Annotated in this window: 58 protein-coding genes, 1 tRNA gene and 2 pseudogenes; 18 read left to right on the top strand and 43 right to left on the bottom strand. The window is 55.6% G+C overall.

Translation table 11 applies throughout. The features are described 5' to 3' along the window. Positions 1 to 459: 459 nt before the first annotated feature. On the bottom strand, positions 460 to 753 hold the full coding sequence (locus AACY50_RS25835) for a DUF3077 domain-containing protein (protein WP_339539458.1): 294 nt from the start codon (positions 751 to 753) through the stop codon (positions 460 to 462). 529 nt (positions 754 to 1,282) lie between these two features. On the opposite strand from AACY50_RS25835, the pseudogene AACY50_RS25830 reads away from it, so the two are divergent. The 3 genes and pseudogenes from AACY50_RS25830 to AACY50_RS25820 all read left to right on the top strand — a co-directional run. Next, positions 1,283 to 1,486: pseudogene (locus AACY50_RS25830) on the top strand (type II toxin-antitoxin system HicB family antitoxin); the annotation flags it as partial. A gap of 807 nt (positions 1,487 to 2,293) precedes the next feature. Next, positions 2,294 to 2,545, top strand: a complete 252-nt coding sequence (locus tag AACY50_RS25825) for a hypothetical protein (RefSeq protein WP_339539456.1) — start codon at positions 2,294 to 2,296, stop codon at positions 2,543 to 2,545. A 9-nt stretch (positions 2,546 to 2,554) separates the two neighbouring features. Further along, positions 2,555 to 2,851, top strand: coding sequence for a hypothetical protein (locus tag AACY50_RS25820; RefSeq protein ID WP_339539454.1), 297 nt, complete (start codon positions 2,555 to 2,557; stop codon positions 2,849 to 2,851). A 90-nt stretch (positions 2,852 to 2,941) separates the two neighbouring features. On the opposite strand, the gene AACY50_RS25815 is transcribed toward AACY50_RS25820, so the two are convergent. Both AACY50_RS25815 and AACY50_RS25810 read right to left on the bottom strand, forming a co-directional pair. Further along, positions 2,942 to 3,361, bottom strand: a complete 420-nt coding sequence (locus tag AACY50_RS25815) for a hypothetical protein (protein WP_339539452.1) — start codon at positions 3,359 to 3,361, stop codon at positions 2,942 to 2,944. After that, positions 3,348 to 4,520: a polymorphic toxin type 44 domain-containing protein gene (locus AACY50_RS25810; RefSeq protein ID WP_339539450.1), complete on the bottom strand. Its 1,173-nt coding sequence runs from the start codon at positions 4,518 to 4,520 to the stop codon at positions 3,348 to 3,350. Before AACY50_RS25810 ends, AACY50_RS25815 begins: the two co-directional genes overlap by 14 nt. A gap of 295 nt (positions 4,521 to 4,815) precedes the next feature. On the opposite strand from AACY50_RS25810, the gene AACY50_RS25805 reads away from it, so the two are divergent. Then, positions 4,816 to 6,180, top strand: a complete 1,365-nt coding sequence (locus AACY50_RS25805; RefSeq protein WP_339539448.1) for a KAP family P-loop NTPase fold protein — start codon at positions 4,816 to 4,818, stop codon at positions 6,178 to 6,180. Positions 6,181 to 6,297: 117 nt separating this feature from the next. Here AACY50_RS25805 and AACY50_RS25800 read toward each other — a convergent pair whose 3' ends face one another. The 18 genes from AACY50_RS25800 to AACY50_RS25715 form a co-directional block, all read right to left on the bottom strand. Beyond that, positions 6,298 to 7,173 carry a DNA cytosine methyltransferase gene (locus tag AACY50_RS25800; protein WP_339539446.1) on the bottom strand — a complete coding sequence of 292 codons (876 nt, stop codon included), beginning with the start codon at positions 7,171 to 7,173 and terminating at the stop codon, positions 6,298 to 6,300. Continuing rightward, positions 7,134 to 7,334: a Com family DNA-binding transcriptional regulator gene (locus tag AACY50_RS25795; protein ID WP_339539444.1), complete on the bottom strand. Its 201-nt coding sequence runs from the start codon at positions 7,332 to 7,334 to the stop codon at positions 7,134 to 7,136. The genes AACY50_RS25800 and AACY50_RS25795 overlap by 40 nt, the downstream gene beginning before the upstream one ends. Positions 7,335 to 7,352: 18 nt before the next feature. Beyond that, positions 7,353 to 8,621 carry a phage late control D family protein gene (locus AACY50_RS25790; protein ID WP_339539442.1) on the bottom strand — a complete coding sequence of 423 codons (1,269 nt, stop codon included), beginning with the start codon at positions 8,619 to 8,621 and terminating at the stop codon, positions 7,353 to 7,355. Then, complete coding sequence (locus tag AACY50_RS25785) at positions 8,618 to 9,058, bottom strand: phage tail protein (protein ID WP_339539440.1); 441 nt, start codon at positions 9,056 to 9,058, stop codon at positions 8,618 to 8,620. The genes AACY50_RS25790 and AACY50_RS25785 overlap by 4 nt, the downstream gene beginning before the upstream one ends. A 5-nt stretch (positions 9,059 to 9,063) precedes the next feature. Then, the gene (locus tag AACY50_RS25780) at positions 9,064 to 11,622 is read right to left on the bottom strand and encodes a phage tail tape measure protein (RefSeq protein ID WP_339539438.1); all 2,559 of its coding nucleotides are present in this window, start codon (positions 11,620 to 11,622) and stop codon (positions 9,064 to 9,066) included. After that, on the bottom strand, positions 11,612 to 11,731 hold the full coding sequence (locus AACY50_RS25775; RefSeq protein WP_100847860.1) for a GpE family phage tail protein: 120 nt from the start codon (positions 11,729 to 11,731) through the stop codon (positions 11,612 to 11,614). The genes AACY50_RS25780 and AACY50_RS25775 overlap by 11 nt, the downstream gene beginning before the upstream one ends. Before the next feature lie 8 nt (positions 11,732 to 11,739). Continuing rightward, positions 11,740 to 12,069, bottom strand: a complete 330-nt coding sequence (locus AACY50_RS25770) for a phage tail assembly protein (RefSeq protein WP_139055422.1) — start codon at positions 12,067 to 12,069, stop codon at positions 11,740 to 11,742. A 27-nt stretch (positions 12,070 to 12,096) separates the two neighbouring features. After that, positions 12,097 to 12,612, bottom strand: coding sequence for a phage major tail tube protein (locus tag AACY50_RS25765; protein ID WP_339539434.1), 516 nt, complete (start codon positions 12,610 to 12,612; stop codon positions 12,097 to 12,099). 15 nt (positions 12,613 to 12,627) lie between these two features. Further along, positions 12,628 to 13,797, bottom strand: a complete 1,170-nt coding sequence (locus tag AACY50_RS25760) for a phage tail sheath protein (RefSeq protein WP_339539432.1) — start codon at positions 13,795 to 13,797, stop codon at positions 12,628 to 12,630. Positions 13,798 to 13,888: 91 nt separating this feature from the next. Beyond that, positions 13,889 to 14,452 (bottom strand): tail fiber assembly protein, encoded by a 564-nt coding sequence (locus AACY50_RS25755; RefSeq protein WP_339539430.1) that lies wholly within the window; start codon positions 14,450 to 14,452, stop codon positions 13,889 to 13,891. A 7-nt stretch (positions 14,453 to 14,459) separates the two neighbouring features. Continuing rightward, on the bottom strand, positions 14,460 to 15,959 hold the full coding sequence (locus tag AACY50_RS25750) for a phage tail-collar fiber domain-containing protein (RefSeq protein WP_339539428.1): 1,500 nt from the start codon (positions 15,957 to 15,959) through the stop codon (positions 14,460 to 14,462). Continuing rightward, positions 15,952 to 16,575: a phage tail protein I gene (locus tag AACY50_RS25745; protein ID WP_339539426.1), complete on the bottom strand. Its 624-nt coding sequence runs from the start codon at positions 16,573 to 16,575 to the stop codon at positions 15,952 to 15,954. Before AACY50_RS25745 ends, AACY50_RS25750 begins: the two co-directional genes overlap by 8 nt. Then, complete coding sequence (locus tag AACY50_RS25740) at positions 16,575 to 17,486, bottom strand: baseplate J/gp47 family protein (RefSeq protein WP_339539424.1); 912 nt, start codon at positions 17,484 to 17,486, stop codon at positions 16,575 to 16,577. Before AACY50_RS25740 ends, AACY50_RS25745 begins: the two co-directional genes overlap by 1 nt. Then, positions 17,483 to 17,827 (bottom strand): GPW/gp25 family protein, encoded by a 345-nt coding sequence (locus AACY50_RS25735; protein WP_339539422.1) that lies wholly within the window; start codon positions 17,825 to 17,827, stop codon positions 17,483 to 17,485. The genes AACY50_RS25740 and AACY50_RS25735 overlap by 4 nt, the downstream gene beginning before the upstream one ends. Next, the gene (locus AACY50_RS25730; RefSeq protein ID WP_339539420.1) at positions 17,824 to 18,396 is read right to left on the bottom strand and encodes a phage baseplate assembly protein V; all 573 of its coding nucleotides are present in this window, start codon (positions 18,394 to 18,396) and stop codon (positions 17,824 to 17,826) included. The genes AACY50_RS25735 and AACY50_RS25730 overlap by 4 nt, the downstream gene beginning before the upstream one ends. Positions 18,397 to 18,486: 90 nt before the next feature. Further along, on the bottom strand, positions 18,487 to 19,575 hold the full coding sequence (locus AACY50_RS25725) for a restriction endonuclease (RefSeq protein ID WP_339539418.1): 1,089 nt from the start codon (positions 19,573 to 19,575) through the stop codon (positions 18,487 to 18,489). A 69-nt stretch (positions 19,576 to 19,644) separates the two neighbouring features. Beyond that, entirely contained in the window at positions 19,645 to 20,103 is a 459-nt protein-coding gene (locus AACY50_RS25720; RefSeq protein ID WP_339539416.1) for a phage virion morphogenesis protein, read from the bottom strand. Beyond that, entirely contained in the window at positions 20,100 to 20,576 is a 477-nt protein-coding gene (locus AACY50_RS25715) for a phage tail protein (protein WP_339539414.1), read from the bottom strand. The genes AACY50_RS25720 and AACY50_RS25715 overlap by 4 nt, the downstream gene beginning before the upstream one ends. A 255-nt stretch (positions 20,577 to 20,831) precedes the next feature. Between AACY50_RS25715 and AACY50_RS25710 the strand changes: the two genes are divergently transcribed. Both AACY50_RS25710 and AACY50_RS25705 read left to right on the top strand, forming a co-directional pair. Next, complete coding sequence (locus AACY50_RS25710) at positions 20,832 to 21,971, top strand: AAA family ATPase (protein WP_339539412.1); 1,140 nt, start codon at positions 20,832 to 20,834, stop codon at positions 21,969 to 21,971. 5 nt (positions 21,972 to 21,976) lie between these two features. Then, on the top strand, positions 21,977 to 22,609 hold the full coding sequence (locus AACY50_RS25705; protein WP_339539410.1) for a hypothetical protein: 633 nt from the start codon (positions 21,977 to 21,979) through the stop codon (positions 22,607 to 22,609). Positions 22,610 to 22,615: 6 nt separating this feature from the next. Here the strand turns inward: AACY50_RS25705 and AACY50_RS25700 are convergent, their stop codons facing one another. The 5 genes from AACY50_RS25700 to AACY50_RS25680 form a co-directional block, all read right to left on the bottom strand. Continuing rightward, positions 22,616 to 22,828 (bottom strand): tail protein X, encoded by a 213-nt coding sequence (locus AACY50_RS25700; RefSeq protein ID WP_339539408.1) that lies wholly within the window; start codon positions 22,826 to 22,828, stop codon positions 22,616 to 22,618. Beyond that, on the bottom strand, positions 22,828 to 23,298 hold the full coding sequence (locus tag AACY50_RS25695) for a head completion/stabilization protein (protein WP_339539406.1): 471 nt from the start codon (positions 23,296 to 23,298) through the stop codon (positions 22,828 to 22,830). The genes AACY50_RS25700 and AACY50_RS25695 overlap by 1 nt, the downstream gene beginning before the upstream one ends. Before the next feature lie 118 nt (positions 23,299 to 23,416). Continuing rightward, positions 23,417 to 24,115: a phage terminase small subunit gene (locus AACY50_RS25690; protein WP_339539404.1), complete on the bottom strand. Its 699-nt coding sequence runs from the start codon at positions 24,113 to 24,115 to the stop codon at positions 23,417 to 23,419. Positions 24,116 to 24,125: 10 nt separating this feature from the next. Continuing rightward, positions 24,126 to 25,133 carry a phage major capsid protein, P2 family gene (locus tag AACY50_RS25685; RefSeq protein ID WP_339539402.1) on the bottom strand — a complete coding sequence of 336 codons (1,008 nt, stop codon included), beginning with the start codon at positions 25,131 to 25,133 and terminating at the stop codon, positions 24,126 to 24,128. A 43-nt stretch (positions 25,134 to 25,176) separates the two neighbouring features. Continuing rightward, complete coding sequence (locus AACY50_RS25680) at positions 25,177 to 26,007, bottom strand: GPO family capsid scaffolding protein (protein WP_339539400.1); 831 nt, start codon at positions 26,005 to 26,007, stop codon at positions 25,177 to 25,179. Between the two features lie 153 nt (positions 26,008 to 26,160). Between AACY50_RS25680 and AACY50_RS25675 the strand changes: the two genes are divergently transcribed. Further along, positions 26,161 to 27,918, top strand: a complete 1,758-nt coding sequence (locus AACY50_RS25675; RefSeq protein WP_339539399.1) for a terminase ATPase subunit family protein — start codon at positions 26,161 to 26,163, stop codon at positions 27,916 to 27,918. Beyond that, the gene (locus AACY50_RS25670) at positions 27,918 to 28,943 is read left to right on the top strand and encodes a phage portal protein (protein ID WP_339539397.1); all 1,026 of its coding nucleotides are present in this window, start codon (positions 27,918 to 27,920) and stop codon (positions 28,941 to 28,943) included. The genes AACY50_RS25675 and AACY50_RS25670 overlap by 1 nt, the downstream gene beginning before the upstream one ends. A 61-nt stretch (positions 28,944 to 29,004) precedes the next feature. On the opposite strand, the gene AACY50_RS25665 is transcribed toward AACY50_RS25670, so the two are convergent. Beyond that, on the bottom strand, positions 29,005 to 30,273 hold the full coding sequence (locus tag AACY50_RS25665) for a hypothetical protein (protein WP_339539395.1): 1,269 nt from the start codon (positions 30,271 to 30,273) through the stop codon (positions 29,005 to 29,007). Between the two features lie 1,036 nt (positions 30,274 to 31,309). Continuing rightward, positions 31,310 to 32,314 (bottom strand): hypothetical protein, encoded by a 1,005-nt coding sequence (locus AACY50_RS25660; protein WP_339539393.1) that lies wholly within the window; start codon positions 32,312 to 32,314, stop codon positions 31,310 to 31,312. Positions 32,315 to 32,776: 462 nt separating this feature from the next. On the opposite strand from AACY50_RS25660, the gene AACY50_RS25655 reads away from it, so the two are divergent. The 5 genes and pseudogenes from AACY50_RS25655 to AACY50_RS25635 all read left to right on the top strand — a co-directional run bounded on the left by AACY50_RS25655 (position 32,777) and on the right by AACY50_RS25635 (position 35,565). Then, positions 32,777 to 32,863 (top strand) — tRNA-Leu (locus AACY50_RS25655). A 418-nt stretch (positions 32,864 to 33,281) separates the two neighbouring features. Then, a complete protein-coding gene (locus AACY50_RS25650; protein WP_339433160.1) occupies positions 33,282 to 33,671 on the top strand; it encodes a fimbrial protein in 390 nt (129 codons plus the stop codon). 92 nt (positions 33,672 to 33,763) lie between these two features. Continuing rightward, complete coding sequence (locus AACY50_RS25645; RefSeq protein WP_339465916.1) at positions 33,764 to 34,504, top strand: fimbrial biogenesis chaperone; 741 nt, start codon at positions 33,764 to 33,766, stop codon at positions 34,502 to 34,504. A gap of 75 nt (positions 34,505 to 34,579) precedes the next feature. After that, positions 34,580 to 35,076: pseudogene (locus AACY50_RS28870) on the top strand (FimD/PapC N-terminal domain-containing protein); the annotation flags it as partial. 39 nt (positions 35,077 to 35,115) lie between these two features. Then, the gene (locus tag AACY50_RS25635; protein ID WP_445261502.1) at positions 35,116 to 35,565 is read left to right on the top strand and encodes a fimbria/pilus outer membrane usher protein; all 450 of its coding nucleotides are present in this window, start codon (positions 35,116 to 35,118) and stop codon (positions 35,563 to 35,565) included. Between the two features lie 107 nt (positions 35,566 to 35,672). Here the strand turns inward: AACY50_RS25635 and AACY50_RS25630 are convergent, their stop codons facing one another. The 9 genes from AACY50_RS25630 to AACY50_RS25590 form a co-directional block, all read right to left on the bottom strand. Then, positions 35,673 to 35,957, bottom strand: a complete 285-nt coding sequence (locus AACY50_RS25630; RefSeq protein WP_221729736.1) for a hypothetical protein — start codon at positions 35,955 to 35,957, stop codon at positions 35,673 to 35,675. Positions 35,958 to 36,218: 261 nt separating this feature from the next. Further along, positions 36,219 to 36,449, bottom strand: coding sequence for a hypothetical protein (locus AACY50_RS25625; RefSeq protein ID WP_221729737.1), 231 nt, complete (start codon positions 36,447 to 36,449; stop codon positions 36,219 to 36,221). A 121-nt stretch (positions 36,450 to 36,570) separates the two neighbouring features. Next, positions 36,571 to 36,801, bottom strand: coding sequence for a hypothetical protein (locus AACY50_RS25620; RefSeq protein WP_339507901.1), 231 nt, complete (start codon positions 36,799 to 36,801; stop codon positions 36,571 to 36,573). Between the two features lie 71 nt (positions 36,802 to 36,872). Beyond that, positions 36,873 to 38,510 (bottom strand): ABC-F family ATP-binding cassette domain-containing protein, encoded by a 1,638-nt coding sequence (locus AACY50_RS25615; protein ID WP_339539389.1) that lies wholly within the window; start codon positions 38,508 to 38,510, stop codon positions 36,873 to 36,875. A 145-nt stretch (positions 38,511 to 38,655) separates the two neighbouring features. Further along, positions 38,656 to 39,693, bottom strand: coding sequence for a DNA topoisomerase IB (locus AACY50_RS25610; RefSeq protein WP_339433165.1), 1,038 nt, complete (start codon positions 39,691 to 39,693; stop codon positions 38,656 to 38,658). A 71-nt stretch (positions 39,694 to 39,764) separates the two neighbouring features. Next, on the bottom strand, positions 39,765 to 40,844 hold the full coding sequence (gene modC / locus AACY50_RS25605) for a molybdenum ABC transporter ATP-binding protein (RefSeq protein WP_339507899.1): 1,080 nt from the start codon (positions 40,842 to 40,844) through the stop codon (positions 39,765 to 39,767). Between the two features lie 9 nt (positions 40,845 to 40,853). Continuing rightward, positions 40,854 to 41,528: a molybdate ABC transporter permease subunit gene (gene modB / locus AACY50_RS25600; protein WP_339539386.1), complete on the bottom strand. Its 675-nt coding sequence runs from the start codon at positions 41,526 to 41,528 to the stop codon at positions 40,854 to 40,856. Beyond that, on the bottom strand, positions 41,529 to 42,296 hold the full coding sequence (gene modA / locus AACY50_RS25595) for a molybdate ABC transporter substrate-binding protein (protein ID WP_339539384.1): 768 nt from the start codon (positions 42,294 to 42,296) through the stop codon (positions 41,529 to 41,531). Between the two features lie 155 nt (positions 42,297 to 42,451). Next, positions 42,452 to 43,516 carry an NAD(P)H-dependent flavin oxidoreductase gene (locus tag AACY50_RS25590; protein WP_339465907.1) on the bottom strand — a complete coding sequence of 355 codons (1,065 nt, stop codon included), beginning with the start codon at positions 43,514 to 43,516 and terminating at the stop codon, positions 42,452 to 42,454. Positions 43,517 to 43,734: 218 nt separating this feature from the next. Here AACY50_RS25590 and acuI point away from each other — a divergent pair, with 218 nt between their 5' ends. Continuing rightward, entirely contained in the window at positions 43,735 to 44,718 is a 984-nt protein-coding gene (gene acuI, locus AACY50_RS25585) for an acrylyl-CoA reductase (NADPH) (RefSeq protein ID WP_339433170.1), read from the top strand. A 62-nt stretch (positions 44,719 to 44,780) separates the two neighbouring features. Continuing rightward, positions 44,781 to 45,239 carry a GyrI-like domain-containing protein gene (locus AACY50_RS25580; protein WP_339539381.1) on the top strand — a complete coding sequence of 153 codons (459 nt, stop codon included), beginning with the start codon at positions 44,781 to 44,783 and terminating at the stop codon, positions 45,237 to 45,239. On the opposite strand, the gene ada is transcribed toward AACY50_RS25580, so the two are convergent. The 4 genes from ada to AACY50_RS25560 all read right to left on the bottom strand — a co-directional run bounded on the left by ada (position 45,236) and on the right by AACY50_RS25560 (position 47,609). Then, positions 45,236 to 46,303 carry a bifunctional DNA-binding transcriptional regulator/O6-methylguanine-DNA methyltransferase Ada gene (gene ada, locus AACY50_RS25575; protein ID WP_339465902.1) on the bottom strand — a complete coding sequence of 356 codons (1,068 nt, stop codon included), beginning with the start codon at positions 46,301 to 46,303 and terminating at the stop codon, positions 45,236 to 45,238. The genes AACY50_RS25580 and ada overlap by 4 nt on opposite strands. 86 nt (positions 46,304 to 46,389) lie before the next feature. Next, positions 46,390 to 47,055, bottom strand: coding sequence for a DNA oxidative demethylase AlkB (gene alkB / locus AACY50_RS25570; protein ID WP_339465960.1), 666 nt, complete (start codon positions 47,053 to 47,055; stop codon positions 46,390 to 46,392). A gap of 49 nt (positions 47,056 to 47,104) precedes the next feature. Continuing rightward, positions 47,105 to 47,278, bottom strand: coding sequence for a hypothetical protein (locus AACY50_RS25565; protein WP_339433172.1), 174 nt, complete (start codon positions 47,276 to 47,278; stop codon positions 47,105 to 47,107). 28 nt (positions 47,279 to 47,306) lie between these two features. Continuing rightward, positions 47,307 to 47,609, bottom strand: a complete 303-nt coding sequence (locus tag AACY50_RS25560) for a DUF1883 domain-containing protein (protein ID WP_007946189.1) — start codon at positions 47,607 to 47,609, stop codon at positions 47,307 to 47,309. A 210-nt stretch (positions 47,610 to 47,819) separates the two neighbouring features. Here AACY50_RS25560 and AACY50_RS25555 point away from each other — a divergent pair, with 210 nt between their 5' ends. Continuing rightward, the gene (locus tag AACY50_RS25555) at positions 47,820 to 48,176 is read left to right on the top strand and encodes a hypothetical protein (protein ID WP_221729749.1); all 357 of its coding nucleotides are present in this window, start codon (positions 47,820 to 47,822) and stop codon (positions 48,174 to 48,176) included. A 71-nt stretch (positions 48,177 to 48,247) separates the two neighbouring features. Continuing rightward, the gene (locus AACY50_RS25550) at positions 48,248 to 48,478 is read left to right on the top strand and encodes a hypothetical protein (RefSeq protein ID WP_150602362.1); all 231 of its coding nucleotides are present in this window, start codon (positions 48,248 to 48,250) and stop codon (positions 48,476 to 48,478) included. Positions 48,479 to 48,481: 3 nt separating this feature from the next. Here the strand turns inward: AACY50_RS25550 and AACY50_RS25545 are convergent, their stop codons facing one another. Together AACY50_RS25545 and AACY50_RS25540 are read right to left on the bottom strand one after the other, a co-directional pair. Continuing rightward, complete coding sequence (locus AACY50_RS25545) at positions 48,482 to 48,769, bottom strand: hypothetical protein (protein WP_339433173.1); 288 nt, start codon at positions 48,767 to 48,769, stop codon at positions 48,482 to 48,484. A gap of 138 nt (positions 48,770 to 48,907) precedes the next feature. Continuing rightward, positions 48,908 to 49,093 carry a hypothetical protein gene (locus AACY50_RS25540; RefSeq protein WP_339433174.1) on the bottom strand — a complete coding sequence of 62 codons (186 nt, stop codon included), beginning with the start codon at positions 49,091 to 49,093 and terminating at the stop codon, positions 48,908 to 48,910. Between the two features lie 256 nt (positions 49,094 to 49,349). Between AACY50_RS25540 and galU the strand changes: the two genes are divergently transcribed. Next, positions 49,350 to 50,189, top strand: a complete 840-nt coding sequence (galU, locus tag AACY50_RS25535) for a UTP--glucose-1-phosphate uridylyltransferase GalU (RefSeq protein WP_105345983.1) — start codon at positions 49,350 to 49,352, stop codon at positions 50,187 to 50,189. The last annotated feature ends 157 nt before the right edge of the window (positions 50,190 to 50,346 follow it).

The following is a 50,346-nucleotide window of genomic DNA, read 5'->3' as shown; positions in this document are numbered from 1 at the left end:
AAGCAGCATCTTAAGTAATGCGGCTCTGCGTTCAGGTGAATAGTACGGCACGACCAGTCTCTTTCCGCCCCCGATATGCTTTTTTTGGAAAAACCGGAGAGGCGACAACTATCCTGACACCGGGGGCAAGATGAAAACGAGAACATACGCACGGAACAACCCAAGTGCGAAATCTCCGAGTTAACTCAAGAAGAGCGGAATCTTCTTACATGGTACAGGGCGATGTCCGAAGCGGATCGTGGATACATAAGCCATATATCGCAGGCGCTTACCCACAAGCCGTGACCCGTGAGGCTGATACAAGCCACCTCAACTTCGATGATTGATTGGATTGAAATGAAAACACCAAAGGAAACCCGGCCCAGCGTCGGGTTTTTTCATGTCTTTGGGGGAAGGGCGCCCATAAACAGCGCGCCCAACCACCATTCAAACGATCCAGGATCGTAGTTCAGTTAGTCGCTATTTTGCGGCTTTCACAATCGTTGGTCTGGGGCGAGGTGAAACGGCTTTCACCACATCATCGATCACCGCCTTGCCCATCGCCGTCAGAAAATGCGCAGCCCAGGCATACCGATCAGTGTGTTTCGCGAACGCCGCGTCTTCGGTGAGCGATTTAGCCAGGCAAAGCAGATCCGAGGCTTGAGTCAGCGCATCTTTAACCGGAACGCCGGCGCTGACGTGGAACAGCGGATTGTCGCCGCAGTAGAGGAAGGGTGTGTAGCCGATGGTTTTTTCTTCGACTTCTTCGATCATTGGCCACCTCCACAGGTGGAAAGGCATTGAAAGAAGAGTGAAGCATTGCATTGAGGGTAAAGCGGGATTTGTAGCGGACTTACAGGATGCATTGTCTAGCTCCTTGACATAGGGAGCTGCCGATTTCGTTACCAAGCGAAATGGGTGGCAGCTGTGCGCAGGTTGGTAAACCGGGAGTCAAGGAGACCGGCACGCCCGAAGGCGTCCCACGCACAGCCGCCATAACAAACTACGGGCTAGATAAGCCTGCAATTGTGAAGGCGCGCTGTTGCGCAACTCGTCGGGTTACCAAGCCCGATCGCTGATATGCAGCGACGTCTGGAGAATATTCCGGCGAATTGAAGGCTAGCAAGGCGCTTGCCTGCGAAAAGCACCTGAGTCGTGCTTACTTACGCAACTCGCGGATTTTGCCTACAACTTCGACCAGAGTCACTCGATATTCTGATCGCCATGTCAAAAAAGCCGCGGACTCACTTGCCTGTGACGCGCAGGCTTTGAATGAGAGATGAGGAGTCACCCCGTGAGAAAAATGAGATACAACGGCTATGTGGGCCGAATTGAATACAGTGATGAAGATGGCCTTTTTGTCGGCCAAATAACAGGAATCAAAGATCTCGTTGGATTTCACGGAACGTCAGTCGCGGAGCTGCGAGGAGCGTTTCAAGAGGCTGTAGTAGATTATCTCGAAACCTGTGCCCGGCTTGATCGCGTACCTCAAAAGCCGTATTCGGGTAATCGCTGACACCGTACCTGCAAACGGCAGGCGAAAAAAAACCGCCTTTGCTGGGCGGTTCTTTTGTAAGCCTTCGCTTGCGGCTCGGGCTAAGTACGTCTCACAGACAATACTGGCGTACGGTCATGTTATTAATCTTCGCTCATCCTCGCAAGGTGATTTTTGAGCCAGACGACCAAATCGCCGAAAAGTGCTTTTTGGTCGATAGCCCGAAGCGATGATGCTGGCAGAAATACCGATTTACAAAACCCCCTTATCCTTTTGCCAGAGAACCCCTGTGGATCAGGTTAAGATGCCGTCGCTCGTATGCCAGTGCGGCGGTGAGGTTTGGCTGGTGGCATAACAGATTTATGCCCTCTGACACGGTTTTGCACCCGTGCCGGATGATGCCTCGGAGGGGTCTCAACCGGCCGCCTCACAGGCAATACTGGCGTATCTGCTGAAGGCACGCGTGATCCGGTAAGTGTGCTGGAGGTTTGGCCCCCAACCTTGGAGGCCAAAACGTATGAAGCTTTTGCTGCGTACGCTGAGCCTCGTATGGAGATTGTTTAAAGCGTTTCGCTTTTACGAGTTCCTGCGAGACCACTTTGACGACCTGAAGTAGTAGTCGTTTTTGTGGGGGAAAGCCCGTTTCAGTTTCGGCTGAGGTGGGTTTTTTTTGGTCTAATAAGCTGTCATAAATGCGTTTTTCTATCAGCCGCTTCATCAGTGCGCGTAGGGCATTTCGTCGGCATCTGTAGGTATCATCCGGATAGTATGAATATACTGGTTATGCGTACAGTATTATTCGCACGAGAAACCGAACCGATGAAAACCTCAATCACTGTCGCATCTACCGCGCAGTCAAAAGACTTAACACGCTGGCAGACGATGCTCGCTGACAGATCCGCGCTTTTCGCTCGACCAGGCGCTCACCACAAAGCGCTCCTGATCGAAGCCCGTGCGCTGCACACAAATAAGGTGATAGATAGCGATGACCTCTGCGATCTGCTTGAGCTGGCGGATGGGGCGTTAGCCTTTGCGGTGGAATCGATGCTCGACATCGATGGTGAAGAGTAGGGGCACGGTATGCGCGTACTGGTAACCCCAATGAGGTCGCGCGGAATTGCGCTCGATCCAAAGGCTCGACGTCAGTACCCCGCGATAAGGGGCAATGTCATGGTCAACTCCTCGGTTTGTAAGGAGCTGGGACGGGCTGCCAACGTCGCTCGTGTAGATGTGGGAATGCCGCTTGATCCAGATCCCTTGCCCCCGTTGCTAGACGCCACACTCGCAGGCATGGCCGTCACCGGATTTGTCCTCAGCGGTATCGAGTACATCGAAGGCTGCGCGTACGCGCAGTCTTGGTGGTGTAGAGAAGAGTGAGCAGCCTTTCAATCAAGAACGGGGCGCGGCAACCCCGTCCATGACGACGGATGCGATTCACTTGATGTTGCTCGAAAGCTGGTAGCTTGCTTATGGCCGGAAAGGATCAGGCTCGCCATTGCATTGCTTCAATCGGGCAATAACGTCCGGGCCGGTTTTGGCGACATCGATCCTTCCTGTTTCATCCAGATAGATGTCAATGGTTCGACCCCATTTGGGTGTGATGTCGATGCACCTCTGAAAACCTTTATCAGTCCACCAATCGAACATCATGAAAAAGTCGTCGTCGGGAAATAGGTAGCCGAACTCAACCGCCGAGCCACCGTGCTTGATATCGCCTCTATGAATCCTGTCCTGAGTGTTCCAGACGTAGTGAAACTCTCCCTCGCTGTTCGGGGAAAAATTCACCGCTACGACCGGGGAGCCGAAATACCAAAAAGCGATCGGAAGGGCGACGAGGAGCAGAAGAACCCAGCGTCCATACCGGCGCCCGGTTTTATTTGCATTCATGTATTTTGATTCCTTTTCCCCATTCCTTAGGTGGTACTGCCAGCACTTGATCCATGATCATTTTGGCGGTGATACCCCCATTGGGATGTTGGCGATAGAGCTTCACGCCGATGCTGATGGATATTCGGTCGGGCGCATCATCCCACGCCCTGAGACCGTCGACATTTGCTGAGCGGTTTGGGCCGGGCAGTTCCCATTGTTCCTTGGGCTTCGTTACGACTTCCTCGGCTTTGCGTATAGCATCCGAAATTATTTGCTCACCGCCGGCACCATCCAGTAGCGCACTCTCGGATAGGCCTCCAGCCCTGCCGACATAACCATAATGAACGTTCGACCAAATGTCATAGAAGTACTCGTACTTTCCTTGTTTGTGCCAAACGCCCCCGATGGTCTTGCGGATGATCGGCTTGTGATCCCAGGGGCGATTTTGACCGACACGCTCAGTCCAAATAGCCAGTGCTCGGGCTTTCATTCCAAGCGCCAGACTATAGAAGTCTGGCTTGGGACCGAGTTGAGCCCAGAAGGGCAGCGCCATGTATTCTTTGGTTTTTGCATGGGCGTCGTAGCTGTTCAGTTCCTTCATCTGGCGAACGGCCGGGCTATTGATGTTGGTGTTCATTTCGGCCGCTATGTAACTCGCCAGTTTCTCCATCATGTCCGGGTCTTTACAGGCAGCGGGTTCGGCTTTTGGCTCGGGTTTCTTTTCGGGCTTTTTATCAGGCTGCTTGGCCGCTGCCTTCGGCGCTACCAGCGCATTAGCCGCAGTGGCCTTTTCAGTGAGCTTTGGATCGGCCAACAAGGTCGCCATCTTCTCATCGTCCACGGAACCATCGGGGCGGAAAGCCCCGAGCGCCATGAAATTGATGATTGTTGCACCACCAGCGTCTCCCATGACAAAGCCACCACCGACATTGCCTGATCCGGTGATGATCGTCCCGCCATGGCTGGTAGGACTTCCCAAGTGAGCCATCGGGCGGCCATTCACCTGGATAGAGGGAAAACCCGTCGTGATGACGGCGCCACATCCACAGGTATCACCGACACGGGCAGAGCCCATCGTGTTGATGTTTACGTCACCGCTGGCGGAGGCAATCGGGGTGGTGCCGTGACCTGGCAGTGGGCAGACGTGTTTGTCACCCAGGCGAGCAGAAGAAATCACTGGACGTCCTTGTAATTAATCCGTGTTCAAGAACCAGGTTTACGCTGGCTTGGGGAAGTTACCGGAAATAACCGGATGAGTCTGTAAGGAAAAGCTTAACTCTAGACTGCAGTGAGAAAGCTGATGCTTCTCCAGAGGTGGCTAGCCATTGCTACGCTATCATCTGCATGCCAAGCTGAACGAATAAGGTCAATCCTCTTGGGGCGCGTAGCTTGATTGACGTATCAATGCTCCTAACTAGAATAGTTGAACAAGATTAAACGAAGATAAGTAATCTGATGGAGGTGTGAGATATATGGACGAAGATTTCGGAGTTTGGGCTGACGATTTGATGGGGCGTAAAACAAGTGCCGAATTTTTAACGAGATATTTGTTAGCTAACGATCATGTGAAGGTTCTTAACGTAAATTCCGCATGGGGGGCCGGTAAGTCTTTTTTCTTGGAGCGTTGGGCCAAGGAATTGAATTCAAAGCATGTTTGTGTATATTTTAATGCTTGGGAGTCGGATTATTCTTCGGAGCCTCTAGTGGCGTTGATGGCTGCGTTGGAACAACAGTTAGTTGATTCTTCCTCAGCAGAGGCGACTGAGATCGGGCGAACGGCTATAAATACAGTTTCGAAACTAATTAAAAAAGGGACGCCTCTGGTAGTAAGAGGGCTATTCATGAAGTTTACGGGCGTGAATTTTAACGATTTAATTGGTGAGGGTGGTGATGACGCGGCAGGAAAGCTAGTAGAGGATTTAGTGGCAGAGCACGCTAGTGCAGAAAAAAATGTTGAAGAGTTTAAAGAAGCGTTAAGAGAAAGATTCTTGCAGGCTCGAGAAAATGAAGGTAAGAATACGCCTGTATTTATTTTTATCGATGAGCTTGATCGTTGTAGACCGACATATGCGATTGAATTGCTAGAGAGAATAAAACATTTTTTTGATATGGATGACTGCAAGTTTATCATCGCGTCTGATTCGAAGCAGTTGGCTCATTCTATAAAAGTGGTTTATGGGCAAAGCTTTGGATCAAGTCAGTACTTAAGAAGATTTTTTGATGCGGAGTTTTCTTTAGATAACCGAAATATATTCAAATTTGTACAGTCTGTATTGCCGGCTATTGATTCTTATCTTGTCGGGATTAATGTGCAGGGGCGAACCGTTATAACGCATGGAAAATATAATTCAGAGCGCACGGTGAGTGCAAATGGGTCTACTTTTTGCAGTGATTCTATGGAGTTTGATGAGAATACGTTGCTAACCGTCGCGTTGTGTAAAATTTTCAACGTTCAGCTGCGGGAGATTCTCAATTATGTTCGTCAGATCAAAGCAGCAAGCGATTTTATGGATGGTAGCGTTCACTTTTTTTGTTTGGCAATATTGATTTTCGCGAGGGCGCAAGGAAGTGATTTCTATCTGGAATTATTAAGCGGTGACGAGAGTGCTCTTAGAAAACATTGTCCTCTAGGTGCCGCGCTAACGGTCCACATGAATACTGAACTTGTTACGATAAATGACCTTTTGTTTTTTCATGTTAGTATAATGCGTGGCGTTGAACTCAGGTTTGAAGACACGACGCCGATGTGGAAAAAAAGAGTGTACAGTGACTACACCGAGAAACCAAAGCTGCGTAAGTACAAACCTGTGGTTGATTTGGCTCATCAGTTAAGTTAGCGGTTGCTCTTGGTTGAGGGGCAGATAAGGCACGCTTATAAGTGTGCCTTATCGATTTTCAAAGTTGAGTTTTTATAACTGTGTTTCGAGGGGCATCGCTAGAGATCGTAATACCATTTATTCTGAATAACTGAAAACACTTTTCTTTTCTTCTATCAACCTCCGCCCAACCCACTCCGCCACTTGCGCAACAACGGCATTTCCGGCACCGAAAGCCTCTGCAAGGTTGGCCGCATCCAGTCCGAGGCAAAACCCATCATCCTCAGCCGCTCGCTGCCGCTCAGCCATCTGATCCCATCCGTTCGCGTGAGCGACGAGAGTGGTACAGCCCATAGCGATCTGTGAGGCGGCTCTGTTCGCGAGTAGAGTATTGGCAGCCCAGGCATCCGCGGGCCGTGGCCAGCGCTGCGATTGAGACGCTGGAGGTATTGCGTCCACTGGCGCGGCGTCAGCCAGGAACTCGAAGGGGGGCATTCGTCCAAAACCGGCGACCAGGAATATTCGACGACGTTGCTGGGGGACTCCGAAATATTGAGCATTAAGCACTCGCCAAAATCCCACATACCCGCAGTCCGCAAGGGCCCGGATGACTGTTTCAAAGTCGTGGCTATCGTTGACAGCGAGCAGGTTAACGACGTTCTCAAGCACCACCCAGCGAGGTTGAATCTCTTTGAGGATTCGTATGACTTCCCAAAACAACCCGCTGCGTTCGCCGCGTAGTCCGCGGGTGTCTCGGTTGCTTTCTCGGGCGCCGGCGATGCTGATGTCCTGGCAGGGGAATCCGGCGGTGAGGACGTCGACGGAGCAGAGGTTATGGGCGCCGCAGTGGCGCACGTCTTCAAATTGCTGTGCGTGGGGAAATCGGTCGGCAAGCACAGCCCGGTTGATGGGGTTGAGTTCGACTTGCCAGGCACTGCGGTATCCCGCGTTTTCAAATCCGACATCAAAGCCTCCTATGCCTGCGAACAGGCTGCCAAGGGTGGGTTGGGGCATTCAGGAACTCGTTGTTCTGGATGCTCGCGGCACGCTGGGGGGAGGCTCGGGGCCTTCAGGTGGTTGAGTGTCCGGCAGCGCGGACACTTGATTTGTAATTCAGTGAAGCCGCTGGCGGCGGCGAGTTTGCGGCAGCATTGGCCGCAGCGTATGTCCTGCATGAAATCGTCCTTGATGGGTCATGTTGTGCCTCGTTGGAGCTTTTTCCATTCGCGATCCGCTGCACGCTTTGCTGTGTTTTCAGTGGCGTACAGCCAACATAAGCGTTTTGGTTTGCGCTGGTCGCCGGCCGTTACCGGCTTTTGCACACCGGTTTTCTTGTCTCGGTAGTACGCGATGACGCCTGTGAATTGTTCGTTGTTCTCCTGCGCCAATGCCTCGACTGTGTCCTCCGGTAATTTGCTTTCAAGTTCCAGGCTGACGATGTAGCCGCTTTCCGCGCTGAGGGAGTGCTGCACATTGCCGCCGTACCAGATGATTTCGTCGATTTCGGGTTTCACGCCTTCGAGCGTGTAAGTCAGCTCCGGGATCAGTTCCGGTCTACCCACAGCCAAGACGTAACTGAGCGTCGCGCTGCCGCGTTGCAGTCGGTTGAATTCGGCGCGCGCGGCGCGCAGGGCCGACGGCCGGTCGCTGTACGTGTGGCGCAGATCCTTGAGGTTTTCGCCGCCACCCGCGATGGCTTGTTGTTTCTCGGCGCTGTTCACGTCGTAGAAATAGGCGCGCACGCCGTCGTAGCTGTCTCGGTCGGCTTGCAGGTAGCGGTGTTGGTCGCCGTCGGCGCGAGTCAGGGTGATGTGGGGCAATTCGGCCCCGCTGGCGGTCTTTCCGCCGCCGGCTGGCAGGCACAACAGGCAGCCAGCCTTGACGGTGACGACGGCATCGAATTCCTCGCCGATGCGGCTGATCAGATTGGCGTCGGATTCGTTGGCCTGGTCGAGCTGCAGGATAGGTAGACCATCAAGGGTGCCGGCAATGGTGACGGTCAGGCCGTTGCCCAGGGCGATGTCTCCGAGCACGTCGCCGAGGGTGGTGTTGCTCCAACTGCGTTCGCGTTTTGTTTTCAAGCTCTTGCGCAGATCAGCGGATCGAGCACGAATGGTCAACACGTCCGGGGCGCCGCAGTGTTCGGTTTCGTCGACGATGTAGGAGCCTTTGTCGACTAACCCTGTATCGCTCCAGCCCAACCACAGGCGAATCACAGCGCCGGTGGGCGGGATGGCCAGCAGGCCGTCGTGGTCGCTGAGAGTGATGCTGAGCTGATCGGCTTCAATTCCGCGATTGTCGGTGAGGTCCAGGCTCATCAGGCGCGGGCTGATCATTTGGGCGATGTCGTTGCCGTCTACGGTGATGCGGTACGCCGGAATTGGGTAAGCAGCTTCGCGCTGGTAGCGTGAAAGGGCCTTGTCCAGGTAGCCGGTGACGCGGGAGAGGGCCGCGTCGATCACAGCAGTGCCCTCATGATGCCGATGCCCACGCTGGTCCCGGCGCCGATCAAGTCGATGCGGTCGTCATCGATGCGCTTGAGGCTCAACATGAATTCGATACGCCGGGGCGTACCGTCGCGGAAAAACAGGGTCTTGGTTTCACTCAGGCTTTCGATGATCCACAAGCCGTAAATCCGGCCGCTGCCTTCGACCATGGGCCACGCTTTACCGGTGTTGGCCATCAACCTCAATGCATCGAGGCTGAGCGCGCTGCCGGCCAGTTCCGGCAGGATCAGGCCGGGCAGGGTGATCGAGTCTTCACCACGGCCCAAAAACTGCCGTGCAGGTGCCGCGCCGACACGGTTGCTGCTCGCGTGTCGCCATTCGGTTTGACGTTGTAAGGCCTGATAGGCCGCGGTGGAGAGGCTGAAGACGAACATGCCCAATGCCAGCATCATGGGCATTACTCCAGGTCGGCCAAACGGCTGCGTTGACGGGCTTGTTTCTCGTACTGGACGCGCATCATCTCGGCGCGTACCGCACGACCAATCGCCAACGGGTCCATGCCCGGGGCGGGGTGGATATTGATCTGGTAAGTGTCGTGGCTGTCTTGAATCGATGGCGTTGGTGGTTTGAGCGGAGAACGGTTGTCGACGGTCAGCGAATGGTTTCTCGCACTCGGCGTAAAGCTGATTGATTTGGCCGTATGGTTAAGTCGCAGAGCCAAAGCGCTCAGCACGCCGATCGGTTGACGCTGATTGTGCTCCAGGCCGTGTGCGAGGCCGGCCATGGTGAAACCGCCCAGTTCGGCAAAGACGCGGGAAGGGCTGTTGATACCGAGCTTTTCCTTGAACCAGCCAATGGTTGAGTCGCCGATATCGCCCATGACATTTTTCAGCTCACCGATGCCAGCCTTCAGCCCTCTCACCAGCCCGTCGATGATCATCCCGCCGAACTCGGTAAACCGGCCGGGCAGCTCAATGCCAAGGTATTTCATGACGGCAGCGAAGGCCTTGTACAGCAAACCCACAGGGCTGAAGCTGATCAGGGTCTTGAGGATGCCGGTCGTGCCACCGTTGAAACCGGCTTTGATCTCTTTCCAGGCATCGGTGAAGTAGAGCTTCACAGCGTCCCAATTTTCGTAAAGCAGATAGGCGGCGCCTGCAATGGCGCTGATGGCCAAGCCGATGGGATTCAACATCAGCGCGCGCCCGATGAGCAGCAGCGCCTTGCCCACAAAAGGCAATACCTTGCGACCAAGAGTCCACAACAGGCTGATCAGGCTGGGCAGGCGAATCCCCAAGCTCAGGAGCATGAGCCGCAACGCCACGAAGGGGAGCATGACACCGGCAACCGTCACCATCAGACCACCGAACACCACCGCTAACCCCGCGATGATTGCTATGGTTTTGACAATGGCGGCGGTCAGTTCCGGGTGCTCGGCGGCCCAGCTTTTTACTCCGCGAATAACTTCCGTGAGCGATTGGATGAGCGACCGCAGAGGCCCGTCCTGCTGGTCCTGTAATTCAATGCCCAGATCCTGCCAGGCACTCGCTAACGTGGTCAGGTCACCTTTCAAATTGTCAGCCATGACTTTGGCGGTGCGAGCCGCCTCGCCTTGGCTTTCGCGCAGGCTGACAATCAGTTTTTGCAGCTCGCCATTGCCGGCTTGTTCCACCAATTGGGCCATGCCTTTGACGGCTTCTTCACCGGCAATGGCCTTGAACAGCCCACCTTTTTTCGCGGTGCCCAGGTGTTGGGTTTTGTCGTGGATCTCTTTGAGTATGTCCGGCATTTTCCGCAGGTTTCCGTGAGCATCGGCGGTTCGGATCTGCAGTTGTGCAAGTGCTTTTTCAGCGGCTTTCGGTGGTGAAGCCAGGCGGTTCATGATTGAACTCAGTGCTGTGCCACCCATGCTGCCTTGCAGCCCGGCATCACCCAATTTACCGGCCATTGCGGCGGCGGTTTCCAGTTCGACGCCGTAGGTCTTGGCCATCGGCGCGGCGTATTTCATGGTCTCGCCGAGCATCTGCAAATTGGTGTTGGAACGAGTAAACGTGCCGACGAGTACGTCGCCCAGTTTGCTCATGTGCTCGGCCTCCATGCCAAGTCCGGAGAGGATGTTTGAAGCGATATCGGCGGTCTGGGCCAACTCGGTGCCGCCAGCGGAGGCGAGGTCGAGCATGCCGGGCATGGCGGCTCTGATGGCTTTCGGCTGGAAGCCGGCCATGCCCAGAAAACCCTGAGCATCGGCGGCCTGGCCGGCAGTGAATTGTGTGGAGCTGCCCAACCCACGCGCCTGCTTACGTAGATCCGATAGTTCAACAGCGTTTTGATCGAGGCGGGTGATCGCTTGTACTTTGCTCATGCTGGCGTCGAAGTCGATGCCGGGCATGATCATCTTGGCGCCCGCATACAGCGCTGTTCCTCCGCTAGCAGCGGCGGTGGTGCCTTTACCAGCCATTGAGGTGGCGACATCTCGCTGATTTTGTAGTGCGGTGCGTGCCGCTGTCTGCCTTCGCTGTTGAGCCGCCAATGCCGCCAAACGTCGGGTCTGCTCCGCGATGCTTTGATTGGCCGCATCGGTTTGCTCACGCAGACGGCGTTCGTGCTGACTGAGGTTTTGGGTACTAAGGCCCGCGTCGTGTAGGCGAGTACGAAGGCGCTGTAATTGCACGCTGCTTTGCTCGTGTTGCTGCTTGAGCTTTTGCGCTTCACGTATTGCCCAGCGTAGGTCTTGCGTCATCGCCTTGGTCGGCGCGGCAGTGGCGGCGATTTGCTGACTCAGCGTTTTGACTTTGTCGCGTGCAGCATTCAGCGCCTGCGCCGTAGTCTCGGCGGCCGCACGTTGTGAGCGCCAGGCGCTCACATCTTTTTGCTGTGAGTTGAGTTCCTTGAGCTTATCGCGGGCGTCCTTCAAAGCACGGGCTGCGCCAATGCTGCTGTTGTTGATTGCTCTCAATGGGCGGGTGGCCTGATCGATGGCGCTCAGCAATACCCGCAACTTCAGATCATTCGCCATCGACAACACTCCGCAACCTGGCGCGCTCGCGCCATTCCATCAGCTCTTGCAGGCCCAGCGAATCCATGTCCGCTGGTGCCCAATGAAAGACCACCGCCAAGTCAGCCATTGCATCCTCTACGCAACGAGGCAGACATCCGTCTTCGCCGACTTCTGCAATAAAAAAGCGGAAATCTTGCTACCACAGGCCAGCAGATCCGCCGGGTCCATGCCGGCGGCTTCCGGCGCGGTAATGCTTGGCGACGTGATGCGTGGCAGGATCTTGATCAGGGTGGCCACATCCATGTTCAGCAACTCGATCAACTGCACGCCACGCAGTTCGCCCGATTGGGGCTTACGCAGAGTGAGCGTATCGATAGTGGTTTTACCGCGAGTGATGGGCGTGTCGAGGCTTACGCTGTTTTCATCGGCAGACTGGATGGTTTCGTGTGTTTCGATGCTCTGCATGGGGAGTATCCAATGGGGTTGGGAAGGTCAGAGGCCGATCGCGGCGCGCTGCTTTTCGAGCAGGTCGACGCCGTTCACGTTCTCGATGAAATTGAGCAGATCGATCTCGATGATGTCTTCGTTATCGACGATGAGCTTGTAGTAGGAACAGGTGGTGGTGATACTGTGTTCAGTGTCTTCGCCGGGCTGGGCGTCGCCCATTTCGATGGTTTCGTGACGGCCGCGCATGACCACTTCCACGGCGCTGACGTCGCCCGTGTCGTCGCGCTGAAACGCGCCGGCGAAACGCAGAGCGATGCCTGAAGCGTTCACGGCGCCGAACTGGCGCAGCGCGATCAGATCCAGCCCGCCGGTCTTCCATTCGAACTGGATGCCGTCATCGGAGAACCCCAGGTCAGCCTTGACCGGGCCGTTCATGCCACCGCCGCGATAGCTCTCCATCTTTCGCCCGAGTGGGGGTAGGGTGACGCTCTTGACCACGCCGACGTAGCTGTTGGCATCGTTGAACAGGTTGAGGTTTTTCAGTTTGCGCGGCAGGGCCATGGCGCCGTTCTCCGGTTAGCGGTTGATCTGGCTGGCGAAGTTGATGAGGTAGCGGTCGGTGATGCGTTGGCGCAGGGTCAGGTCTTCCAGCGGCGGGATCGGCGTGTAGTCGTAATCCAGCCAGAGCTTGCCGGCTTTAAGTGTGTCTTTGGTGTTGATGTCTTCGGGGTACCAGCAGCCGCCACCGACCAGATAACCGCCAGCGACTTTGGTGCGAAACTCGGCGTTCACCGACTCGATCATGTCGCGCACCAATGAGGCGTGCAGCGGCTTGTCCATCGCCCACATCTGCGCGCCGGCCATGGTGTCGGCCAGTACTTGCGCGGTGCGGGTATAACTCTCGAATGCGAACAGCGGGTCGTCGCTGCAGGTGCGGCTGCCCCAGAAGCGAAAACCGCCTTCGTTGATCAGCGTGGTGACGTCTTGACCGTTGAGGTAGTTGGCGTCGGTGGCCGGGTTTTGCAGGTCCCAAAACACGTCGGCGTTGATGCCGCTGACACCGTTGACTGTCACGTTGGACAGAGTTTTGTGCCAGCCAACTTGTTGATCGATTTTGGCGCGCACGCCCAGTGCGTTGGCCACGGCGCTGGCAGTGGCGGTCTTGTTGGTGACTGTGCTCCAGGTCTGAAAGTCAGGCCAGATGACCATCACTTCCCGAGCACCGAAGTTGCGACGGTAGGCGATGGCCTCTTCTTTGGTCTGGCAGCCCCAGGCGCTGACATAGGCGAATGCGCGCAGTTGTTGAGCGAGCGATGTGAGGGCGGTGGCCACGGGCAACGAGTCGAGCCCGGGCACGCCCAGAATGCGCGGTACCAATCCCAGTCGAGACTTGGCGGCTAGCAAGGCTTTCATACCGGTGTATTTGCCGGATTCAGTAGTGGTGCCGATCAACGCGCTTGCGGTCTCCGCTTCGTCCTGACCTTCCTTCACGCGCACCACAATGACGTAGGGTTTGGACTGGTTGGCGATGGCTTGCAGGCTGACCGCCAGAGTGCCTTTTTCACCGGCCTTGCCAACGGCGCTCTGTACGCTGCTGATCAGCACGGGTGTATCCAGTGGGAAGGTCGATGCATCGGCATCATCGGCGGTGCAAACCATGCCGATGACGGCGGTGGGGATCGTGCGGATCGGGCGCGAGCCATCGTTAAGTTCGATGACTCGGATGCCGTGAAGATAATCGGACATGGAAGCGGCCTGTGCAGTGATCGTGAAGTCGATGCACAGGTTGCCGATGGAGGATGATGACGTCGCGGGGTGGGTGTTGTAGGGGGCTGGGTTACAACCCGGTAGGGTCTGGAGGTGCTGGCCAATCGATGATGTCGGGGAACTGCTCCTGCTGTTCAATGCGGTTGAGATCTACGCTGTAGCGCATCCAGCCCAGTAACAACGTCAGCTCTTGAGGTGTTGCAGTACCCAACTTCTCCGCGTACTGAAGCGGTGCGATGCGCAACTGCGCGTTACGCAGCAGGTCGTCGCGATGCTGTAGAGCCTGAGCGCTTTGAGTTGCACGCAGGGCCGATTCGTCGAGCGTCCATTGTTCGTTGATCCATCGGAAGTGTTCGCCTGGCCATGATTGGGTGGTTAACGCTTGCGGCAGCTCGCCTAATTGTTGCCACGATTGGCTCGCACCATCTGCCTTCTGGAAAACTGTTCCTCGCAAATCGCGTACCTGGTGGACTTCCCCATCAAGCAGCGCCCACGTTGTACCTGGCTCTGTCGGCGTGAGCACTTCAGGTACCTGCACGGCGTTGCCGGGAAGCTGGGGGCCGAAACCGGGAATGTCCGGGAACGTCACCGGGCCGGCCAGCGCCCCGGCGTCATCAATCAAATACGTAATCATCCAGACCTCAGATCAGTTTAATTCGGGCGGGGTAGGCAATATTGCGTGGGCGAGTTTCTTCGTTACCCACCCGCCCGATTAAGGGCGGCGATGTGTTGTAGGCCACTACATGGTTGATATGAGCAACTGAGGTTGATGCAGTAGGAAGAAGTGCTACGCGGTCACCCTTGCCGGAGCCGAAAGAAACAGAGTGGGTGTGACGCTCAAACGTGTCGGGTGTCCATGAACCGGCGATCCGCCCGAGAACTTGCCACTCACCGGCGCCGTCCGTCTGCGACTCATTCGAGGCAACAATCTCTGACTCTCCGACGGAAATAATGGTGGTGCCTTTTGGAAAGTCGCCGCCCTCCAACATCATGCCGGTCTTAACGCGCGTGCGCCCGCGGATATCGCTGATAACCGGACTTCCTCGCGTTGTGGTACCTGTCAGAGTCGATTTATCGACGCGCCGGTCTTCATCAAGAACCCTGAAAAACTCGCCTCTTGCCTCGGGTAGCCGAAACGTCGTTTTGTGGTCGCCGATCGTCCATGCACCTTCCAGGTAACTATGTTTTTCCGGATAGAGCATCCCCGATTGTTGAGCGTGATCCCACAACCATGGCCACTCATTTCTGTCGAGTAATTGCCCGCTCATGGCGCCGTAACCACCGGGACTGAACACGGTGGTGGTTTCAAAAACCGGTCGCCCCAATGTTGTGCTGTCGAAACGACCTAGTGGCCACCAACTCCCGGCACCGTCACTGCGCAAATGCCACCAATCACCAGCGCCCATCAGCACGAGAAACGGATAACCCGCTGGGTTCAAGTGCGTATGAAACATGAGTGTGTCTTTGCCATGTGCCTTGATGACCAGGCGATTGATGCTGTTGTCTTTGCGGTGAACAATCACGTCCCGTGTGCCGAGTCGGGCATCAGCTGCTGGCAGCTGGATGTTCAAGGCGCGGGCACTGGCGTCTATCAGGACGATGCCCATCTCTTGGGGTTTCAACGTTCGGGATGACGATACGTTGGTGAAAGCTGAGCGCGCTATGAGGGAGCGATCCACATAGTCTCGGGTCGCCAGAACCACCGCCGGATCGATCTTGAGCTGAACATTGGCGTTGCCATTGGTGATGATGTGCATCCGCACCACCTGGTTACGCCCCGACCCTTGCGCAAGCAGTGGCTTGTAGCTGGGTGGCAGGTTCGCAACCGCACAAAACACACCGTCGCTGTCTTCGAGTGCCAGCTCCCTCATCCACCAGCCACCCACTTCCGGGGGTAATACCACTTCGGCGATCAGCACGTTTGGATCGGTAGGGGACGTGTGCAGCTGGTTGAGTGGTGCGCGATGGACCTGATTGATCAGTTGAGTCTGTGAAGCGTCAGGCGTGGGGGCGACGCCGTCGGCATCACCGATCAGCATGTGGCTCGGCTGCCAGGGAATGCCGAGGGCATCGCAATTGGTTTTCTTGGCGGCGCCCAGCGCGGTTAGCAGGCCGCCGAAAATAGAATTCTGATCAACCATTGAGGTAAATATCCAGTTCGTCGAGGGTGTAAAGGCTTAGGCCGCTGTAGCTCCGGACTGCTACGTCGATATCCGGGTTGTTCCATGGGTACACGTCGATTTCGTCGCCGTCGTAAACGGCGCATCCAACGAACGTGTCGAGTCGGGATTCAAGAATGATGTCGAGGCCCGTCAGATGGCGGGTGAGGGGTTTGGCGTCGTCGATCAGCCATACCAGTTCCTGATACATGGCTTCGGTGATGCCGGAGTCGAGGACGCCGATGCGTAAGGTGAAGGTGCCAGGTGTCCCGAGTGGGATGGACTGCCACCATTCGGCGATTTCGATCAGGTAGCCCAGCGGTTCGACTACACGGCGCAAGGCGCCGATGGTGCCCTTGTGCGAGTGGACGTAGTACGCCGCGCGGCAGGCTGCACGTTTGGCGCTCTCCGGCCATTTGCTGTCCCAGCGATCTACCGAGAACGCCCAGGCGAGGTACGGCAGCAAGGGCAGGGGGCATTTGTCCGGGTTGTAGAGCGTTCTCAAGGGAATGGGCACGCGTTGGATTTGTGCCAGCGCTTGAGCTGCCTGGCGTTCCAGCGGTGTCGAGTTATTTGGTAGCAGCGGTTGATAGCTCATCATTCGGAGCCCAGCGCCAATTCGACATGCGTGCAGCAAGGCGCTTGGTACTTGGTGGCGACGATGTCCACCCAATCCTTCAGGACGACTTTACGCACCCCCTCGACGTGCAGCGCGGCGTGGACGATGGATTCGGACACCTCTAGTGCCAAGCGACGGCGCTGATGGACGAACTGCAGCAGCCGCGCTTGGGCGGCAGCCAGGATCAGTTCGGTTTCCGGGCCGTTGGTCAGCGGGTAGAGCTTGGCTTTGATCTGGTAGTTGAGGATCTGCGCACCCTGCACGGTCAGGCGATCTGCGAGCGGCCGGCGGTCGTCGTCGCTGAGATAGGTTTTGACCTTGTCGAGCAGTGCCTGTGACGCGGTACCGTCGCCCAGCACGGATTGCACGGTGACCACGGCTTCGGCCGGGGCCGGGCTTTCGGCGGTGGCGTCGGCGACCTGGCCGTCTGCGGAACGGGCGTGGAAGATGTAGCTGTTACGCGGGCCGGCGGTGCTGAGGCCTTCCCATGCCATCTGTGCGCGCTCGCGCAGGCTGTCGTCGCTTTCCATCAGTTTGGCCAGCGGCGGCACGGTTGTCGGGTTCGCGGCCTGAATGACCAGTCGCTTGACGTTGAAGTTAGCGGCGAGCTGATCAAGGTCGGTACCCTTGGCTAGCGCCAGCATGTTGGCGACGGAGGCTTCGTTGACCCGCTGCCGCCAGATGATTTCGCGGTAGGCGTTTTCCTCGAGCAGTTTGGTCAGCGGCTCCGACTCTATGTTGAGGCGTGCAGCGATCTCGGCTTGTTCCTCCACAGGCCAAAGACTAATGGCGTAGGCCTTACGCTCGGCGAGGATCTGCTCATAGTCGATCTGTTCGACGATCTGCGGTGCCGGCAGTTGGCCGAGGTCGATGGCCACAAAAGTGTTCATACGCTGCTTCCCAGTTGCAGCGGCACGCTCAGGCTCAGCGGCTGATTGCTGTCCACCAGGGTGCCCTCCAGATCCAGCGACGACTGCCCTTGAAGGTTCGCACCGACAAACTGCACGCGGCTCAGGCTGATCCGTGTTTCCCAGCGCATCAGGGCCATGACGGCGGCGGCGTACACCTGCAGGCGGGTGAAGTCGTTGAACGGTTGATCGACCAGCTCGGGCAGCAGGCTGCCGTATTCGCGGCGCATGATGCGGGTACCGATTCGGGTGGTGAGTATGTCGGTGATGGACTGGGCAATGTGTTCGGCCAAGCCGAGGGCTGCGCCGGTTTCTCGGTTCATTCCGGTTGCCCCGTTTTCGCACCGCCGGGCATGACGCCGCCGTGCGGGTGGTTGACCAGGCTGATGTTGGCTGCGACGACGTCCTCGGATACGGTGACCTTTCCGGTGATGTTCTGGTTGCCGGTTTGGGTGTAGTCGCCTTCGTGGGTGATTGGGCCGACGATGTGGATGCCGCCTGTACAGGTCAGGTTGGTGGTGCCACCTTCGGCCAGGTTGACGTTGAGGTGGTGTGCGAGGCTGTCGTACTCGATGAGGGTGCCGTCGCGGTAGGTGGTTCGGTGCAGGCCTTCGCGGTCGCCGTTGGCTGGGATGTGGTCGCTGAATAGGCCAGTGAGGACTATCCCGTTGCCGAGTTGACCGGATGGGCTAAAAAGGATTACTTGTTCGCCCTTGGTCGGCGGGTTCCATTCGCGGTCGGCGCCGGCTCGAGTAGCGATCCATGGGAGCCAGGCGGTTGTGAGTGATCCGGTTTTCACCTGCACGCGCGGGGGCTTCATCTGGACGGCAGCTATGGTGCCGAGGCGGATGAGGTTTTCGATAAGGCGGGCGAGGGTGGGTAGGTTGTTCATGGCGCCAATTTTGGCGCCATGCGTTGATAGATGCAGTCCCGTAGGTTTGTATCTGTTGGATCTACAGTATCTATGTAGGGTTTCGTTCGTTTAACGTGGCAGCGACAGTAAAAATTTATCAGTCAAGTCAAATAGAAGGTCTGTTGGGTCGCTTCCGTTTTCTTTCATGTGAAGCATTTTACAAATTTCTTTGTCTTTCAAGATTAGTATCAGTTTTCCAGACTCACGCATTGCCCCTTGAGCCATTTTTGTCGCGCTGTCGTGTGCGCCTTTTCTGGTGATCATTATCGCTACACGTCTTAAGGCTTTTTCTAATAAATATTTCTCTGTCGTGAGCACTTGGCCCTGTTTGATAGGTTCTTTGTAGTTTTTAAATTCGAAAATTATATACCTGCTATGCATTTGTTGAAGGACGAAATTCCAGAATTCAGTAGAGGGTTTAATGCGGCAGACATAATCAAATCGATTAAGCTCGTCATCTGTTCTTTTTTGTTTGCTCCAGCCGGCTAAGTGGTCGTTAAAAAGATACTTAAGTATTTCTTCGCATAATTTTTCAAATTGGCTCCAATCGGAGTTTCCAGGAGGAAGATTATGCAGCTCCCTGCAGAGTCTAGATCCTGTGTCATCTAAAGGCTCTATTGGTTTTGGGTTCGAAGGTGGAGGTGTCAGAAGTTCCGCTATATCTTCGACATTAGTCTTGAGTTCAGCTGATCTATCATCGGTGTTTTTTTGATCAGCACTTGAGTTGTAGAACTCTTTAATTGAGACTGAAAGATTGTTGCTGTCTATTTCCAATAGAGCATATAGCTCCTCAGTAAGAACTGGTGATGAGGATGCGAAATCTAGGAGTAACTGACGATCGACGATAGTTATATCGTATGTTCTTTCAAGCTGTGTTTTTTGCTCGCTTGTAAGGGCGCAGGACGCTATTAACATACCTTTAATGTCAGTGTTTTTGGTTCGTGCAAATTGGATTTGTCGTGCTGCAGTGCTGAGTAGTTTTAATTGTGCTCTTGGTGTTTTGTAGAATTTTGTCTCTACTGCCCAAGTTTTATTGTTCTTTTTGATTAATAGATCAATATAATCTAAGTTGGACTTGACTATCGTAAATCCCAGGTTTCTTAATATTTTTTCAACGAGTTTTTCGAAATTTCTTCCTGATATACTGGTTTCTTCCATACTACTCACCATTATTTTACTTGCTAGAGGAGGTTTTTATAAATTGTCTTGTGGTCAGATGAAAAGGAGCTACTTTGTCAGATGGCTTAGTAAGTTGTTTTTAATCAAATCAATGTCCGCGTCAGTAAATCCCAGTAATTTGCGTTGATCGTAGGTAATATTTGGTGCCCCGCGCGCGGCGCGATCTTTCAAACCATATTGATGCACCTTTGAGATCTTCGCAATCCTCCCTACAAATCCGACACTGATAGCACCCCCCTCGCCCTGTATCTTCAGAAAGCTAGCTGTGCGCAGCTTCTGAAACATCCTCACCTTCCGCTTGACCCGGTCCGGCTTATCGCGAAGGTTGCGCTTCTTGCGTGGCACATACTTGCTACCGTCAGGGTTCTGCTGGGCAATGATTCGCTGCTGTTGGCTACGACGCAAAGCTTGGCCGAGACCGCGGGTGAGGTTGTTACGCGACACCGGCTCAAGTTGTGCAAGTAACCCCGCCGCCCACTCCTCCAACGCTTCCAGTCGGTTGGTCATCGCGGGAGTACCCATTCGCTGCCAGTGCCCTGAGTCCCTAGTACCCAGCTCGGATCGCTGAAGTTAGCTACCTTTTGCGGTTCGCTTGAGTGGTGGGTTGTGTAATTGCCTTGGTCGTCTTTACCCACTACTACACGTTCGGTCAGACATAGGGTCAGGCTCAAATCGACTCTACTGTTGTCGAGGATATCGACTTCGAATTGGATGCCTTCAGTGGCGCTGCTTAGGTTTTCCAGTATTTCTGGCTGATGGGCACCTAGCCAATCGAGCAGAGGTAGTATTACGCTATCAGGGTGGCTAGCAAAGTCCGTGAGGATAATTTGGAGGTTGAATATATATTCGAAGGAAATTGTTCGCGCGGAAGTGCATCGAACTTTACCGTTGTTGATGAAAATAAGGAGTCGTTCCGGCGAATGCTTGAGTTCGTATATACTTGTTAAGAGATGAGCGCGAAGGGCAGAAGGTTTGTTCATGTTAAGTGCTCGATAATATATAGGATCTGAGTGCTGATTGGTTTGATTCGACTGGTGTAGTGATACCAAGTCACTCTGGGTTTTATTTTATAGCGAGATATGTGTTTGAGGTTTCAGGTGCAGAATAGATATTATGAGCCTGTAGGGAGAAATAGTAATTCGTTTTGCGTGTAAGGCGGCGCAGTACAAAATTTTAATTGTGAGTTGAAAGTTTATTTTGGGTTTTTATTGTACTTGGACTAAGGAGGCGGCGAAGTGAGCGAGAAGGAAAAAGATGTGTGGATGATTCCTGAAGACTATTTTAGACAGAAGTTTAACCATCCAGTAAATATACTGACAGGGGTTAATGGTAGCGGTAAAAGTTACTATCTGAATACTTTGGCTCGAAGCTATTTAGGTTACGGTTGTGAAGTTATAGCTGTCGCGACATCCGTTTACGATAAGTTTGATTGCAGGTCAAGAAGATTTCATTTTTTAGGGGGTAGGTCAGGTAGAAATATTGTTGTAAAGACTGTGAAGGAAGCTTTGGTTCGCGCCTTTGGAGAAAAAAGTAACAGCATATCGCACTTGTTAAAAGTTCTTAAGTACACCAGATTTGGTGCCGAAATCAGAGTGCAATTAGATGGCTTTAATTATGAGGGTCTTTTAGCGGCGAAGAAAGGGGAGCATTCAAGTGGCATCTATCAAGCGTTGTCTTTTTTGAGTTTCTACTTTGATGAACTGAAGAGTCCTGATGTTGTTGTTGTGGACTTAGAAAAGTTTTCTCCCGAGTCGAGTTTGTATAAAGGGCTTGGAGAGGTGATAGCTAACGAATCAATCCTTAAAAAAATGAAGGTAATTAAGGGTGTGGGGTTGGAGTTGGACAGGAATAGCCAAATAATTCCGCTGTCGGATGCAAGCTCAGGGGAGTTAATGATTCTTTCAACATTGATGCATATTTCCAGCTATATAGATTCTAATTCTATAATTTTGATTGATGAACCTGAGAATAGTCTGCATCCTCGATGGCAGCAGCAATATGTGGAAAATATACTGGATTTGTTTTCGTATTATCAGCCTAAATTAATCATTGCTACTCACTCACCCTTGATAATTCCACTGGAGGCAGAAGGGGCTGGTATTTATGAAATTTATGATGGTATCGCCTACAAAATCGATCAGCCTTCTAATAATAATGAAGAAGTGCTGGCCGATGTTTTTGGTGTTGTTACTCCAGAAAATAGATTTCTATCAGATGAAATGGTGCGTTTGCTAAATCGTCTGGATGAAGACAGTTTGCAGGTTCAAGAAGCTTTGGATGTCGTTAATAACTATCGGCGAAAGTCTATGGATGAAAAAGTGCTAGCTTTTTTAGATGGCGTTGAGGCGCTGATATTGCAGACTAAGGTGGGCTAATAATTATGCCCAATCGACCGAGATTCTCAGCTGGCGAAATCGCTTCGATGCGTGATGCATCACGTATAGGGCATACTGCGTGGGATAACAATCCTAGACTCGATAGCTTAAAGCAGAAATTAAAGGAATTTGGCAAGCTCAAAACTTCCCATCATTGTTGTTACTGTATGAGGGATCTATATGGTGAATTTAATATGGTGCTTGATATAGAGCATATATTGCCTAAGTCTAAGTTCCCTAAGTTTATGTTTACGGGAAGAAATTTAGCAGTTTCGTGCAAGCGTTGTAATATGTTTATTAAAAAATCGAGGATTGACTTTTTGGTTCCTCCTCTGTTTATTGGGCGAGAAAGAGTTTTCAAGTCGAGATACTATCAGTTTATTCATCCTAATCTAGATAACTATGAGGCGCATCTGCTGCGAAGTGCTGTTCACGCTGGAAGAAAAGTTATAGTCAAGTATAGAGTTGTCAGCGGTAGCGCAAAAGGACGATTCACATATGATTATTTTAAACTTGAGTATTTAGAGCGTAATAGTTTTGATGGTGCTCAGGGGGGGAGAGGAAGGCCGGAGATTAGAAATGCAATTATCGAATCGGATTTCAATGCTCTTGTTGAATCCATGCTTTACGGAAGATAAGGATGTTTAAATCCAGAGGAAAACAGTTAGCAAGCGTTGTTCTATCATAATGCTTTCGGGCATTTTTATTAGAAGCTCTTTAGGCAAAATCGAACCGTGGTCAGCCAATCCTGGGTTGGCTTCGAGCACCGCCTCAGTCACACCAGCGGTGCGACCGTAATGACGCCAGCAAAGCGCGTCGACGGTGTCATTCTGCTGGGTGCGTATGCTGACGGTCATCAGATCAACTCAACTGTGGTGCGGCCAATACCGAGGAAGTCGCGTACAGCCCATCGCTGGTCGCGACGCAGTTCCTCAATGCTCGGGGTCAGTTCGTCAGCGTTCTGGTTGCCGCTGTTGGTGCTGTCGTAGGAGCGGTAGCGTTCGCAGATCTCCGCGCCGGTCGCAGCGTAGATCGCTCGTTGGTAGAGGTGAACGAGTTCAGATTTGTCCTCGATTTGTTCGGCTGGTACGTCCGCAAGAGTGGCGTAGCCTTCCGCCTGTTTGACGCGGCGCCAAGTAGCGAGCTCGCGGTTGACGCTGATGGCTGCAGCGATGGTCGCGGCTTCCAATCGGATAGGCGTGACGCTGGCGTCGATGCGCAAGGTGCCGCGCACGTCATCCAAATCAATCGGAGGCCAGAAAGGATCGGTGTTGATGTGGCCACTGCGGGCCTTGGCGCCGGTACCGCCCGCTACGAATCCGCTCATGAATCTGTGCTCTGTTGTAAGTCGCCGGTGGTCGGGGCTTCACGTTCAGGAGGGGAGTCCTGGCCGATCCGCCCCGAGCCGGCGGGGTGCGTGGGGACGCTCGGGTAGCTGCGCTGATTCAATGACCAGAGCCAGCGAGTTTGTTGAGCAGGCGCTCGGCCCGTTCCAGATCCTTTTTGCCACCGCAGGCGTCGTGCAGGTCGATGGCCTTCTTCAGCAGGTCGATGCCGGCTGGCACTTGACCGGGTTGGCCGGGGCTCTCGTCGGTGATGCTTTCCAGCGTCGCGCGCCCCATGGCCAGGAACAGCTTGGCGCGGGCTTGGTCCGGCATGTCTTCGGTGTCGGTCAATTCGGCAGTGCGGTGCAGGGTAGCCAGGTCGAACGGCTCTCCGACCTTTTGCGCCTTGAGGGCAACGGTGGCGATCTCTTCCGCCACCAGACAACCGGTTGTGCGCTCGAACCGGTCAGGCATGATCAGTTTGTGTTTCAGGACGTAGTCGGCAATGTCCAGAGCGCCGCTATAGTCTTCCGCGTCGATACGCCAGACCATGATGGTCGTCATCACGTCGTCCTGTGCACCTTGGCCACGCTCCAGCACGCCTTGCACATAAGGGATGTACTCGGGCAGTAGCTGGCGTTTGAGTTCGGCTTTACCCTGATTCGATTGCACTTGCTTAAGGCGCAGACGGTCTTGCAGGAGTTGGCTGAGCTGATGCTCGTAAGCCGTGGCGCCGGCCATGGTTTGAGTGGGATCGGCCGCTGCCGCATCGATGGCCGCATTGACGCGCACAAAGTGGCGTCGGCATGGATTAGTCATAATGTTGGCCTCAACTCAGGGTGATGTTTTCGGCCATGGCTGCGCAGCCCAGATCTTCGATCACGTAGCTTTCGTTAACCGACTCATAGTTCTCGATGCGGTCGCGTTTTGCGTTGTCGACGACGGTTCGGCGGCGGGTGCCTTCCTGCCAGTAGATCGACAGGTTATCGAGGCGGGTGACCATGAGGCTGTTCGGTGGGAAGTGCGGTACACGCACTGCCGGCAGGTTGCCCAGGCGTTTCTGACTGGTGACGATGTCTGCGGCCAACATTTCAGTCGGTGCCTGAGTTTTGTTGATGATCGGGAAGTATTTATCGGCCAGTAGTTGACGACCACAGATGACGACTAGGTCGGTGTCTTCCTGGTACCACGGTTCAATGAATTCGTTGACCATGCTGATGACCAGCGCGTCGATGTTTTCGAAGTCCTTGCCACCGCCGATTTCGATTTTGCCGCTGTCCGCCACAACCTCGGCCATAACGCGGGCTTCATTTTCGATGCGCATTTTTTGCAACCAACCGATGTTAACGTCCTGCAGCAGCGGGTGGGTTGTCGGGTTCGATGTGGCGGCACGGCTGGTTCCGTTCCAGCCGATCATGATCCGGTTGAGTGCCTGGGCCTTGATGATCGCGTCACGGATGCGTGCCTGGAAATCCTCGAATTTCGCCCACTGATCCAGCTTTTGGTAACGCAGACCGGTGTCGAAGTTGGTTTGCGTGCAGGTGTACCCGCGATTATCCAGGCTGCTAGGGTCGCGGGGTTCGCGATCCTTCACAGTGGTGTCGGTGGTACTGGCAATGGTGCCGTCGATACCGATGCCGATCTTCTCGCCGGATTGCTCGGATACGCCGTAGATGTTGATCGAGCTGAGGAACGAGCTGGATTCCTGAATGCGGGTTTCCAGCGTCTGGGCAACGGTCGGCGCGGCGGTGAATTTGGTGGTGACGTCGCTCACGCCGTGCAGTTGGGCAAGCTGCTGCAGGTAGGCGTTGAAAAGAACGCGTGTGTCGTTACGCATGGTGGTCGTCCTTGGTTATTCGGGGCTATGGCAGGGCCGACTGTCAGCAGTCAGTCACGACCGAGTTGTCGCCACCGGTTACCGGAGGGCGCGTCTTTTGGTTGGGGTCTTGGGTGGTGGAGAGCTGGGTCTTCAGTTCGGTGAAGTCTTTACTCAGTTGATCCAGGCGGGTTTGCAGGCCTGTCGAAAACTTCTTCTCGGCAGCCATTTGGGCGGGCAGATCCTTGACGTGCTCGGCGACGGTTTCGACGGCTTGGCTGATTTGCGCGAACTCGCTGTCATCCTTGTTTTGCTTGCCGCTGAGCAGGTTTCTCACGGTGCTGAGCAGGTGAGCGCCGATGCTCGGTTTATCTTCGACTTCTTCGAATGTCAGTTCGGTTTCGAGCGCCTCGGTGAACATCGAGGTCGCGGAGTAATGGCGATCCTTGAACGGATTGGCTTCGGGTTTTTGAGCGGAGAACGCGAGGACGTCGGTACCCAGGCTGGCAGGCGAATCGGTCACCGCCAGACCAACGATGTACGCCTCACCTGTATCGGAAAAGCTGTCGTCGATTTCGATGGAGGTGTAAATCTTTTGCTTCGCCTTGTTCATGGCGATCAGTTCAGGCGTCGGCTCAACCTGGGCGAACAGCGCCAGTTTCTTCTGGCCGTTCATGTCCACTTCTTCGGTCTTCACTGCCAGCACGTCGCCGTAGGCCTTGAACGGACTGTCGGGCAGCACGCTGCGGTAATGCTCAAGCCAGATCCGCGCGCCGTAGGTGGACGGGTTGAAGTTCTTCGCCGCCTGTTCCAGCCAGTTGCGTTTGATGGTGCGCTTGTCCGAGGTAGCGCCCTCGACGGCGACGCGGAACCAGTTGCTGCGGAATTTCTTCATGGCGGGAAACCTCATTTGCTTGGGCGCTGTATGCCTGCGATGAGGGGCATGGTCGTGATGCGCGCGCGTGACGGCAATGCGGCGGGACTGTAGGGAAGGGCGGTACAAGAGGCGGCGCTATTGAGTCGCGGGCGTGGGCGGCAGCATCGCGCCATGACTACGACCGCACTGTTGCCCATCGATCCCCGACGCCAATCCAAGTTTCTGTACTGGATGGGGTGGCGCGTCTGCGAGATCGCCGAGGCTATGGGCGAAAAGGAAAAGACTCTACATAGCTGGAAGGCCCGCGACGGGTGGGATCGGGCTGACAATGTCGAACGCATCGGCGGGGCATTGGAAGCGCGGTTGGTGCAGTTGATCCTCAAGGATGGGAAAAGCGGCGGCGACTTCAAAGAGATTGATCTGCTGCACCGGCAGTTGGAGCGGCAGGCGCGCATCCAGCGCTTTCAGGGTGGCGGTACCGAAACCGACCTCAACCCGAACCTGGCCAAGCGCAACGCCGAGCCGAAGAAGAAGGCGGTAAAAAACGAGATTGATGAAGAACAGATCGAGCTGCTACGCGAGGCCTTCATCGATGGCTGTTTCGACTATCAGAAAGACTGGTGCCGCGCCGGCAATCAGCGCACCCGCGTCATCCTCAAGAGCCGGCAGATCGGCGCGACTTACTACTTTGCCCGCGAGGCGTTCATTGATGCGCTGGAGACCGGGCGCAACCAGATTTTTCTGTCGGCCTCGAAGAACCAGGCCTATTTGTTCCGGGGCTACATTCAGGCGTTCTGCCGCGAGGTGATCGGTGTCGAGCTGACCGGTGACCCCATCGTGTTGCCCAACGGCGCCGAGCTGTTTTTCCTCGGTACCAACGCCCGCACTGCCCAGGGCTATCACGGCAATTTCTACTTCGACGAGTTCTTCTGGACGTTCAAGTTCGAAGAGCTGAACAAGGTCGCCTCGGGCATGGCGATGCACAAGAAGTGGCGCAAGACCTACTTTTCCACGCCGTCGAGCATGGCTCACGAGGCGTACACCTTCTGGACGGGCGAGCGCTTCAACAAGGGCAAGCCCGCCGCGCAGCATACGAAGGTGGACGTTTCCCACGGCTCTTTGCAGCAGGGCCGGTTTTGCGAGGATCGGCTGTGGCGGCAGATCGTCACGATTCTGGATGCGGAGCGGGGCGGTTGTGACCTGTTCGACATTGAGGAACTGCGCCGCGAATACAGCCCCGAGGCGTTCGCCAACCTGCTGATGTGCGAGTTTGTCGACGACGGCGCGAGCATCTTCCCGCTGACCCTGTTGCAGTCGTGCATGGTGGACAGTTGGGTCGAGTGGGCTGAGGACTACAAACCTTTCGCCATGCGCCCGTTCGGCGACCGTCAGGTCTGGATCGGTTACGACCCGGCTGAGACGGGCGACTGTTCCGGCATGGTCGTAGTCGCGCCGCCGCTGGTTCCGGGCGGCAAATTCCGCATCCTCGAACGTCACCAGTTTCGGGGCATGGACTTCGCCGCGCAGGCCGCATTCATCAAGAGCGTCTGCGATCGCTACTGGGTGACGTACATCGGCATAGACGTCACAGGCCTGGGCAGCGGCGTGGCGCAGTTGGTGCGCCAGTTCTTCCCTGCGGTGACCACCTTCAGCTACTCGCCCGAAGTCAAAACCCGCCTGGTACTCAAGGCCTACGACGTGATCCACAAGGGCCGGCTCGAATTCGATGCCGGCTGGACGGACATGGCGCAGTCGCTGATGGCGATCCGCAAAACCGTCACTGCCGGCGGACGCCAGTACACCTACACCGCCGGCCGCAACGACAACACCGGCCACGCCGACCTGGCCTGGGCGCTCTTTCACGCACTGCACCACGAACCGCTTGAGGGGCAGACCACTGCCAACACCGGGCGCATGGAGATTTACTGATGACCCAACAACTCGCCAACCAGACTTTGCCCGCGACCATACCTGCCACCGGCGCGGGAACTCAGGTGTTTTCCTTCGGCGAGCCGACGCCCGTGCTGGGTGGTCGGGAGGTTTTCGATTACCTGGAGTGCTGGTTCAACGGGAGGTGGTATGAGCCGCCGTTGTCGCTGGATGGGTTGGCCCGGTCGGTGGGGGCGAGCGTGCATTTGCATTCGGGGTTGATGTTCAAGCGCAACCTGTTGAGCAAGACGTTTATCCCGCATCCGCTGTTGTCGCGGGCTTCGTTTGAGCAGTTTGCGTTGGATTTTTTGTGTCTGGGGAATGGCTACCTTGAGGGACGGCGTTCGCGGTTGGGTGGGGTTCGCAAGTTGGAAACGCCGTTGGCCAAGTACATGCGCGCCGGGCCGGATGGGCAGTTTTACCAGGTGCGGGGGTGGAAGGATGAGCACGCGTTTGAGCCGGACAGCATTTTTCACCTTCGCGAGGCAGATCTGCATCAGGAGATTTATGGGTTGCCGGAGTGGATCAGCGCGTTGCAGTCGGCGCTGTTGAATGAGTCGGCGACTTTGTTTCGGCGGAAGTATTACGAGAATGGGAGTCATGCTGGGTTCATCTTGTACATGACAGACGCGGCGCAGACCGAGGCGGACATTGATGCGTTGCGCAAGGCACTGAAGGAATCGAAGGGGCCAGGGAATTTCAGGAATTTGTTCGTTTACTCGCCGACCGGCAAGAAGGACGGGATTCAACTTATCCCGGTCAGCGAGGTGGCGGCAAAGGATGAGTTCAACTCGATCAAGAACCAGACGCGGGATGACGTGTTGGCTAGTCTGCGCATTCCTCCGCAGTTGATGGGGATTGTGCCGCAGAACGCGGGAGGTTTTGGATCGATCAGGGAGGCGGCGCAGATCTATGCGGCTAATGAAATTGAGCCAATTCAAGAACGAATGAGGCAACTAAATGAATGGTTTGGAGATGAACTTATACGTTTTAAGCCGTATGAGCTTATCGCTGCTCATGTCTAGTTCCTTTTTTTGAGAAAATCCGCCTCTCCAGCGTTAACTGGGAGGCGGATTTAGCGTGGTGTTAGTTTAGCTTTCTAACGGTGTCGGACCAGCGCATATAAAAGAGCAGATAAGGGTCGCGGATGTCCAAAATTTCGTTTTCCTGGTCCCATTCGATGATTACTTTCGCCTGGCCATCATTTGCTAAGTTAGCTATATGGAAGCACGCACCAGATGTGCTGGAGCCAGATGGCGCGTTTGCGTCTCCATCTTCAACTACGGTCTTAATTCTCGCGAGCAGGTCTTTATATAAAAAACGCAGGCATGGTGGGTCACTTGCGATTGCACGTAACACTATTGCATAGACATCACCAGTTTCTCCATCACTCAGCCGATAAGCTTTGCGTTCAGTGCCACGAATTTTCGGCCCTTCAGCAATTCTTTCTAAGGTACTAGAAAAGTCAGCGCTTGATGCTCTGTTGCAAATGCGTTTGATTAAGTCAGGGTCAAAAGATGCTTTTATAATTTTTGCTTGTTTTTCACGTGCGCCTAGCTCAAAGCACGTATTTAAACATATTGATTGCATGAGCTGTGGTGAGCCAGCCGCCTCTAATGTCATTGCAGTAATCAACGCTTCATCTATTTGAAGATTAAGCTCGTCGAACCCCAGTCGGGCGATTGTCGATAACGAGTCACTGTCCCAGTAGTCGAAGTCAATTGCAAAAAACCTACCTTGCAGGTCAGGGTTTGCGCGCAAGATATCTTCTGAGTGGTATGGCACGGAAGCACATACTATATGGACGCCTTTGCCGATTGCTTCTTTAACTTGTTCGGCTACTAAAACCTGTACATCTCTAGGGATGTAATGAAAGTCGTCTATGAAAATTACAAATCCAGACTCCGCAAAATCTTTGATAAGTAGTTGAAGGTAATCAATGGCTGCAAGTGCAGTTTCTGTCTTCTTCGTTCCTGTTGCTGCACTGAAATTTCCACCAAGCTCCTTCTTTGCAACAACTAACCCGATTTCACCTTTTAGCGTAGCGCCCCCACTAAAGGTGTTGTTCTCTTCGTTAGTGCTGCTCGAAGGGATAGGTGTGCCGACGGCGTGAAAAACTTTAAGCCAAAGTTGCTCTGGCGATTGTACGCCCGCTCCAGTTATTCCAATTAAGTTGTCGGCCCCTACAAGGCTTCTAACGAAAACTGTTTTGCCGGATTTTGACGGCCCTGAAATCGCCACTAACAACTGCTGCTCTAAGGCATCCTGAAAGTCTTGTTTGCGAGTCTCAATCTGTTCTCTGACTAAAGTTACCGTTGGCGTCTTCCCTGGTGTGAAAATTTCGGTTGCTCTCATGATCAATCCTATCGAGGTCCGTGCAAGAAATAATTGGCATCGAACAAATTACGAAACGTCCGTCCTTTGTTGGGCTCCTACATTACCCGATTTGAAGGCTTTCATCATTTTGCACCGTTTTGGTGCGGTATTGTCTTTGGCAGGTTGTTGATGAGTTGGCGCGCGCCGTCATCCCCCCACCACGCCTGCGGGCTAAATGGGCCTTTTTTTCCGCAGTCCTGCACCTGGCCAAGTGCCCCCACAGCCGGGCGCTGTAGTAGCGGCGTCGAAGGTCAAAAAGCCTGCGGATCCCTGCAAAGGGGGGCCATCTGATAGGGCGGATCTGGCAGAGCGAGAGGCGGGTAGACAAAACCATGCGATGCGTGTTTTCAGGAGCGTCATCGGAAAGAAGTAATGTGGTAATTCGGATATCGTAACTCCGGTGAAAGACCCGTAATCATTGGCTTTGCTGGCTTACTTCAGAAAGTAATTTTGAGTAATGAAAAAGGTAATGTGCTCGTAAGTGGCTGATATATAAGGGATGTAGAAAAATAAAAATTACTTCCTTAAAAGGTAATTACCTTACCTCTACATTACTCAAAAATTACTTTATGCCGATCCTCCGCAGCCCAGTGAAATCAAGGCTCTCAGCCAGATCGACCGTTTGACTTACCAAAATTACCTTTTTCCGATGCCTTTCCCGAAAAAACGGCATCTCCTATAAGGCGGTACAGGCGATGGCCGCTGGGCTCACTCACGCAGATGATGAAGGGACACTTTCTCACAGGTCGTTTTGCCCGCGACGGAAACGCTTGTAGGAAGTGCTTGGGATCTGAGCGACAGGCGCGTGTTCCGACGATGTGAGAAGAGCGCCGCTTGTCCCGTCAGGGGAGAAAAAGAAAATGGGGCGGTAAAAAATGGTACGTGCGTTTCTTGATGATGCTGGAGACCGCGAGTTTAGAGGCTTGTAGAATTAGCCGTGCCAATCCATCATCGGATCGCACAGAAATCCGAAACAGTGCCGATGGACTGAAGTCAAACGGCACCGAACTTATACTTACCCCTCAGACGGTAATCGGACCTGGCGATACTCAAGCGGAAGATTCAATTGGTGGGTTAAATATCTGAGATATCGCTCATCTTCGGCACTCAGGCTCGTCCGTCCGACTGCTACCAGACGGACTGTTTTCTCTGAGGGTTCATCCCAGTAATATGCGTATTCGAGCAGTTGCCCTATTGCCAAGCGAAGGACTCTACGGGTACAAAAATCTGACTTGACCTCGAAAAGAATTTTTTCCGTTTCAGTTGTTACGGTTACATCGATGAAATTTTCTTCAAAGACGATGCTTGAATCTGGGTACTCAATCTTCAACTCCTCATGTAGAGCTGCCTGCATCATTCCGTGCTCCGGGGAGCACTGTCGCCCCGAACCTCCGCTGGTAAAATAGCTATCTTGAATGGGGGGGGAAATTTGACCTACCCTGGCTGGACGGCGTGTTCGCACAATTTCTGGCAGGAATTCTTCATCATCTAGCTCAACTAGCTGGTAGCGGTTGAATTTCTGCACTGGGTCTCCAGCTTCAGCAAAAGTATTGGGTGGAAACCACTCAACATCTTCAGGGCGGAACCGGACATTCAACACGTAAGGTGCCCATTCACCATTTCCCAAGCCACTTCTATCGCCATTTACAGCATCTATCTCTTTCAACATGCGGTCGTACCAGCCCATCCGCTTGTAATGATCCAGGGCCGCGACGCCTTGAGCATCATCTAGGAATTCGATATGGCGAATACGGGCTATATAACGGCGACCATGAGGTGTGAGGGTATAGAGCACTACATCACCGGCACGCTCTCCTCTGGCTAGCCGTGACTCCCAGCCTTTGTTGACGCCCTGAAGAAAGCCATATTGCCAACCGCCAATTTGCCATTCGAATCGAAAAAGCCACTCTTCATGACCATAACCATGTTGTGAGTAAAACGTGTCAGGTGCTTCGGCCGCGCTCTTGGTGGGGTATTGCCAATTAGATGCGTTACCGCAGATCCGGGTGATATAGCTCATTACTGTCCTTGTCGTTGAGTTGAGGCTAATTGCCATCACTTCAGCATGGCAAAAACGATGATTCAATCCAAGTGATTTCGAGGATGGGGGAGTCATGGCAAAAAATAGAGGGGGTATGGTTGATCCATGCGAAAACCGTTCCGCAACCCCAAAGCTACGCCTTGAAATGCGTGGTCTGGAGCTTGAATAAAATCAGTAGCTTGCGGAACGCATTTGATGCTAAGCTATTGATCTACTTAGCTTTGTGGTGTGGATTGCAAATCCACCTACGCCGGTTCGATTCCGACCTCGGCCTCCACTATAAACAAGCTCCGTAGATCCATGATTTACGGAGCTTTTTTATTTGCAATCCGCGGCAAGATTTAGTCTTGAATTTCGTGTTTGCGAACTTGCTTCACCGGGGAGTGATGTATATATTTCCCCCTCTGCTGTACGAGCAGAGATCAGCTACACCGCGCTACCGCCCGAATGGCGAAACTGGTAGACGCATGGGACTTAAAATCCCCCGCTCGTAAGGGCGTGCCGGTTCGATTCCGGCTTCGGGCACCATGAATATCAAAGGCCTGCATGAGATTTCTCATGCAGGCCTTTATCGTTTGCGCTCCGCAATTTGAAGTCTGCTCCGCGCTGTGCCAGTTCGTGATGACTTTCGCTCTGAGCCGTTCCCCGATGTAATCATCCTTCATCGCCATGGCGATATGTCCAAGTGGTAGCTTGCGCTGCTTCTTGCTTCCTGCTTCCTGCTTCCTGCAAAGTTCCGCATCCGAAGTCGCCTCGCAAAAACGAGAGATGACGCCGCTAGGAATATTCCTACAAGTGCACGGAAAACTCCTACATCAGCATCCTCCCCGTGTCTCGATAATTGCCCCAGACGAAACGCCTTGACCCGACGTCGGGCAGGCTCCGTCGATCCGTCTGAAGGCCGAGAGAAGGCTTGCAGACACTTCTCAATTATTTGGATGTGATCATGAAAAAGTTTGCCCTCAAAGGTTTGACTCTCGCTCTGGTTCTCGGTGCAGCCTCGCAGGCGGCAATGGCGGCTGATGGTGAAATCAACACCACGGCACCTGGCTGCAACGTGGCTGGCAAAAAAGCTGTGGTCAAGTTCCTGTCCCTAAGCGGTAACGCTGGCGCGAGCGGGCAATGGCTCGGTCTGGTTCCGGAGGCTGGCGTTGCTACCAACGTTGCCGTGCAGATCAAGGATGCCTCCGGCAAGGACCTGCAACTGGGTCTGGAGTCTTCTCCTTATCTGGATTTGACTCAGCCACTGCGCTTCACCGCCAACTACATCGCTACCGGCGTCGCGACCTCGGGTCCGGCCAATGCCAAAGCTGCGTTTACCGTCGACTACCAGTAGGTTCCGTCGATGCACAGCCAGTGGCGCTGCGCTCTGGCTGTCCTTCCCCTCGCTACGGCCGCGACGGTCGTAGCGACAAGAGGATGACCAAAATGCAAAATTTTGTTTTCCCTTTCAAGACGACTGCGATAGCGAGCCTTTTGTTAAGCAGCATGCTGCTCAGTGGCATCAGCCAGGCCGGTGTGATGCTCGGTGGCACGCGAATCGTCTTTGATGGCAACAAGCGTGATGCCTCCATCAGCGTCAGTAACACGACATCTCAACCTTACGCGGTGCAAACCTGGATCAACACCGAAGCGGACGACAACACCACGCCGACACCGTTTGTAGCGACGCCGCCACTGTTTCGTCTGGACCCTCGCAAAGAGCAAATGGTCAGGGTTCAGAAGGTCCCGGGCGACCTGCCGAAGGATCGCGAATCGGTGTTCTATTTCAATGCCCAGGAAATTCCGGTCGCCGGCAACGCTGACGAAAACACCCTGAAAATTGCTATGCGTACTCGGATCAAGTTGTTCTATCGACCAGCCGACCTCAAGGGTAATCCGCTGGACGCCCTTGACCGTCTGCGCTGGAGCCTCACGCAAGAGCAGGGAAAGCCTGTGCTGGTGGTTGAAAACCCTTCGGCGTTCCATGTCTCGTTTTTCGGTGTGAAAGTCGTTGCGGGTACACATTTCGTCGAAGTCAACGAACCGAAAATGGTCGCCCCTATGAGTAGTCAGCGCTATCCGCTGCCGGGTTTCAGTGGTCGCAGCGGGGAGGTGATGTTCTCTGCGATCAACGATTACGGCGGTTACAGCCCACCTCAGACAGTGACCCTGACCAGCGCCCCATAACGCTCTCGTCCTTTTCCTTGCGAATGTCTCTGCACGCTGCCTCGGCCGAGTGGCGGCAGCGTATTGAGTATTGTCATGCGAACCCATGCCCCGAATCTTGACTGCCTGTCTGTGCCTTTTACTCCGCTGCGGTTGTCCGTCGCCATCCTGGCGGCGTTGGTGCCAGGGTGGGTGCACGCTAACGAGCCGGCGAAATTTGACTCCAGCTTCATGCAGTCATTTGGCGGCACCCATGCTGGTCCGAACCTTGATCTGGACGCCGTCGCCAACAGCGGTAGCATTGGGCCGGGCACCTATCCGGTGGTCGTTCGCTTGAATCAGAGCTTTTTCGACCGACGTGACATCACCTTCGTCAAGGATGAGCAGAGCGCTCAAGTGCGTGTCTGACGGCCGGCTTCTTGACCGAGCTTGGGGTCAAACTGGACGCGTTCCAAACGCCTGGAAAAGCACTGAGCGATTGCATCGATCTGGCTGCGCTGATTGAGGGCGCGTCAGTGAGTTTCGATGCCAACCGCTTGGCGTTGGACATCAGCGTGCCGCAGATCGCCTTGCGCCGCGATGCCGCTGGTTATGTTGCTCCTCAGGAATGGGATCGCGGGATCACTGCCGGTATGCTCAACTATCAGCTCTCGGCTGCGCAGACGCAAAGTGACGCTCGTGGCAACAGCAACCAATACAACCTCTACGGCAACGGTGGTTTTAACCTGGGGGAATGGCGCTTTCGTTCCAGCTCTTCGTTCCGTCAGGATCAGGACGGCGAGCGTGATTGGCAGCGCGGCAACACCTACGCGCAACGTGATCTGACCTGGATCAAGGGCACCTTGACGCAGGGGGAGAGTTTTACGCCCGGTGATGTGTTCGACAGCATCCCGTTTGCACAGGCCTCACTGGCTTACGGCTTGCCGTTCGATCTGACCTTATATGGTGGCCTGTTGGGCGCCGATTTCTATCGCGCCGGGGTAGCGCCGCTTAAGGCGCGATATATCCAGACCGCAGAGGGGGCTACGCCCACACCGGGCAGCGCAAACGGCTATGCAAGTTTTTCGGTTACTTACCGTTAAGCCAAAGGCTATTGGTTGGCCGTGCGGCCAAAACAAAAAAAACGCTCTTCTATATAACCACCGTAAAAAACGGGCTGATATTTATCAGTCCGTTTTTTTATGCCGCTCTAAACGAATGCCTGCCCGGCAAATCCGCGAGGCAATCGCTGGAGTCCTGCTATCGCTGTCAGACGCTCAATCCATTCCGCACGCCAGTTTGCTGCGCCGTGGGAGGCTTTTGCTTGGCGTGCAGTGCGTCGAGCCGCATTGCGGTGGTCTTTTCTGGCCTGTTTGTAGGCATCGGTGTTACGGCAACTACGGCACTTCACTCGATTGAGTTCTCGACTCGCAGTGAGATGTTTTCCTTTATGACCGCAGGCCAGATGCCCGTCGACGTTGAAGTGGATAACCATGAGCCGTCTCCTTCGTGACATGTACAGTTTATGACAGCCCACAGCCGGTGCCGTTCGGTGACTGCAGCAGACAAAAAAACACCCGCATGCGGGCGGGTGAGAGAGGTATGTACTAAAGGAGTGATTTCACTTTAAGCGTACTGATGTGATGGCGATGTGAAAAGTAAGCGCGAGCGCCGCAGGCCCGTAAATACCGGGCAGGCGACAATCCTGTGAGGCATGTGCCACCGCTGATAAGGCCCGAAACAATGACTGCTGGCGCTATTTGAATCGAGGCAGTGGCCGATCGATTGGCTTGAGCGCCGACAGCGTGTTGCGAATCAGCGGCGCGTCCTTTTCGATATCGTTCAGGCGATCACGGATGCGCAGCGCGGTCGGGTGTCCGCCTTGGTGATCGACCCAGTCGGCGATCTCTTTGCAAGCCGCTGCGAGGCGTGCTTGCCGGGCGTCGAGCAGGGTGAGGAGGGTGGTGATGGACTCTTTTTCGGACATGAAACACCTCCGTTCTATGAAACCGCTGAGCGGCAGCAAAAAGCCCACGAGTTGCGAGCTTTCTGCCATTGGGGCGCTGCTCCTTCAGCAGGTTTCAGTATAGACCCGCATTTGATCAGCATCAGGCCGAAGACTGTCGGGCCGGTATGGGCGAACTGACTGCATTGAGCCGCTTGCATTCGCGCCGTGCGTCCTCCTCGGCGTCGTAGCCATCACCGATGAAGCCGCCTGTGCGCGTATCGCAGATGCGAAACCAGCCCAAGGCTTCGGCTCGATCATGCTGGCTGTCTTCGGCGCGTCGACCGTGAATGATGATCTTGTTGCAGCGCTTCACGACGAAAATGTCTTCCATGGCGTCACCGCAGCTGATTCGTGTCACATCAACTATAGAAGGCCTTGGCCATCGTGCAAAAAATAGACAGTTCAGCTCGTCGGTTGCCAGCGCCAACCTGTGGGCCCCCAGGTCAGCCAATGAGTGGGGTTTAACGCTCGAAGAAACGCTTGGTCGTGGGAAATCGCGACAATTGAGCCGGGAAAGGTCTTTAAGGCTTGTTCGAAGGCTTCTACGCAGGGCAGATCGAGATGGTTGGTTGGCTCATCGAGCAGCAGCAATTGCGCGGGCGTCTGGCGCCACAGTGCCAATGCAAGGGCCGCTTTCAGGCGCTCACCGCCACTGAGTGAGGCGCAGGGCCGAGTGACACACTGCGCGTTCAATTGCAGGTGCGCCAGGTAGCTGCGCAAGGTGCCCTCGTCCAAGGGTGTTCGCTGCGCTTTGAGCTGCTCAACAATGCTCATGCGATTATCCAGCTGCGTCAGGTGTTGATCGAGGAAGGCGCTAGGCACGTGGGTGGTGCAGTCACCTAACTCAGGTGTTAACTCACCGGCGAGCATTTTCAGCAGGGTGGATTTGCCACACCCGTTTGGACCGCTGACGGCAACGCGCATCGGCCCGTGGAGGCTCAGGTTCAGCCAGGTTGAAGGCGCATCGACCGGCAGCCACGGCAAGCAGGCCTCGACGAGTGTGCAGATCTGGCGAGTACTCGGAACAGCGCTCCCCGGCAAATGGATCAGAATACCGTCGTCGGGCGCAACGTTCGTGTAGGCGTCACGCACTCTGGTATCCAGTTCGGATTTCCGTAACAGATGACCGGCCCGTACACGCCCCATGATTTCCCTCGCAGCCGCCTTCGCCGCACTTCGCTCGAAGCTCGCCATGTTGGCAGTTTGCGCATGGCGACGGCTGCAAGCGGCATGACGCTGGATCGTGTCGTGCTCATGCCGCAGCCGAGAACGCTCGCGCTGGCGTTCGTTTCGAGCTTGATCAAGCTGTGCTTGCGCGGCTGCTTGATGCACTCGACGCTGTTCGGAATACGCTGAATAGTTGCCGCTGAAGGTTGTCACACCGAGCGGTGTGACTTCGACGATTCGCCGCATCTGCTCGAGTAATTGCCGGTCATGGCTGACGACAATCAAGCCACCGCGCCAGCGTTCGAGTTCACGCATCAGCCATTGCCGGCCCGCGTGGTCGAGATGATTGGTCGGTTCGTCCAGCACCAACAATTGCGCCTGACTCAACAGCGCGCCGATCAGCGCGATCCGGGCTTGCTGGCCACCGCTGAGATTGTCAGTCAGATCGTACGTGCCGATGTTGGGCAGCCCGGCCTCATCAAGTCGCTGACGCAAGCGCTCCGGCAGATCCCACCCTTCGCCGATGAGGTCAAAATCCTCGGCACTGGCGCTGCCCTGCTCGAGTCGCACCAGTGCTGCGAGTGCTCGCGCTGTGCCCGTAGCATCGGCAATAGTCTGACCGGGCCTGGAGGTGAAGGTTTGAGGGACGTAGCGCACCGAAACTGAACGCGTCACGTTGCCGGCGGTAGGCTCTAGCTGCCCGGTAATCAGCCGCGCGAGCACGCTTTTGCCGACACCGTTGCGCCCGACGACGGCGGTCGGCAGATGATCGAATTGCAAATTCAGTGCGTTAAAAATCATCTCGCCATTGGCGAACTGAAAATTCAGTTGATTCAGGGAGACGAGTGCAGACGTACGCGAGACGTGAGCCATCGGCACCTCCAAAAAATGTCGTGAAAACTGACAAACACCGAGAACGGCGTGCCGCGCTTACATTTTTAGAAGGCCAGGTTGTTCACGTCTGCGGTCGTCCTGAGAAATGGAAAGGTCGATAGCCTAGATGACGCTGCCCAGTCGATCAAGTTGCGTGCGTCATATCGCCCATTCGTTCGAGAAACATCGCCAACGCTACTTCCTCGGTTCGCAAGCCCTTGCGCACGCGTGGGCGCGGCAGTTCAGCGAGAGCACCGAGCATGAATTTTTCCACCACCGCGGGATGGATGTAACACTTGCGGCACACCGCCGGGGTGTTGCCCAACTGTTTGGCGACGCCTTTCACCATCTCCACGACATGCCGTTTCGCTTCGGTTTCTGACTCCCATTGCAGCTCGCGTAACACCGCCAATGCCAAGGCACTGCCTGCCCAGGTGCGGTAGTCCTTGGCGGTGAACTCGGCGCCGGTCAGGGTTTGCAGGTACGCGTTGACGTCGGAGGAACTCACGGTGTGCCGTTCGCCCTGCTCATCCAGATACTGAAACAGGTTTTGCCCGGGAATCTCCAGGCAGCGCTTGATGACGCGTGCCAGGCGTCTGTCCTTGACGGTGATCTGGTGTTCGATGCCGCTCTTGCCGCGAAACTGGAACAGGATCGCGTTGCCGTTGACCTCGACATGGCGACTGCGCAGGGTGGTCAAACCGTAGGAGCGATTGTCCCGGGCGTACTGCGTGTTGCCGACCCGGATCAACGTTGCGTCGAGCAACGTGATCACGGTGGCCATGACCTTGTCGCGGCTGAAGCCGGGAGCGGCCAACAGCGCTTCCAGTTGTTTGCGCAGTTTTGGCAGTGCCAGGCCGAACTCACGCAGCCGCGAGTATTTGTCGGCATCGCGCACTTCACGCCAGCGCGGGTGATAGCGGTATTGCTTGCGACCCCGGGCATCACGACCGGTAGCTTGCAAATGGCCGCGCGGGTCAGGGCAGATCCACACATCGGTATAGGCTGGCGGCACGGCGAGGGCGTTGAGGCGCTTGATCTCATCGGGATCGGTGATGCGCTGGCCCGAGGGCTCGAAATAGCTGAACCTGGCGCGCAGTTTTTTGCGGGTGATGCCGGGCTGTGTGTCGTCGACGTAATGCAGGTCGCAGGGCAGAGCGTCGGTCAACTCGGTATCGGGCATGGCAGCTTCCTTGGATGGCGCAGCGGTCGGTAAAACGATTGACCGCGCACTGAAGCCGTCGTGCCAATGATTTACGCGAGTACGGCGACCGCTTTGATCTGCGCCCAGAGCTGCTGGCCCGGATGCACGCCCAATTGATCCCGGGAAAATCGCGTAATGCGCGCCACTAACGCAGTGCCCCCAGCGTCGAGACGGATGAGCACATGGGCGGTGTTGTCTGCGGCCAGCTCGCTGACCACCGTCACCGGCAGCCGATTGAGAATGCTGCTGAACTCGCTGTTTTGCAGGGCCAGGCTGATGTCGCGCGCGTGCACCTTGCAGCGCAGGGCTTGGCCGATGGCCATTGGTGCGTGCGCTACGCGAATGCTCATATCGGTCGCCGGCAGTTGCAGGCTGAGCAACTGATATTGCGCATCGTAGGCGCTGACCAGCCCTTCAATGATCACGCCTGCGTCATCGCCCATCGCCATCGGCAAGTCCAGGCGAGCGAGCGTTTCCCCGATCGGGCCGCTGGCCAATGCCTTGCCGTCGCTGAGCAATACCAAGTGATCGGCCAGGCGCGCAACCTCGTCCTGCGCATGACTGACGTACAGCACCGGAATATCCAGTTCGTCGTGCAGGCGTTGCAGGTAGGGCAGGATTTCGCTTTTGCGTTGGCTGTCGAGCGCGGCGAGTGGTTCGTCCATCAGCAGCAGTTTCGGACTGGTCAGCAGCGCACGGGCGATACCGACGCGCTGGCGTTCGCCGCCCGATAAATGCTGCGGATGACGCCCAAGCAAGTGGCCGATACCCAGCAGTTCGGTGGCTTGTGCCATGTCGACCCGGCGTGCGGATTTGGCGATGCGCTTGAGACCAAATTGCAGATTGGCCTGCACCGACAGGTGTGGAAACAGGCTGGCCTCTTGAAACACATAACCCAGTGCGCGTTTGTGCGGCGCCACGAAAATGCCGTTGTCGCTGTCGTGCCAGACTTCGTCGTTGATGCGGATGAAGCCTTGCTCTGCACGTTCCAGCCCGGCGATGCAGCGCAGGCAGGTGGTTTTGCCCGAGCCGGAATGACCGTACAGCGCGGTGACGCCGCGCCCCGGCAAATGCAGGTCGACGTCCAGATTGAAGCCGGGATAAGCGACTTTCAGGCGTGCATCAATCATCGATCAGCTTCAGCCAGCGCGGGTTTTGCGGCTGGAATAGAGCGCCAGCAACACCAGAAACGAGAACACCAGCATCGCGCCGGCCAGCCAGTGGGCCTGGGCGTATTCCATCGCTTCGACGTGGTCGTAGATTTGCACCGAGACCACGCGAGTCTTGTCGGGGATGTTGCCGCCAATCATCAGCACGACGCCGAACTCACCGACGGTATGTGCGAAGCCGAGGATCGCCGCGGTGATAAAGCCGGGGCGGGCCAGCGGCACAATCACGCTGAAAAAAGTGTCCCACGGATTAGCACGCAAGGTCGCGGCTACTTCCAGCGGGCGAGTGCCAATGGCGCAGAACGCGTTTTGCAACGGTTGCACCACGAACGGCATGGAGTAGATCACCGAACCGATCACCAGCCCCGTGAAACTGAACGTCAGCGTGCCGAGCCCTAGCCATTGGGTGAACTGGCCGACAACACCGTGCGGCCCCATCAGCAATAGCAGATAGAAGCCGATCACGGTCGGCGGCAGCACAAGGGGCAGGGCGACGATTGCTCCGATCGGGCCGCGCAGCCACGAACGGGTGCGCGACAACCACAGGGCAATCGGAGTGCCGACAACCAGCAGGATCGCGGTGGTCAGGGACGCCAGTTTCAGGGTCAGCCAGATCGCCGCGAAGTCGGCACTCGAGAGCGACATTTAGAGCTGATAACCGTACGATCTGATGATCGCGGCGGCTTTCGGGCCTTTGAGGTAGTCAACCAGGGCTTGGGCGGCAGCGTTGTTTTTGCCTTTGTTCAAGATCACTGCGTCCTGTTTGATCGGGTCGTGCATGGTGGCCGGAACAATCCACGCTGAACCGCTGCTGACTTTGCCGTCCTTGTAGATCTGTGACAGCGCAACGAAGCCCAGTTCGGCATTACCCGTGGAGACGAACTGGTAAGCCTGAGTAATGTTCTGGCCTTCAACGATCTTGGCCTGGGTGGCTTCGCCCAGTTTCAACGTTGCCAACACTTGTGTAGCGGCGAGGCCATAGGGTGCCGTTTTGGGGTTGGCGATGGACAGATGCTGGTATTCGTTGTTCTTCAGCACATCGCCTTTGGCGTCGACATATCCTTCTTTGGCCGACCACAGCGCGAGTGTGCCGATGGCATAAGTGAAGCGCGATCCCTTGACGATTTCGCCTTCGTTCTCAAGTTTTTCCGGTGTGGTGTCGTCCGCCGAGAGGAACACTTCGAAGGGAGCGCCGTTCTTGATCTGAGTGTAGAGCTGGCCTGTAGCGCCGTAGGCGGCGACCAGTTTGTGCCCGGTGTCTCTTTCGAAGTCGGCGGCAATGGCCTTGATCGGCGCGGTGAAGTTGGCGGCGACGGCAACCTGGACTTCATCAGCCTGGACTGCGCCGATGGCGAAAACCGCGAGCAAAGAGGCCAGGCAGGCAGGGACTAAACGTGAGGCACGAGTGATCATGTAACAGCTCCGTTGTAGGCGTGTGCAGAGGGTAGCTATTGCGCCGTTGCAATGAGTAGAAACGCTATATAGCGAAATATATAGCGAATTGCCGCCAAACGGAAAGTGCAGGTGAAAAACAGGGTGAGCACTTGCGTTCATCACCCTGATCTTCTTCACCGATGAGCCAGTTTGGTCAACGCCCCTTCGGCGAGTTGCCGAGTCAGTTCGGCACTGCTGACGTCCTGCCCCAGAGTAAAAGCCTGGCCAGCCCAGAGGTTGGCGAACTGCGCCTCATCTTTGGCCCGCAGTGGCATCAGTGCACCACCGGCCAACGGAAAGGCTGGCGCTGTGGGCGACATCGGCCCCAGTTCACGCATGACGCGGTTGAGAATGCCGCGGGCCGGGCGCCCGGTAAAAATGTTGGTGACGGCGGTTTCGCTTTCTTTGGCGGTGCGCAGAGCCCTGTGATGCGCGGCGCTGACGTTAGCTTCCGGGGTAAACAGGTACGCGGTGCCCACCTGAACCGCAGATGCGCCCAGCATAAACGCCGCCGCCACGCCACGAGCGTCGGCGATCCCACCGGCGGCAATCACCGGCACCTTCACCGCGTCGACCACCTGCGGCACCAGGGCGAAGGTGCCGACCTGGGTGTTCAGATCTTCGCTGAGAAACATCCCGCGATGTCCACCGGCCTCGTAGCCCATGGCGATGATCGCGTCACAACCGTTCTGCTCCAGCCAGAGGGCTTCATCGACGGTGGTGGCCGAAGACAGGATTTTCGCCCCGGTGGCTTTCACCCGATCCAGCAAGGATTTTTCCGGCAGGCCAAAGTGGAAGCTCACCACCTCAGGCCGGAACTCCTCCAGCACTTCGCACGCTGCCGCATCGAACGGCGCCCGGTTGGACACCGGTGTTGGCGCATCGAAGTCGACGCCCAGTTCGCGGTAGTACGGCTCCAGCCGGTGCTTCCAGTCGCGCGCGCGTTGCTCATCGACGGCGGGTGGCTGATGACAGAAGAAATTCACGTTGAAAGGTTTGTCGGTGTGCTGGCGAATCGTTTTCAGCGCTTCACGCAATTGCTCAATGCTCAGCATTGCCGCTGGCATCGAGCCAAGGCCACCGGCGTTGCACACGGCGATCACCATGGATGAATTCGTGGCGCCGGCCATCGGGCCTTGGATGATCGGCCATGCAGTGCCGAGCAAATTGATAATGCGGGTATCTGGCCATTGGCTCATGGGCACGGCTCTCCGAACGATGAAACGGGGCAAGGCCGGTTTTTTTAACAGCAAAACCGGACTCAGGGCCACTCTGAAATTCAGAACATCGCGCAGCGCAGTCGCTCAGCGCGGGTGGTGACCGATGCGCGAATTGGCAGAAAGTCGTGTGTGGCAACGCTCCGAGATGTGGTATTTGAAGGCTACGACAACCCTAAATCCATCCATGAGAGGCCATCATGTTCAACGGTATTCTGATCGACAAAGACGACAGCGGTTATCGCGCCAACCTGCAGCAGATCAACGAAGAGCACTTGCCCGAAGGCGATGTGACCGTAAACGTTGCGTACAGCACGCTCAATTTCAAGGACGGGCTGGCGATCACCGGCAACGGCCCGGTGGTGCGCAAGTTCCCGATGGTGCCGGGTATCGATCTGGCAGGCACGGTCGAGTTCAGTTCGCACCCGGACTATAAAGTGGGCGATCAGGTACTGCTCAATGGCTGGGGTGTGGGCGAAGGCCATTGGGGCGGACTGGCGCAGAAAGCGCGACTCAAGGGGGACTGGCTGATTCCGTTGCCCAAAGCCTTTAGCGCCGCGCAAGCCATGGCCATTGGCACGGCAGGTTACACGGCAATGTTGTGCATTATGGCGCTGGAGCGTAACGGCGTGACGCCGCAGCAGGGCGAGGTGCTGGTCACTGGCGCCAATGGTGGCGTTGGCAGTTTTGCTATCGCGTTGCTGAGCAAGCTCGGTTATCAGGTGGTGGCGTCCACGGGGCGGGTGTCTGAGCACGAATATCTGAAACAGTTAGGCGCAAGCGAAATCATCGACCGTGCAACCCTGTCCGAGCCGGGCAAACCACTGGCCAAGGAGCGTTGGGCGGGAGTGATCGACTCGGTCGGCAGCCACACATTGGCGAATGCCTGCGCCAGCACGCGCTCTGAAGGCACGGTCGCTGCGTGCGGTTTGGCCCAGGGCATGGACTTTCCGGCCTCGGTGGCACCGTTCATTTTGCGCGGTGTGACCCTGGCCGGCATCAACAGTGTGACCCAGCCCAAAGCGCGTCGACTGGAAGCATGGGATCGCCTGGCCAAGGATCTGGACTTTGCCTTGCTGCCCTTGATCAGCCATGAAATCGCCTTGAGCGAAGCCATCGATGCGGCGCCGAAACTGCTGGCCGGACAACTTCGCGGGCGGGTTGTGGTTGACGTCAACCGATGACAAAGTAAGCGCCATCGCGGCTCTGTGGGGCCGCATTTCTAATAAAGGGAGTGGCAATTTCGATGGATCTAAAAAAGCAATACGTCGATCAGTTTCTGGTCTCTGGCTTGCGTGTGCGCACCGAAAACGCCGCAGAGACTAGTGCCGAGACCGCGAAAATTGGCCCGATGTGGGGGCAGTTTCAGGGCGGGAATTTGGCGACAGTCATTCCGGGCAAGCCAACCACCTCTCCGGTTTATGGGGTGTATTCGGGTTACGAGTCTGATGCTTCGGGCAAGTTTGATGTCACTGCCGGCGTCGCCGTGGAGCAGCCGGCGAGAGATTTTGAAACCGTCCGGATAGAGGGGGGGGAGTATCTGGTTTTCGAGGGGCAGGGTTCGTTACCTGATGCGGTCATTGCTGCATGGGGGCGGGTCTGGGCTTATTTCGAAGCCAATCCGCAGATCCAGCGTCGATTCGCCACCGATTTCGAGGCCTATACCAGCCCCGAATCAGTATCGATTTACATCGGACTCCGCTAAGGCTGCGTTTCGCGTTCAAGCAATTGTCGTTTGCGTTCGACACCCCAGCGATAGCCTGAAAGATTGCCATCGCTGCGCACCACGCGGTGGCAGGGGATCGCCACTGCCAAGCGGTTGGCGCCGCATGCTTGAGCCACGGCACGCATCGAGGTTGGCGCGCCGATGCGCTGGGCAATGTCGGCGTAACTGGCAGTGCTGCCAAGCGGGATTTCCCGTAGCGCCTGCCACACCCGTTCCTGAAACGCCGTGCCCCGCACATCCAGCGGCAGATCCAGGCCTATAGCCGGAGCCTCGATAAAGCCTACGACTTTGGCGATCAGTTGTTCAAATCCGCAATCCGCGCCAATCAGGTTCGCCTTGCGGAACTGATCCTGTAAATCACACACCAGTTGGTGAGGATCGTCGCCCAACAGAATCGCGCAGACGCCGCGCTCGCTTTGCGCCACCAGAATCGCGCCGAGCGAGCATTGGCCCACGGCGAAGCGAATGTCGTTGTTCTGCCCGGCGGCGCGGTAGTCGCCGGGTTTCATGCCTAATACCTGATCGGCTGACTCATAGAAGCGACTGTTGGAGTTGAAACCTGCGTCGTACAGCGCATCGGTCACCGAGTCGCCGTCCGCCAAGCGTTGGCGCACTTTGCGCGAGCGGTGAGCAGTCGCGTAACCCTTGGGTGTCAGACCCGTTGCCGCTTTGAAGACGCGATGAAAATGAAACGGGCTCAACCCAGCCGTTTCAGCAAGCACGTTGAGCGATGGCAGCGTTTCGGCGGTTTCAATCTGGCGACAGGCCAATGCCACAGTCGTCGCATGCTGCGCGGCCACGTCGCTTTGATCCTTGCTGGCGCGTTTACTCGGCCGATATCCCGCCGCCTCGGCTTGTTCGGCCGTGGCGAAAAACTCGACATTCTGGGGTTTCGGCAACCGTGCAAGGCTGCTGGGACGGCAGTAGATGCCGGTGGTTTTCACCGCATAGACAAACTCTCCGTCCGCCCGTGGGTCCCGCGCTACGACTGCGGCCCAGCGTGGATCGTTTTCGACGTTGATCGTGCTCGAAAGCGTTTTCATGGTGGTTAATCCATTGACCTGTTTGATTCAGGTTACCCGGCGACGCTGGACGTAACACTCCGGGCCTTGCGGTCAAATTTTGCAGCTTATCCAGCAACACGAAAAGTCAGATTGACCCGTTGTTCACCCAGCCGTGAATGCCGACCCTCTTTGATCGGCAATACACCGTGAAAGCGCAATCGATCAACGCCACCCCAGATCACCATATCACCGTGCAGCAGAGGGATTCGCCGGCTCCTGTCGTTACGGTTGAAACCGCCGAACAGAAACATGGCCGGCAACCCTAGCGACAAAGAAACGATCGGCGCAGCGTAGGCTCTTTCGTCTTTGTCTTGATGCAATGACATCTTGGCGCCGGGGACATATTGGTTGATCAGGCAGGAGTCCGGGTAAAAGTCGGCAAATCCCGCACGCTCGGCGGCGCAGTGCGCAAGGTCGGACAATATCAAGGGCATGTCCGGCCAGGGCTGGCCGCTGAGTGGGTCGACGCTTGAATAGCGATAGCCGCTGCGATCGGTGATCCAGCCCAGGTGCCCGCAACTGCTGGTGCCCACCGACATGCTGAAACCGCCCGGTGTGACCATGTGGCGCAATGGCGCTGCCGCCAGAATCGCGGCCAATACCGGTAACAGTTGATCGACTATGGGCAGGGCAAACCCACGCAGCAACCACGATTGCTCGCCGATCTGCTCGGCGCGGGGTTGCTGCTCAGGTTCGTGATCGGCGAATAGATCAAAATGGCTCGGTTGCATGCGGGTCACAAAGTGTCGTGGACGCTAGCGGTCGAATTCTGGCGAAAGGTTACAGCGCTTTGCTGACGGCGATATCGCTGACTACGTCAGCCTGGTCGTGAATTGCACTCAGCGCTGCCTTGGCTTCTTCTTCTGTACCGTTTTCCAGTTGAGCGAACTCGAAGCGCCGCTCACCGTTGAGTTTGTACTTGATGACGTATTTGGTCGTTTGGGCCACGGTCATGTTTACCTGCCTGAAAGGGTGGGGCAGCTCAGCTGAGTTTGGTGCTGGAGCGGCGGATGATCTTGATCGAGTGAGTCAGCGTCGGCTTGCGGGTAACGCTGATTGGGCGACGGTTGACGGTGTCGATGGTGATGTTCCAGAAACCGGTGCTCGGCGCCGTAATGCGGGCCGGGAAGGTGTCGAAAGCGCCGCCGTGATAGGTGTGGCGACCACCATTTTTAAAGCTGCGAAAGTTGGCGTCGTTCATCAGACGGATGTTGCAGGTTTGCGAGCATTGGATGACGACGATGTCGTCTTCGTTGAGGTGCTCGCGCTGGTGAATAAATTTCATGGGCGCCTCCGGAAGGGCTTTTTCTACAAAATCAAAACGATAGCTTGTTAATGGGCGCAGTTTATCAGCCCGCACGGGTTATTATCTGGCCGTCGGACGTTGGATTGACAATTTTGAACACATATTCGCGATTGGATGCGGGTTAAATGCAAGAGACCTCGGAGAAAAACGGCATTTGTGCTGTCGGACGGTCTTTAACGGAGGTTTTGTATGAAGTGGGGTGTGGTGTGTCTGCCGTTGGTTTTGGCTGTAGGTGGTTGCGCAAGTGTTTCCGAAATCAATGAAACACTGCCGACCATGAGCGTGATCTCCGGCAAGAAGCCCCATGAGTACGCTCAATGCCTGGCCGAAAAACTGGCCGATAGCCGTGGCGCGCTGCAAGTGCAGGCGCACAAGGATGGGGTTCGAGTCATCGTTCCCGGGAAATTGTCCACGGGCGCGGCGGCCGTGTTTGACATCGAAGATCGCTCCGGCGGCAGCAGCATCAAGCTGCACGAGCGCATGTCCAATGTACCCGTGCGCCCACGTGATGTGCGTAACGCTGCCAACGCGTGTATTTCCGGCTGATAGACTACGGGTCATCAGCATCAATGCCGTCACAGTCATGCTGTGACGGCATTTTCATTTCTGGAGTTGCGATGAAGCGAGAGCAAGTACGAGAGCGCCACGCAGAGGGCCTGATCTCTGCCACCCATGTAATTCAGAACCCGGCGAATTCGGGCGAGTGGATCGTGTTTTTCAAGAAAAGCGCTGGGCGCAGTTATTTCCTGGTGGACGATAACGACGAAGTCGAGTCTTTCAATCGGCTCGACGATCTGATCGAAGTTGTACGCGGACTCGGGATCAAGTTCGCCGAAATCCACATGTAAGGTCTATTTGCAGACCACTACCACGCTGCGGTTTTTGTAGTTGCCGACATCGATACCCAATGTCTTGTCGCTTTCCTTCGAAGCTGGCGTGCCGTCCGTGCCGACGATGCGATACCCGGTGCCCGCACAGGAGGCATCGGCCTTTTCATAGCAAGTGGCCCAGGAATTGGCTTCGCCGGAGCACTCGATGGTCAGGCCCTGTTCGCCGTTGTTCAGGTAAGTGGTTTGGGAGGTGGCACAACCGGTCAGGGCCAGTACCGCAATCAGTGGCAAAAAACTGTTCAGGTTCATATTTGTCGTCTTTAACGAGGGGGACTAGACGCTCTGACAGCGCTGGTATGAAAAGGTTATAGCGATAGGCCACTTGTTTGCAGGCGAGCACAAAAAAGCCCTGCGCAAGGGCAGGGCTCCGGGGGAGGGCGCAGCAGATCAGTCCTGATCTTTGCCACGGCGCTTCGCCGATGCGGGAGTGTCCGTGAACACCGACGCGACATCAGTCGCCAGTTGTTCACTGTCGAAAGGCCCAGCGATGTGTTCGCCATTGGTGGTGGTCAGATTCCACTTGCCGTCTTTCTTGTCGATCACGTACCCGTTGATGATTTTTACCGCGGCCATCTATCTGTCTCGTTCGCTGGTTCAAAGGCGCCATGATACCGGCAAATGCTCGCATTGGGGGCGATGAGCGTATGGTGATTCGGCTTGTCGGCATCTTTGAGCTACGCTGATCTGGCTACGCAAGATGCCGATGGAACTATCGGCGAGAATATTTCTCTATGATGGCATCGGTTAGCCAGTGCGGGGCATTGTAAGGTGCACGCCGCCTGATTAGACTGCGCCGAAACTCGTACACACAGCCCTTTCAAGGACTTATATGATCAAGAAATGCTTGTTCCCAGCAGCCGGTTACGGTACTCGCTTCCTGCCAGCGACTAAAGCCATGCCTAAAGAAATGCTGCCGGTGGTAAACAAGCCACTGATCCAGTACGGCGTTGAAGAAGCTCTGGACGCTGGCCTGACGGAAATTTCGATCGTTACCGGTCGTGGCAAGCGCGCTCTGGAAGACCACTTCGACATCAGTTACGAGCTGGAAAACCAGATCAAAGGCACCGACAAGGAAAAATACCTGGTCGGCATCCGCAAATTGCTGGACGAGTGCTCGTTCTCCTACACTCGTCAGACCGAAATGAAAGGTCTGGGCCACGCGATCCTCACCGGTCGCCCGCTGATTGGCGACGAACCGTTTGCCGTGGTGCTGGCGGACGACCTGTGTGTCAACCTTGAAGGCGACGGCGTACTGACCCAGATGGTCAAGCTGTACAAGCAGTTCCGCTGCTCGATCGTGGCCATCCAGGAAGTCGATCCGCAAGAAACCAACAAGTACGGCGTGATCTCCGGCGAGATGATTCGCGACGACATCTACCGCGTTCACAGCATGGTCGAGAAGCCAAAGCCGGAAGACGCTCCGTCGAACCTGGCGATCATCGGTCGTTACATCCTGACTCCGGACATCTTCGACCTGATCGAGCAAACCGAGCCAGGCAAGGGTGGCGAAATTCAGATCACCGATGCTTTGATGAAACAAGCCCAGAACGGCTGCGTAATGGCCTACAAGTTCAAAGGCAAGCGTTTCGACTGCGGTGGCGCTGAGGGCTACATCGACGCGACGAACTTCTGCTTTGAAAACTTCTACAAGACTGGCAAGGCTTACTGATAGCGTTTGATCGGTCTGTACGAAAAGCCACCTTCGCAGACTGTGTGAAAACCTAGCAATCTGCGCAGCGCTCAATGAAAATGCTCCGTATCGAAAGATACGGAGCATTTTTCGTTATGGCTTACATCCAAGGAGAGTCTCGCAGCCAGACCAGCCT

The organism is Pseudomonas sp. RA_15y_Pfl2_54 (genome assembly GCF_963971015.1).
GTDB classification, from domain to species: domain Bacteria; phylum Pseudomonadota; class Gammaproteobacteria; order Pseudomonadales; family Pseudomonadaceae; genus Aquipseudomonas; species Aquipseudomonas baetica_A.
This window is presented reverse-complemented; position numbering and strand designations above follow the sequence as displayed.

Bases quoted from the DNA above. Each gene is read 5' to 3' on its own strand.
- AACY50_RS25695 (WP_339539406.1), bottom strand. From the start codon at position 23,298: ATGAGCGGATTCGTAGCGGGCGGTACCGGCGCCAAGGCCCGCAGTGGC.
- AACY50_RS25625 (WP_221729737.1), bottom strand. From the start codon at position 36,449: ATGTCCGAAAAAGAGTCCATCACCACCCTCCTCACCCTGCTCGACGCC.
- AACY50_RS25785 (WP_339539440.1), bottom strand. From the start codon at position 9,058: ATGATGCTGGCATTGGGCATGTTCGTCTTCAGCCTCTCCACCGCGGCC.
- AACY50_RS25615 (WP_339539389.1), bottom strand. From the start codon at position 38,510: ATGGCTCACGTCTCGCGTACGTCTGCACTCGTCTCCCTGAATCAACTG.
- ada (WP_339465902.1), bottom strand. From the start codon at position 46,303: ATGAAAACGCTTTCGAGCACGATCAACGTCGAAAACGATCCACGCTGG.
- AACY50_RS25545 (WP_339433173.1), bottom strand. From the start codon at position 48,769: ATGAACCTGAACAGTTTTTTGCCACTGATTGCGGTACTGGCCCTGACC.
- AACY50_RS25645 (WP_339465916.1), top strand. From the start codon at position 33,764: ATGCAAAATTTTGTTTTCCCTTTCAAGACGACTGCGATAGCGAGCCTT.
- AACY50_RS25750 (WP_339539428.1), bottom strand. From the start codon at position 15,959: ATGGTTGATCAGAATTCTATTTTCGGCGGCCTGCTAACCGCGCTGGGC.
- AACY50_RS25755 (WP_339539430.1), bottom strand. From the start codon at position 14,452: ATGATTACGTATTTGATTGATGACGCCGGGGCGCTGGCCGGCCCGGTG.
- AACY50_RS25610 (WP_339433165.1), bottom strand. From the start codon at position 39,693: ATGCCCGATACCGAGTTGACCGACGCTCTGCCCTGCGACCTGCATTAC.
- AACY50_RS25650 (WP_339433160.1), top strand. From the start codon at position 33,282: ATGAAAAAGTTTGCCCTCAAAGGTTTGACTCTCGCTCTGGTTCTCGGT.
- AACY50_RS25825 (WP_339539456.1), top strand. From the start codon at position 2,294: ATGAAAACCTCAATCACTGTCGCATCTACCGCGCAGTCAAAAGACTTA.
- AACY50_RS25725 (WP_339539418.1), bottom strand. From the start codon at position 19,575: ATGGAAGAAACCAGTATATCAGGAAGAAATTTCGAAAAACTCGTTGAA.
- AACY50_RS25690 (WP_339539404.1), bottom strand. From the start codon at position 24,115: ATGACTAATCCATGCCGACGCCACTTTGTGCGCGTCAATGCGGCCATC.
- AACY50_RS25555 (WP_221729749.1), top strand. From the start codon at position 47,820: ATGAAGTGGGGTGTGGTGTGTCTGCCGTTGGTTTTGGCTGTAGGTGGT.
- AACY50_RS25740 (WP_339539424.1), bottom strand. From the start codon at position 17,486: ATGAACACTTTTGTGGCCATCGACCTCGGCCAACTGCCGGCACCGCAG.
- AACY50_RS25760 (WP_339539432.1), bottom strand. From the start codon at position 13,797: ATGTCCGATTATCTTCACGGCATCCGAGTCATCGAACTTAACGATGGC.
- AACY50_RS25660 (WP_339539393.1), bottom strand. From the start codon at position 32,314: ATGAGCTATATCACCCGGATCTGCGGTAACGCATCTAATTGGCAATAC.
- alkB (WP_339465960.1), bottom strand. From the start codon at position 47,055: ATGCAACCGAGCCATTTTGATCTATTCGCCGATCACGAACCTGAGCAG.
- AACY50_RS25685 (WP_339539402.1), bottom strand. From the start codon at position 25,133: ATGCGTAACGACACACGCGTTCTTTTCAACGCCTACCTGCAGCAGCTT.
- AACY50_RS25770 (WP_139055422.1), bottom strand. From the start codon at position 12,069: ATGCAGAGCATCGAAACACACGAAACCATCCAGTCTGCCGATGAAAAC.
- AACY50_RS25635 (WP_445261502.1), top strand. From the start codon at position 35,116: ATGCTCAACTATCAGCTCTCGGCTGCGCAGACGCAAAGTGACGCTCGT.
- AACY50_RS25735 (WP_339539422.1), bottom strand. From the start codon at position 17,827: ATGAACCGAGAAACCGGCGCAGCCCTCGGCTTGGCCGAACACATTGCC.
- AACY50_RS25675 (WP_339539399.1), top strand. From the start codon at position 26,161: ATGACTACGACCGCACTGTTGCCCATCGATCCCCGACGCCAATCCAAG.
- AACY50_RS25560 (WP_007946189.1), bottom strand. From the start codon at position 47,609: ATGAAATTTATTCACCAGCGCGAGCACCTCAACGAAGACGACATCGTC.
- AACY50_RS25715 (WP_339539414.1), bottom strand. From the start codon at position 20,576: ATGAACAAACCTTCTGCCCTTCGCGCTCATCTCTTAACAAGTATATAC.
- AACY50_RS25550 (WP_150602362.1), top strand. From the start codon at position 48,248: ATGAAGCGAGAGCAAGTACGAGAGCGCCACGCAGAGGGCCTGATCTCT.
- AACY50_RS25670 (WP_339539397.1), top strand. From the start codon at position 27,918: ATGACCCAACAACTCGCCAACCAGACTTTGCCCGCGACCATACCTGCC.
- AACY50_RS25775 (WP_100847860.1), bottom strand. From the start codon at position 11,731: ATGGCTGACTTGGCGGTGGTCTTTCATTGGGCACCAGCGGACATGGAT.
- AACY50_RS25815 (WP_339539452.1), bottom strand. From the start codon at position 3,361: ATGAATGCAAATAAAACCGGGCGCCGGTATGGACGCTGGGTTCTTCTG.
- modA (WP_339539384.1), bottom strand. From the start codon at position 42,296: ATGATCACTCGTGCCTCACGTTTAGTCCCTGCCTGCCTGGCCTCTTTG.
- modB (WP_339539386.1), bottom strand. From the start codon at position 41,528: ATGTCGCTCTCGAGTGCCGACTTCGCGGCGATCTGGCTGACCCTGAAA.
- AACY50_RS25765 (WP_339539434.1), bottom strand. From the start codon at position 12,612: ATGGCCCTGCCGCGCAAACTGAAAAACCTCAACCTGTTCAACGATGCC.
- AACY50_RS25680 (WP_339539400.1), bottom strand. From the start codon at position 26,007: ATGAAGAAATTCCGCAGCAACTGGTTCCGCGTCGCCGTCGAGGGCGCT.
- AACY50_RS25795 (WP_339539444.1), bottom strand. From the start codon at position 7,334: ATGCAGGACATACGCTGCGGCCAATGCTGCCGCAAACTCGCCGCCGCC.
- AACY50_RS25630 (WP_221729736.1), bottom strand. From the start codon at position 35,957: ATGGTTATCCACTTCAACGTCGACGGGCATCTGGCCTGCGGTCATAAA.
- AACY50_RS25820 (WP_339539454.1), top strand. From the start codon at position 2,555: ATGCGCGTACTGGTAACCCCAATGAGGTCGCGCGGAATTGCGCTCGAT.
- AACY50_RS25565 (WP_339433172.1), bottom strand. From the start codon at position 47,278: ATGACCGTGGCCCAAACGACCAAATACGTCATCAAGTACAAACTCAAC.
- AACY50_RS25730 (WP_339539420.1), bottom strand. From the start codon at position 18,396: ATGAACAACCTACCCACCCTCGCCCGCCTTATCGAAAACCTCATCCGC.
- AACY50_RS25705 (WP_339539410.1), top strand. From the start codon at position 21,977: ATGCCCAATCGACCGAGATTCTCAGCTGGCGAAATCGCTTCGATGCGT.
- AACY50_RS25805 (WP_339539448.1), top strand. From the start codon at position 4,816: ATGGACGAAGATTTCGGAGTTTGGGCTGACGATTTGATGGGGCGTAAA.
- AACY50_RS25745 (WP_339539426.1), bottom strand. From the start codon at position 16,575: ATGAGCTATCAACCGCTGCTACCAAATAACTCGACACCGCTGGAACGC.
- AACY50_RS25665 (WP_339539395.1), bottom strand. From the start codon at position 30,273: ATGAGAGCAACCGAAATTTTCACACCAGGGAAGACGCCAACGGTAACT.
- AACY50_RS25590 (WP_339465907.1), bottom strand. From the start codon at position 43,516: ATGAGCCAATGGCCAGATACCCGCATTATCAATTTGCTCGGCACTGCA.
- AACY50_RS25835 (WP_339539458.1), bottom strand. From the start codon at position 753: ATGATCGAAGAAGTCGAAGAAAAAACCATCGGCTACACACCCTTCCTC.
- AACY50_RS25580 (WP_339539381.1), top strand. From the start codon at position 44,781: ATGGATCTAAAAAAGCAATACGTCGATCAGTTTCTGGTCTCTGGCTTG.
- AACY50_RS25780 (WP_339539438.1), bottom strand. From the start codon at position 11,622: ATGGCGAATGATCTGAAGTTGCGGGTATTGCTGAGCGCCATCGATCAG.
- galU (WP_105345983.1), top strand. From the start codon at position 49,350: ATGATCAAGAAATGCTTGTTCCCAGCAGCCGGTTACGGTACTCGCTTC.
- AACY50_RS25620 (WP_339507901.1), bottom strand. From the start codon at position 36,801: ATGGAAGACATTTTCGTCGTGAAGCGCTGCAACAAGATCATCATTCAC.
- AACY50_RS25800 (WP_339539446.1), bottom strand. From the start codon at position 7,173: ATGCCCCAACCCACCCTTGGCAGCCTGTTCGCAGGCATAGGAGGCTTT.
- AACY50_RS25720 (WP_339539416.1), bottom strand. From the start codon at position 20,103: ATGACCAACCGACTGGAAGCGTTGGAGGAGTGGGCGGCGGGGTTACTT.
- modC (WP_339507899.1), bottom strand. From the start codon at position 40,844: ATGATTGATGCACGCCTGAAAGTCGCTTATCCCGGCTTCAATCTGGAC.
- AACY50_RS25540 (WP_339433174.1), bottom strand. From the start codon at position 49,093: ATGGCCGCGGTAAAAATCATCAACGGGTACGTGATCGACAAGAAAGAC.
- acuI (WP_339433170.1), top strand. From the start codon at position 43,735: ATGTTCAACGGTATTCTGATCGACAAAGACGACAGCGGTTATCGCGCC.
- AACY50_RS25700 (WP_339539408.1), bottom strand. From the start codon at position 22,828: ATGACCGTCAGCATACGCACCCAGCAGAATGACACCGTCGACGCGCTT.